This window comes from Aeromonas finlandensis (assembly GCF_000764645.1).
Taxonomy (GTDB): Bacteria; Pseudomonadota; Gammaproteobacteria; order Enterobacterales; family Aeromonadaceae; genus Aeromonas; species Aeromonas finlandensis.
Window position 1 is genome coordinate 1 of record NZ_JRGK01000259.1, and the last position, 44950, is coordinate 44950.

The following is a 44950-nucleotide window of genomic DNA, read 5'->3' on the forward strand; positions in this document are numbered from 1 at the left end:
GTCGCACCAGCGCCGCCGGAAAGGCGCTGCTGTGCAGGGCATCGACCACCTCGGTCATGCTGCGGGTCAAGCTATCTGTTGTGAATGGCTGGGTCATGGTGGCATGTTTCCGGCGGCGAGGAGCGATTCCCCGCTATGGTTGAATGCTAGCACGAGAGTGGCAAAACTGTCCCTCAGGGGACATATCCGCCACCAGCCAGAACGGCGAGGATGACGGCTTTTCCCCCTGCTGTTGGAGCACCCATGATCAACCCCCACCTGCTCGATGAGCTGACCGAGCGCGGCCTTGTGGCCCAGAATTCCGACCCGGCGGCCCTGGCCTCCCACCTCGCCACCCCGCGCACCGTCTATTGCGGGTTCGATCCCACCGCTGGCAGCCTGCATATCGGTCATCTGGTGCCGCTCTTGATGCTGCGCCGCTTCCAGCTGGCGGGCCACACCCCGGTGGCGCTGGTGGGCGGGGCGACCGGCCTTATCGGCGATCCCAGCTTCAAGGCGACCGAGCGCAGCCTCAACAGTGCCGACACCGTGCTGGGTTGGGTCGCCAGCCTGTCGGCCCAGATCAGGGCGCTGCTGCCCGCGGACGATGGCCTGTCAGCCCCGCAACTGGTCAACAATGGCGACTGGATGGGGCAGATGTCCGCCCTCGATTTTCTGCGGGATATCGGCAAGCACTTCTCGGTCAATGCCATGCTGGCGCGGGAGTCGGTGCGCCAGCGGCTGGCCCGCCCGGATCAGGGCATCTCGTTCACCGAGTTCTCCTACGCCCTGCTGCAATCCTACGATTTTGCGGTGCTGCACCAGCGGCTCGGTTGCACCCTGCAGATTGGCGGCAACGACCAGTGGGGCAATATCACCAGCGGCATGGATCTCACCCGTCGCCTCCATCAGGCGCAGGTACACGGCATGACCCTGCCCCTTATCACCAAGGCGGACGGCACCAAGTTCGGCAAGACCGAGGGTGGCGCGGTCTGGCTCGATCCGGCGCTCACCTCCCCTTACGCCTTCTACCAGTTCTGGCTCGGCACCGCGGATGAGGATGTCTACCGCTTCCTGCGCTACTACAGCTTTATGCCGCTAAGCGAGATTGATGCACTGGAGGCGGAAGATGCGAAGCGGCAGGGGCGCAAGCAGGCCCAGCAGGTGTTGGCGAACGAGCTGACCGAGCTGGTGCATGGCAAGGCGGCGCTGGCAGCGGTGCAGCGCATCAGCGAGCTGCTGTTTAGCGGCGATGTGGCTCGCCTCGGCGAGAGCGATCTGGCCCAGCTGGCGCAGGATGGCATGCCGAGCAGCACCATCAGCGGCGAGACGGATCTGGTCACCCTGCTGGTCAGTTGCGGTCTGGCCAACTCGAAGCGGATCGCCCGCGAGTTGCTGGCAGCGGGGGCCATCAGCCTCAATGGTGTGCTCAAGCAGGATGAGCAGCTGAGTGCCGATGATCGGCTGTTTGGCCGCTACCTGCTGCTGCGCCGGGGCAAGAAGCAGTATCAACTGGTGGCGTGGCAATAAGCCGCAGGGCGGGGAGCACAGCCTCCCCGCCCGCACCCTGAATCCCTTTTGAATCCTGAGTTGCGATCCCCCTCACAGCCTCTCCCGTCATCAGCCACCATACTGGCACCGGCGAACATGGAGTACGCCACACAATCTGTTCCTCACGAATCAACAAGGATGCTGATGATGAAGAGATGGCTTCTGGTGCTGCTCTGCACCCTGCCCATGCTGGCACATGCCAGCGGATATACCCAGACCCGCTACCCCATAGTGCTGGTGCACGGCCTGTTCGGCTTCGACAAGCTGCTCGGGGTCGATTACTTCTACGGCATTCCCCAGGCCCTGAGCCGGGATGGTGCCAAAGTCTACGTGGCCCAGGTGTCGGCCACCGCCAGTTCGGAGCAACGGGGGGAGCAGCTGCTCGCCCAGGTTGAGCTGCTGCTGGCGGCCACCGGCGCCGAGAAGGTCAACCTGATCGGCCACTCTCACGGCGGCCCCACCATCCGCTATGTCGCCTCGGTCGCCCCCGAGCTGGTCGCCTCCGCCACCAGCGTCGGCGGGGTCAACTACGGCTCCGACATCGCCGATCTGGTGCGGGCCAATGCCGCCCCCGGCTCTGCCGCCGAGAAGCTTGCTGCCGCCGCTGCCCACGCTCTCTCTGGCGTCATCTCCCTCCTTTCGGGGGGCAGCCAGCTGCCGCAGGATCCGGTCGCCGCACTCGATGCCCTGACCAGCAAGGGTGCCAGCCAATTCAACCAGCGCTATCCGGAAGGGCTGCCCAGCCAATATTGCGGCGAAGGGCCGATGCAGGCGGCCAACGGCGTCTACTACTTCTCCTGGAGCGGGCGCGGCAACATGACCAATCTGCTGGATCCGGTGGATCCGGCACTGGCGCTGACCGGGGCCTTTTTCAAAGAGCCCAATGACGGGCTGGTCGGGATCTGCAGCAGCCACCTCGGCAAGGTGATCGGCACCGGCTACCGGATGAACCATCTGGACGAAGTGAACCAGTCCTTCGGCATCCACCATCTGTTCGAGACCGATCCGGTCACCCTCTATCGCCAGCATGCCAGCCGTCTCAAGGAGCTGGGCCTATGAGACTCGTGACCCTGCTCGCCGTCCCCTGCGCCATCGCCCTGCTGATCGGCGGCGTGCTGCTCTGGCCGACGGCGCCGACAACCGACACGGCCCGCCAGCAAGCCACGCCAGCTAACAGCAACCATCACCATGACCCCGTGAAGGAGGCCGCCGATGAACTGCAGGCGCGCTATCGCACCTTTATCTCGGCCCAGAGCAGCCTGACCGTGCCTACCGATATCACTCTCGCCAGCCTGCAGATCCTGTTTGACGAGCGGGAGCAGCTGCGCCAGCAGAGCTTCACCCCGGCCGAACAGGAGCAGCTGTTTGCCGAAGACCGGCTGATGGAGCAGTGGACCCTGCGCCGCAAGGCGCTGGCGGAGGCAAAAGATAGCGACAAGAAGATGCTGGCCAACGAGCTGGAACTCTGGCTGGCGGAGCAACCCGGCTGGTTTCAGGAAGCGGAGGCCAACAGCCGTCTGCTTGGCGAGCTGCAGGCGCTGGAACCTGCCAAACAGGAGGCCATGCTGCTGGAGCTGGCGGGACCGGAGGCGGTGGATCGCTTGCACCAGCTGGAGCAGAACCGACAGGGGTTCAACGACCAGCTCCATGGCTATCTGGCCGAGCTGGGGCAGTTACCCGCCACCGCCAAAGCAGAACAGCAGCGGGAGATCCTCGCCCGTTGGTTCGAGCCACAACAGTGGCGCCGGGTCGAGGCGCTCACCCGGATGCAGCAGGGGGAACGGTAAACCAATGAGAAGGGGCCCGCGATGGGCCCCTTGCTGTTGCGCACTTATTGCGGCTTGTTGGCCGCCGGCAGCGACTGCCAGGTGAGACGGGTTACCTGAGTGCCCTGAACCTCGCACTTGAGGCTCAGCTCCTGCCACCCCTTATCCTGGCGCAGGGAGACCTCCCCCTCGATCCCCTGCTCACCAATCTTCAGCCTCTCCTGCTCGAAGATCACCTTGTCGCCTTGGGCGAGCTCCATCAGTTTGCCGTTGCAGAGCCAGTGAGCGAGATCGGCCCCCTTCAGCTTGACGCCCCCCTTGGCCGCTTTCTGCTCGGCCGCGCTCACCACAAACAACTTGCTCAGCTCGGCGGCCCGCTTGGTGAGCCACCCCTGACGCTGCTGCATGCTCATCTTGCTGACGAACTCGGCGGGCTGCCCCTTCTCGTCCAGCCATTGGGTCAGCTTGCCGCTGTCGTCAAAGGCGAACTGGGCGGCGGGCTCTTTGACCCCGAACAGCTTGCCACCCTTGAAGTAGTAGCGGCTCTCCCCTTCCAGCTTGCCCAGCTCGTTCATGATGGGCACGGCGATAATGACGGGGGCGCCATCGATCCAGGCCTTGATATCGACGCCGTCATGACTGAATTGACGGGTATCGAGAGCGCTCGCGGCCCCCTTCTCCATCAGGGTAAACTGCTCGGCGAGAGAAGCGGCCAGAGAAGGGAGGGAGCAGAATCCCAGGGTCAGCGCGATCGCTGTATTGCGCATTGAGTTGTACATAGCACTCCTGTGATGGGCCATCCGGCCCGTGGTTAACTCTCTGTCAACCAGGCCCGCAACCCTTCCCGATGAGCATCGCTCAGAGGCAGAGATTGGCGGGCCCGGTAGTCAAAATGGATAAGGGTCGTTTCGGCGGTGACGGCCAGTTCGCCGCCCTGCCAGGCCTCCTGCCAGACCGTGAAAGAGCTGGTGCCGATGCGGCGCACGCCACTCTTGATGGTGACCTGCTGGCCGTAGAACAGCTCCCGTTTGAACTGCACCGTGTAGCCCGCAATGATCAGATGCCAGTCATGCACATCCAGCTCGGGGGAGAAGATCCGGAACAGGGGATCCCGCGCCGACTCAAACCAGACCGCTGGCACCGTATTGTTGATATGGCCGAGGGCGTCTGTCTCTTGAAAGCGGGGTTGGATCTGCATTTCCAGCATGGGTTGACTCCTTGTCGTTGAACCGCGCTCAGGCTAACGCGCCCCGCATCAGGACTCAAGCTCCCTGCTGTCGCCCTGTGCCGGGTCAACCAGCTCGGGCCGCAGCCAGGCGCTGCGAAAATCGAACCAGCCGAGCGCCGTCATCCGCACCCCGTGCACGCCGGTGCGGCTCTCCAGCTCAAGCCAGTGGTGAAACAGCGGCACAAACCGGCCCTGCTGCTGCACCCTGGCCAGCAGGGCGCGGGGGCCAGGCTCGGCACCACTGGCCCGCCACTGCAGCAACCCCTGCCACAGCTCGTGCTGGCTGGCCCACACCTTGCGCAGCAGCGGGGTACCCTGCAACCAGACGTAGGGGGCAAAGGGGCCGGCATGTTCGAGGTTGAGGGTGCCGAGCCAGAGGTCCACGTCTTCATCTTCGCCGCTCACCCAACGGCCGTAATCGAGGGTGCGCACCTCCAGCCGGATCCCCTGCTCTGCCAGCAGGCTGCTCATGGCGTTGGCGCACTCGTTGAACTCCAGATGCTGGTTGAAGCAGGCGAGCACCAGGGTCGTCGGCAACTGCGCCGGTGTGGGCAAGGGCGCGGGCAGTGCTTCGCGCCAGTGAGGCAGCAGGCCGAGGGCGCTGGTCCAGCCCCGCTGCAGCTCGGGGGCGACCCGCCCCATCAGGGCCACCGGATTGAGCAGCTGGCCCAGCCACTGCCGCAGGGCGGGATCCTGCAAGGATCCGGAACGATCATCCTGCAGCAGGAAGTAGCAGCCCGACTCCAGCTCCGACTCACCGCGCATGGTGCCCAGCTCCGGGCTGTCGCGCCCCAGCTGCAGGTGGGTCTCCAGCCGCTCCGCCAATTCCGGCAGCATCCAGATATCGATCTCGTCGAGCAGGGCCCGCAGGCCAAAGTAGTCGTCGAACGCCGCAAGGCAAAGATGCAGCGGATCGTTGGCGGCGACCCGGTAGGGGCCGGTGCCCACCGGGTGCAGGGCAAAGCCCGCCTCGCCCTTGAGCTCCCGCGGCAAGATGGTCGCCACCGGCTCTGCCAGCAGCTGGGGCAGCCAGGGATCCGGGCTGTCGAGATAGAGATCCAGCGTGCGCGGCCAGGGGCTCTCCAGCCGGTCCAGATGAGCGAACAGCGGGCGATCCCGCAGGGCCAGCAGACTCTCCATCACATCCTCCACCACCAGCTCGCGACCGTGGTGAAAACGGACCGCCGGACGCAGATAGAAGCGCCAGTGGCAGGGGCCCAGACACTCCCAGTGGTGGGCGAGATCCCCTTCGATTTCCCCATTTTCCTCATTTCGCCGGGTGAGGCCGTTGAAGATCTGGCGGCTCAGATGAATTTCGGAGCGGCGCATCGGGCCGGTGGGCAGCAACTGCGGCAGCGGCCGGTAGTAGGGCACCCGCAGGATCTGGCGCCCCTCACGGGTAGCCTGACCGAGCTGCTCGATCAGCAGCGGGGTGAGCAGATCGAGGCGATCCTCGGCCAGCCGTACCGCCTGTGCCAGCTGGCCCTGACTGAGCAGATCCCGCAAGCGGCGCCGGGTCAGGCTCTCCTGACTGTCGAGCAGGGTGAGCCGGGAGCGCCGCCCCCGCCCCGCTTCGGCCGACCAGCTGAGCCAGCCCTGATCCTGCATTCGCCGCAACAGCAGACGGGCGTTGCGCGGGGTGCAGCAGAGCAGATCCGCCACCTCGGCGAGGCTGATCTCCCGCTCATCGCTGCCAAGCAGCTGAGCGAGTCGTTGAAATTGCTGGTAGAGGCGACCGGTCGGCATAAAAGAGGAAATCCTGTTGCTGTAATTCATCAGTTTTTACTTCCGCATTTTAGCTCAATACTGCTGATGAACGTGAGAACCCCAGCAGAGGAGCACCATCATGAGCCACGCCAACCCCCTCAAACCGAACCGGATCCAGCAGACCTTGCGCCGTTACTTCAAGCGGATCCTGCCGCGCCCGCTGTCGCTCATCGAGGATCCCATGAGCCAGCTCAACCGCCTGATGCAGTGGGATATGAACCAGATCGATGACAAGGAGTATCGCCGTCGCCTCTGAGTGCGGGCCATGCCAACCACTCGGGACGCACATCCCCTGCGGGCGACATTGCTTTGCCGGATCTTGCTGTTTACATCGGCCACGGGCCTGATAGATTGGACGTCTATCCATCTATAACTGCTCAGCTATAACTGCGACAAGCAACATCCAACAAGGAGTGTGTGATGAAAGATGCGACCCTGGCCCTGCACCACGGCTTTTCCAGCGACCCCACCACCAAGGCGGTCGCCGTGCCCATCTACCAGACGGTGGCCTACGAGTTCGAGAGCGCCCAGCACGGGGCGGATCTGTTCAATCTGGCGGTGCCGGGCAACATCTACACCCGCATCATGAACCCCACCAACGATGTGCTGGAGCAGCGGATGGCCGCGCTGGAAGGGGGCATAGCCGCGCTGGTAGTCTCGGCAGGTTCCGCCGCCATCACCTACGCCATTCAGGCGCTGACCGCCGCCGGTGACAACATCGTCTCCACCCCCCAGCTCTATGGTGGCACCTACACTTTGTTCGCCCACATGCTGCCGAGTTTCGGGGTCGAGGTGCGCTTCGCCAAGGATGACAGTGCCGAAGCCATCGCTGCCCTTATCGATGACAAGACCAAGGCGGTCTACTGCGAGAGCATCGGCAACCCGGCAGGCAATATCGTCGATCTGGCCGCACTGGCCAAGGCAGCCCACGCCCGTGGCGTGCCGCTCATCGTCGACAACACGGTCGCCACCCCGGTACTGTGCAAGCCCATCGAACACGGTGCCGATATCGTTGTGCACAGCCTGACCAAATATGTCGGCGGCCACGGCAACTCGCTGGGCGGCGTGGTGGTCGACTCGGGCAAGTTCCCCTGGGCGGATCATGCCGAGCGCTTCCCGCAACTGACCAAACCCGAGCCCTCCTACCACGGAGTGGTCTATACCGAGGCCTTTGGCCCGGCCGCCTTTATCGGGCGGGTGCGCACAGTGCCGCTGCGCAATACCGGCGCGGCGCTGGCGCCGATGAACGCCTTCCTGCTGTTGCAGGGATTGGAGACCCTGAGCCTGCGCATGGAGCGCCACGTCGACAACGCATTGCAGGTCGCCCACCACCTCCAGCACCACCCCAAGGTGGCTTGGGTCAGCTATGCCGGTCTACCGGGTCACCCGCACTATCTGCTGGCGGAGAAATACATGGCCGGTCGCCCCTCGGCCATCCTCTCGTTTGGTCTGAAGGAGGGTTACGAGGCGGGCGTGCGCTTCTACGATGCGCTGAAGATCTTCAAGCGGCTGGTCAATATCGGTGACGCCAAGTCGCTGGCCTGCCACCCCGCTTCTACCACCCATCGCCAGTTGAGCGAGGCCGAGCAGGCCAAGGCAGGCGTGAAACCCGAGATGATCCGGCTGTCGGTGGGGATCGAGGCGATCGAGGACATTCTGGCGGATCTGGATCAGGCGCTGGAGGCCTGAGTCAATCAGCGGAGGAGCGGGCATCAGCCCGCTCTTTTTTTTACTGCCGGTGAACCACGCCCCTCGCCCGCTCGTACACCCCATCCTGCCACCGAATCGAGGTCGTTATGATAGTCCTGCACCACCTGAACAAATCCCGCTCCCAACGCATCATCTGGCTGCTCGAAGAGCTGGGCCAACCCTATGAGATCAAGGCGTATCAGCGCGATGCCACCACCTTTCTGGCACCGCCCGAGCTCAAGGCCATTCACCCCCTCGGCAAGTCACCGGTCATCGAGTTCGACGGCCGGGTGCTGGCGGAATCGGGCGCCATCACCGAGTACCTGATTGCCCGCCATGCCCCGGAACGGCTGGCACCGGCCACCGACAGCCCGGACTATCCCGAATATCTGCAGTGGCTCCACTTCGCCGAAAGCTCGGGCATTCTGCCGCTGCTGCTCGACATGTTCGTGCGCAAGGATGGCAGCCCGATGCGCTTCCTGCCGGACTACGCCAAGGCGGAGTGCGCCAAGGTGCTGGGCTACCTCAACGATGTGATGGCGAATCGCCACTATCTGGTGGGGGATCGCCTCTCCGGCGCCGACATCATGAACTCCTTCCTGGTGGATCTGCTGGCGCAAAGCGGCCAGCTGGCCCACTTCCCGCACCTGCAAGCCTACTGGCAGCGCCTCAATACCCATCCGGCCCGTCAGAAGGCCGTAGAGCTGGAGCACGAGCTGGATCAGCGCCCCTGATCCGAGCCGCCGCCATGCAAAACGCCCCGACAGTCGGGGCGTTTTTGTTATGCGGGCAACGCGCGGTTTACTTGGTCACTGGCACCTTGTCCCGGCGCGACTTCCACCACCATCTCAAGCAGATCTGGGAGATGAGCATCCCCGCCAGCATCAGGGCACAACCGGCGATAGCGCGCTCCCCCAGCGTCTCTCCCAGCAGCAACACGCCACCCACGGCGGCGAAGACGGTCTCCAGACTGAGGATGATGGCGGCGTGGGCCGGATGGGCGCCCCGCTGCCCCACCACCTGCAAGGTATAACCGACCCCGACCGACACCAGCCCGGCATAGAGCAGCGCCTGCCAACCGGCCACGGCGCCAGCCACAGTCGGGGTTTCGATGACAAAGGCGGTGGCGAGGCTGAGCAGGCCGCAGACCACGAACTGCACCCCGGCCAGCTTGATGGGGGCCACCCGGTGGGAGTAGTGATCCACCAGCAGCAGGTGCACGGCCCAGAAGAGGGCGCCGACCACCTGCAACAGATCGCCAAAGCCGATGGTGAACTCGTCGGTGACGCTCAACACATAGAGACCGGCCAGCGCGATGACAGCACCGATCCAGGTATTGAGCCCGCTCTTGTGGCGCAGCAGTAGCCCCAGTACCGGCACCAGAATGATGTAGAGTCCGGTGATGAAACCAGCCTTGGCGGCAGTGGTATAGAGCAGCCCCACCTGCTGCAGGGAGGCGGCACAGAACAGCACCAGCCCGGCCAGCACGCCACCGGTCAGCAGTTGGCGATGGTCGCCCGCGACGGCAACAGGTTGCCTAGATTTGAGCCACCAGAGCAGTGGCAGCAGGGAGAGGGCACCGAGCAGAAAGCGCAGGCCATTGAAGGTATAGGGCCCCATATGATCCATCCCGAGGCGCTGGGCGACAAAGCCCATACCCCAGATGGTGGCAGCCATCAGCAACATCAGATTTGAGCGCATGGCGATTCTTCCTTAAATCGGCGCGTGACGGGTTATCCGATCCAAGATACCCGTCTCCCTACCCTCTTGTCTTTACAGCGATGGATGTTTTACCAACAGCGCGAAGAGGATAACCAGCACCATATTGCCCCGCAGGATCCAGACCACCCAGAACTGCTGCTGGATGGAGACCATGGGAGCCCGCCCCTGACGCAGGGAACGGCGCCAACGATAGAAGAGCCGACTGGGGTAGTCGAGGGAGCCGACCATCAGCAAAAACAGCGCCATCTTGAGGCCGTGATCTGGATAGGAGAAGAGTCGGGACAAGGAACCGGCATGCTCGAGAGCCAGCAGACAACCGGTGGCAAAAATGCAGAAGAGCGCCAGCGCAGATACCCCGTCCACCAGCAGCAGGCGACGCACCCGCACCAGAGTCAGACCGTGACGAAAAATCAGATATTCGACACAGAGGGCCAGGATCAGCGCCACTATGCCGCCATAATGAGCCATTGAGAGCAAAGAGTGGTTCAGCATCGGCAAATTCTCATTTTCTGCCTTTAGACGAGCAGAGCGGCATCATATATGCTGGTGTCACCCGAGACGAAAAGGATCTATTCATGTCCCCCGGCAAGCCCAAGAACACTTGGTCTTTAATCTCCCGCATGCGGCTGGGCCTCCTCCTGCTCTTTATCCCCGTATTGCTGCTCGGCAGCATCTACTACCTGCATATGGAACGCACCCAGCGCCATGAGCAGGAACTGCACCTGATTGCCCGCAATACCCAGTATCTGCATACTCTGATCGAACCCTATCTGGAGACGCTCAAGCGCCAGTTTACGCTCATTTATCAGCAGGTAAATTATCAGGACTTCATTGAACCGACCATCCGCAATAGTGAGCACTATCTGCAGTCATGGCGGGCCTATCACAAGGTGATGGAACTCGACTATGTCTATGTCGGCACCGAGCATCGCAAGATGTTGATCCACCCGGCATGGCAGGCAGACGAGAAGTTCGATCCCCGGGTGCGCCCCTGGTACAAGCTGGCCGCCAGCCACCCCGGCCAGATCGTCTTTACCGATCCCTACTACGACTACACCCTCGGCACCCTGACCATGGCCATTGCCAAGGTGATCCTGAGTCCGGAGGGCAAACGGGTCGGCGTCCTCTCGCTGGATACCCAGCTCACCCCCCTCGCCAGCTGGCTCAACAGCAAGCTCGACAGGGACGGTCAGGGTTATCAGATGCTGATCAACCATGACGGTCTGGTACTGGCCCATCCGGACCGCGAACACGTCTTCAAGCCGCTGCCAGACGCCGGTTGGCTGGCCCGCATGCAGGGCAAACAAGGTTTCTTTCTCGATGAGGCCAGCGGCCAGATGGTGGCCTATTACCGCATCCCGGAACAACGCTGGATCCTGCTCAGCGTCGAGCCCACCGCCAACATGCAGCAGGTGATCGACAGCGTCTCCATCAACGTGCAGCTGATGATCGCGCTCGCCTGCATTCTCTATCTACTGTTGGCCCTGCTCTGGTCACGCTACTTTCGCCGCATGCTGGGGGAGATCACCCTGCTGATCCGCGCCAGCCGCTCCGGCGGCATCGCCTATAACGGCCGCCGGATGCTGGAGCTGGCCAAGGTCTATGAAGAGATGGATGCCGCCACTCAGGACTTTGCCCTGATCCGGCTGCAAGCCAACCAGGACAAGTTGACCGGCCTCTACAACCGCCGTTTCTTCGATGAGTGCCTGCAAAAGCAGCTCAACAGCAGCGCCCCCTTCGGCGTGGTGATGTTCGATCTGGATGATTTCAAACGGGTAAACGATACCTACGGCCATCAGACGGGGGATGTGGTGCTCAAGCGGGTGAGCAAGCTTGGGATGAAACTGTTTCACGACTGGGGCTGGTTCTGCCGCTACGGCGGCGAGGAGCTGGTGCTGATCTTTCGTCTGGAAATGAAAATGAACGAGGTCGCCTCCCTGCTGGAGACCTTCAGGCACGCTGTCGAACAGCTGGAATGGCGTGAAACCGACCTCACCATCACCATCAGCGGCGGGGTCGCCTTTAGCCACTCCGGGCTATCGGCCAAGACGCTGGTAGAACTGGCCGACAGCGGGGTTTACCAGGCTAAACGGGAAGGGAAAAACCGTATCTGCTTCCCCCAGCGCCTGGTCAGCGATCTGATGGAAGAGGAGCTCCCTCCACACTTTGATCAGGCTCGCCAGCAGGCCCATCAGTAGAGAGTGATCGACCACAGGGACACGGAAATGATGAGAGAGGCAATCGCCTCTCTCTTTTTCTTCATCTCTTTTTTTGCCGCTGTTCAGCGTGCTTGAACACGCGACTCAGCGCTGCCACTCCCACACCGGCCAGCCCAGCTCCCCGGCCTGCTGGCGCAGCGCAGGGGCCGGATTGACCGCATGGGGATGGCTCACCGCCCGCAGCATGGGCAGATCGTTGTGAGAGTCACTGTAGCCGAAACTCCCCTGCCAGAGGTTATCCCTTCCGGCAAACAGCTGGTTGATGCGGGCCACCTTGCCTTCGCGAAAGCTGAGGGTGCCGCGGGTCTGACCGGTCAGCATCCCCTCCTCCTCATCGAGCAGGATGGCGACGCAGTGATCCATCCCCAGCATCTGCGCCATGGGGGCCACCAGATGCTCGCCGGAGGCGGAGATAAGCACCAGCTCGTCGCCCCGCTCCCTATGCCATTCGATACGCGCCAGCCCCTCCGGGTAGAGGCGCTCGCGCAGCACCTGCTCGGCAAAGTGGTGACACTGCTGGCTGAGCCACTGGCGCGACTTGCCCGCCAGCGGCTGCAGGGTGAAGGCCATGTACTGATGCATGTCCATCTTGCCCTGATGGTAGAGAGACATCATCCCCTGCTCCTCGGCGATCATGCCCGCCGGAGCCAGCTCTTCGGCCACCATGTACTCCAGCCAGAGGCTGGCGGAATCCCCGGCAATCAGGGTTTCGTCCAGATCAAACAGTGCCAGTGCCATGAGAGCTCCTTGCGGTAACAACGAAAATGAAACGAGGCGTCATGCTACCTCACAGAGTTGATCCCGGGCCACCGCCAGGGTCACGGCACTGCCAGTGGCCAGCAGATCGCCAGCCGAGCGGTTGAGGCAATCCACCGTCAACAGCCCCGCCTCGCACTCCACCTGATAGCGGATGACGTTGCCGAGCAGCTGTTGCTGGCGAACGATGCCGGGCAGGCTGGGCTCGCTGCTGGTCACCCCTGCGGGCAGCAAGGTGATGGACTCCGGCCGCAGCGCCAGCTTGCCCTGAAAACGGGGGCCGAACAGCGACTTGCCCTGCTCGGCGCCGAGCAGGTTGTAGTTGCCGATAAAACCCGCCACAAACTCGCTGGCGGGACGGGTGTAGATCTGCTCCGGCGTACCGCTCTGGACGATGGCTCCCTTGTTCATCAGGAAGATCCGATCCGACATGGTGAGCGCCTCCTCCTGATCGTGGGTCACGAAGATGGTGGTGAGTTCAAGGCGCTGCTGGATCTCGCGGATCTGCTGGCGCAGGCTGCGGCGGATGCGGGCATCCAGCGCCGAGAGCGGCTCGTCCAGCAGCAGGATCCGTGGCTGCACCACCAGCGCCCGAGCCAGTGCCACCCGCTGGCGCTGACCGCCGGAGAGCTCGCCCGGATAGCGGCGCTCGAAGCCGGTCAGCTCCACCAGCTCCAGCGCCTCTTTCACGCTGGCCGCCAGCTCCCGCCCCGGCTGGGGTTTCATCTTGAGGCCAAAGGCAACGTTGTCCCACACCGTCATGTTGGGGAACAGCGCATAACTCTGGAACACCATGCCGATGCCCCGCTTCTGGGGCGCCTGCCAGGTAATGTCCTCACCGGCCACCCGCACCTGACCGCCATCCACCGGGGTGAGCCCCGCCAGCGCCCGCAGCAGGGTGGACTTGCCACAGCCGGAGGGGCCGAGCAGGGTCACCAGCTCCCCCTTGCGGATGCCGAATTCGATCCCCTCGAACACCGGGGTCTCGCCGTAGGATTTGTGCAACTGATTGACTTCTAAATGAAACATCTTGGATCACCGATGAAATCTGTTGGCCGCCCAGGTAAGCAGCAGGGTCAGCAGGAAGTAGCTCATCACCAGCGCACTGGTGAAGTGGCCCGAAGTGGCGCGCATGTTGTAGAGGTAGACCTGCAGGGTCTCGTAACGGGTGCCCACCAGCATGTTGGCAAACACGAACTCGCCGAGCAGGAAGGAGAGCGAGAGAAACAGCGCCGCCAGCAGCCCCTTGCGCAGACAGGGGATCACCACCAGCAGAAAGGCGCGGCGACTGCTCGCCCCCAGCAGATGGGCGGCATCCATCAGATCCCTGAGCGGCACCCCTTGCAGGCTGTTGGCCAGCGCTCGGTACATAAAGGGAAGCACCACGGTGAACCAGGTGCCGATCAGGATCCACGGCGTGCCGATAATGGGCAGAACGCCGTCGGCGTAGATCTGCAGCAGCCCCACCGAGGAGACCACTGGCGGCACCGCAAAGGGGAGCAGGATCAACAGGTTCATCCAGGGATCCAGCTTGGGGAAGTAGTAGGCCACCACCAGCACGGTGGGCACCAGTACCAAGGTCCCCAGCAGCAGGGTGGCGAAACAGACCAAGAGGCTGCGGCCAAACGCCGCCAGAAAGCGCGGATCGCCCCACAGCTTGAGATACCAATCGAGGGTGAAGCCGTCCGGCAGCAGGGTCGCCCCCCAGCGGGTGGAGATGGAGTAGAGAAAGGTAGCCAGCAGCGGCAGCAGCAGGGTGGCGACCAGCCCACCCAGCACCCAGCGCGGCCAGCTTGGTTGCAAATCACGCATGGGATTGCCCCTTGTTCACATAGCTCTTTTTCAGCAGCCACTGGTTGGCGGCCGTCACTACCCCCAACAACACCATCAGGATCACCGCCAGCGCAGCCGCCATATTGGGCTCGAGGAAGATGTCGCCGGAGACCAGACTGGCCACCCGGATGGTCACCAGATTGAAGTTACCGGTGGTGAGGGCGTAGGCGGAGGCATAGGCCCCTACCGCGTTGGCAAACAGGATGATCAGGGTGCCGAGCAGCGCAGGCGTCAGCACCGGCAGCGCCACGTGCCACACATACTGCCCCTTGCTCGCCCCCAGCAGCGCGGCCGCTTGCGGCCACTCATCCTGCAGCGCATCGAACGCCGGGTAGAGCAGCAGCAGGGCGAGCGGGATCTGGAAGTAGGTGTAGATAAGGATAAGGCCGCTGCCCGAGTAGAGGTTAAAGCCGTCGATGAGGCCCCAGGATTTCAGCAGCAGGGTCACCGCACCGTTGATGCCGAGAATGATGATGAAGGCGAACGCCAGCGGCACCCCGCTGAAGTTGCCGGTCATGGTGACGAAAGCCAGCAGCAGCCGCTTGACCCGCTCGCCGCTGTGGCGCAGCGCCGCCGCCCCCAGAGTGCCGATGGCAAGCCCTGCCAGACTGGCGATTCCGGCGATGCGCAACGAGTTGCCGAACGATTGCAGGTAGAAGGGGGAGCTCAAAATCTCCCGGTAGTAGTCGAGGCCCCAACCATCGGGGGTCTGAAAGCTGCCCACCAGCACCCACACCATGGGGGCGAGCTGGAACAGGGTCATCAGCAGGATAAACGGCAGCAGCACCAGCGCGGGCAGCCAGTGGCGGCGCACCTTGTGCTTGGTTGCCACGGGGTGATCCGCGAGGATCTCGGTGGTTGCAGGCATCATCAGTGCACCTCGCGCATAAAGGCTGCCTTGAGCAGCGGTGGCGCTGCCGGCTTGTCGTGGGGAACCCCCAGCAGATCCGCCATCAGGGCGCAGAGCTGGGTCTGGGCGATCACCACCCCATCCGGCCAGCGCTCGATAAAGGCATCGCCAAACAGCCAGAGCGGCACGGTGCGCTCTTCCGGCAGTGTACCGCCGTGGCTCAGATCGTTGTTCATGCCGTGATCCGAGGTGATCACCACCTGATACCCCTCCGCCAGCCACTGGGGCAGCAGATCGGCCAGCAGGCTGTCCATGCGGCGTGCCTGATTGCGGTACTGGCGGGAATCGAGGCCAAACTTGTGGCCCGCATCGTCCACCCCCATCGGGTGGATCAGCAGAAAATCGGGGTCATATTGGGTTCTGAGCCATTCCCCATCCATCAGCAGATGACTGTCGGGGTAGTGGTCATCCCAGTAGAAGCAGCCGTGCTGGATGGGCAACTGCTCGTCGTGAGTAAAGCGATCACGGGCCGCCAGCCAGGGGCTGCGGTTATAGAGTTCGCTCACCCAGAAGTAGGCCGCCGCTGCGGTGCGTTTGCCCGCGGCGCGGGCCAGATGGAAGATGGCGTCGTGCTGGCTCAAGCGACTCACCCCGTTGTGGGTGATGCCGCTTGCCACCGGTGGCACGCCGGTCAGAATGCACTCGTAGAGGGGTCGGGAGAGAGACGGCAGGGCAGAGATCAGGGTCGTATGCAGGCCCCGCCCCGCCTCCACCATGCCACCGAGGTAGCCCATGGTGTGGGCTACCTCGGCTGCCAGACCATCCACAAGTACCACTATCACCTTGTGTTGCACTGGATTCCCTTACTGCATGTTGATCATGACGGTTTCTTGCCACTGGCGCGGCAGGGCCTTGGAGCTCTGCTCCCAGGCGGCATGGTCGCTGACCGGCTTGGCATTGGCATACTGCTCCGCTGGCAGCAGCTTGGCCTTCACGTCATCCGGCAGCGCAACGTTGCTGCGGATCGGGCGAGCGTAGCCACGGGCCAGGTTGATTTGACCGGCATCAGAGAGGATGTATTCACGGGCCAGCTTGGCAGCGTTGGGGTTCTTGGCCCACTTGTTGATGATGGTGGTGTAACCGGCGATGACGGAGCCGTCGCTCGGGATCACCACCTCAAACTTCTTGGGATCGATCTGGTCGCGGTAGTTGAGGGCGTTGAAGTCCCACAGCACCCCCACTTCCACCTCACCCTTCTCGATGTTGGCGATGGTCGGGTCGTTCAGCGACAGGCGACCCTGCTGGGCCAGCTTGCCGAACAACTCCAGGGCGGGCTTGAGATTCTTCTCGCTGCCACCGGTGGCATAGGCCGCCGCCAGCACGCCGTTGTTGGCTTGCGAGGCGACACCCACATCACCCAGGGTCACCTTGTAGTTGCCGCCCAGCAGGGATTGCCAGCTGGTGGGGGCGGCCTTGACCAGATCCTTGTTGATCAGGAAGGCGATGGTGCCGGTATAGGCCAGCATCCAGTGACCATCCGCATCCTTGGCCCAGTTGGGAATATCGGCCCAGGTGGAGGGTTTATAGGGCTGGGTGACCCCCTGCTTGACTGCAACCGGACCGAAGGCACCGCCCACGTCGCCGATATCGGCGGTGGCGTTGGCCTTCTCGGCGGCGAACTTGGCGATCTCCTGCGCCGAGCTCATGTCGGTATCCTGATGCTTGATGCCGTAGATGCTGCCCATCTGCTGCCAGGTATCCTTCCAGTTGGCCCAGCTGTCGGGCATGCCGATACTGCTGAGTTGCCCTTCGCCGCGAGCGGCCTTCTCCAAGTCCGCAATATTTTCCGCGGCATAGCTATTTGCGGCAAAAAACGGTTGGCTGATGGCCACCAGAGCCAGTGCACTTGCGATCACGCTTTTCATCATCCCATCCCTCTGGACTAGGTCAGTTAAGGTTCGAGAGGGATGCTAGAGGGGAAATATGACGGTCGCGGGGCGCTTTGATGGCAGTTTGATGACAATTGCCCTGTCATGTCGCTGTCATCCACAGCGGTTACAACTCTGAACCCAAGTGAAGCTGGACTACTCCAGCAAGGACTGAACCAACAAGGGCTAAGCCAGCCCGCGCAGCCAGAATGAGCGACAGGGATATCAGCGTGATTGAACCGAGATTGAGCGAACGGCTAGCGGCAGATGGCCGCGCCTCCAAGTGTGAACAGATTTGCCAGACCCTGCGCCGCTATATCGGCAGCGGCCAGCTGGCGGCGGGTCAGCAGCTGCCCGCCGAGCGGGCCCTGAGCGAGCGCTTCGCCACCACCCGCATCACCATCAAGGAGGCGCTCTCCAGCCTCGAAGCGGATGGCCTGATCTACCGGGCCGAGCGGCGCGGCTGGTTCGTGGCCCCGCCTCGCCTCACCTACGATCCCGCCATCCACACCCACTTTCACCAGTGGATCGGCGAGCAGCAGCGCACCGCCGAAACCCGGGTGCTGGCTCACGGTAGCGAGCTCGCCAGCAGCGAACTCTGCCGCTGGATGGGGCTGGATCCCTTCACTCCACTTTATGAAATCCGCCGCCTGCGTCTCATCGACGGCCGCCCGGTGCTCCACGTCAGCCACCATCTGCTGGCCAGCCGCTTTCCCGATATCGCCAGCGCACCGCTGGCCAGCTCCCTCACCGAGCTCTATCAGCAGCGCTATGGCATAGGCCAGGGCGGGGCGAGTCTCGAGATCACCCCCTCGGCGGCGCGCGGCGCCATCGCCCGCGCCCTCAATCTGGCGGAGGGGAGCGCGGTGCTGCGGCTGGTGCGGGTCAACTATGACGAGCGGGGAGCTCTGGTGGATTGCGATATCGAGCACTGGCGGCCGGATGCCATCCGTATCTGCCTCGATACCCGGGCGTTGCAACCCATCATCGCCAAAGCACAGCCCGTGCAACTGGCAGAGTAGCCACGTTCAGGCTCACGAGCAGACGCGGATCCCGCAGGATCCGCCGGGATCAGTTGTCGATATTGGGGATCATGTCGTCAAAGCTCTGGTAGCCGCAGTCGGCCAGTTGCAACGACATGGTGTAGGTCTTGGCATGCTCCTGCTGGCCGATGGCCGGGCGGTTGAGCTTGATCTCCTGATGCCAGTACTCCTTCATCCGGTCGATCAGCGCCATCGCCTCCCCCTCGTTGAGGTGCAGCTGACAGAGCGCCATATAGTTGTTCGACTTGTGCATGTTCTCCACCAGATACTCCCCCAGCACCGACATTGCCTGCCGCGCCTGCTGGCGGGCGAAACGGCTGTGCTGCTCGAAGCTGATCCGCTCGCTGATCAGGAAGTGGTAACTGTTGTCGATACCGAGCTGCAAAATGCCGAGCCTCTCCAGCTTGCGCAGATAGAGGTAGCAGGAGGCATCGGTCAGGCTGTACTCCCGCTTGAGATCGATCAACGTCTTGTCGCGCCAGAAGATATTGGCAAGAAAGGCGTAGAGCCCCGGCTCCTTGTGAAACGCCTCGTCCTGCTCCTGAGTAAAGACGGCGCGGCGGCTCTGGGCATCCTGAGTGCGATCCAGCAGCTCCTCGAACGAGAGCCCCACCAGATGGCAGATCTCCAGCAGGGTATCGAACGGCAGGGAGGGCTTGTTCATCATCCGTTTCACGGTCGCGATGGAGACGCCCATCGCCTCCGCCAGGGTCTGATAGCGGATCCCCTTGTCGGTCAGGGTCTTCTTCAGTGTGTCGAGAATATTGTTGGCCAGGGTCTGGCTGTAGGTCATGCCACTATTCCTTGTTATCGCACTTTCATTGCATGGTTATGCCGAGTCAGCTTCTGACCTGTTTTTACCTTCAAGGCTCAGATATTGACACCGAAAAAACAGCCTAGAGAAAAAATCACCGCATATTACCGTGAGGACAGACCAGTTGAACGGTGAGGTCGCAAAATATGACACCGGACAGCGCATATCTTTCAACCCGCAAACATTTTGCTAGTGCCGCATAGAACATCACGCATAATCGAAACGTATCGAATTCAAAACCCTTCCTGGTTGAGAAATCGATTGTTTGCTTCCAAATTTTTTATTTTAAACCGTAAGGTTTTTTCTCTTTCCTGGCATTGAGCGGCGCTTGCAAAAGCACCGCTCTTTTCTTTTGCCCGTATCCGTCGCTAAAAGCAACTCCCCCAGCCGTTGCCTCTATCTCGAATCGCGACAAACACCAAACGTCGGACGCAAAAAAGCGCCTGCCGATGGCAGACGCTTGCGTTCCTGTTTCAGCAATCAGATATAGCGGATCGCAGTCAGCAGCATCACTACCGCCATGCTCGCCATCATGGGGACGAAGGTGCGCTTCACCACGTCCACCGGGCTGAGATTGGCGATACCGGCCACCGTGATGATCACCCCCGCCACCGGCGAGATAGTGCGGCCAATCCCGGCGGCAAACAGGATCGGCACCAGCAGCAACAGCGGGTTGATATCGAACTGGCTGGAGACCAGCGGCACGATGGGAATAAACGCCATCACGGGGGCATTGCCCGATCCGGTGATAAAGGCGGTCAGCAGGATAAAGAGCGAGAAGACCAGCGACAGCCCGAGCGGGTTTAGCTCGAACGACTTGGCCAGATCGATCAGCTGGGTGATGGCGCCGATATTGGTGAGACCGGCGGAGAAGAATTCGGCCGCCAGCATCAGGGTCAGCACGCTGCCGAAGATCATCCCGGTACCGGTCAGCCAGGCCTCGAAGTTGGCGAATGCCTTGTTGAGGGAACGGTAGCGCAGCGCCTCGATGATGATGCAGAGGGTCATGGTGGACATCATGGCCACCGGAATGGTCATCTTGATGGCGCTGACAAACAGCTCGGAGAAGCCGAACAGAAAGACGAAGGGGATCACCGGCAGCAGGGCGTAGTAACCCGGGGTGTTCTCGTGCTTCGCCTCCAGCTCGTGCAGATACTTGCCCCGCTCGGCGGCTGCGTCATGGCCCTCTTTGCGGTCACAATGACGCTGCCACATGATGTTGACGAACGGAATGGTCACCAGCAGCGCGATCTGGAAAAGCAGCTGATGGTTCACCACGAACGGCATCACCTCGATATTGATCGCCTTGGCGCCGATCACCGCGTTGATCTGGCCGGGGCCAAACTCCCACGCAGTGGGGATAACGATGGTGGCCACCGCCGTCTTGGCGCTGATCCCGGCGTTGCGCAGCAGCGGATAGAGGGTGCCCATCAGCAGCAAGGAGAGCGAGGTCGCCCCGGTGATAAAGACATAGAGGATGGAGACCAGCAGCAGGATGATCGCCAGCAGCACATAGGGGTTCTTCAGCGCCATGATGGGGCGCGATGTGGCCTTCACCAGTGCCGCCGAGGCGCCAATCTGGTTGAGGTAGGTCGCCACCCCGGCAATTGCCACCAGGGTCAGACCGGTGGAGGCGAGACGGGAGTTGGTCACCATGGCGAACTTCTCCCACAGGTCGAAGAACCAGAAGCCCTGACTGTTCTCGGCGGGCAGGATCGACGAGATCCCCGCCCACTGGGCATACGCCAGCAACACCAGACCTGCAGTCAGCAAGGTCGCCTGCGGATTGAACCGCTTGAGCATGGCGTAGGCAACCAGCCCCACCACCACCAGAATCAATATTGTCGACATATAAATATCCCTGTTACTGCACGATGCGACCCAATTAAAGCGAATTATTATTGCTGATAATTGGGAACCGGAGGGTATCAAGAGCAGCCTTAAAATAGAATTGGCTGGTGTGATCACTGCCGCAATAATTAATATTTGACCAGTTTTAAAATATCGCTATAGCACATTCTATATTATCAAAATGTGGTGCTACTCAAACTTGCCACCTAGCTCATTTCTATCTTTTCATAAAATAACGAACAACCCCCTTTTCGCTATTTACCCTCTCGTGGGAATCAAATGGAGCGATAACCAGCCAGCGATCGAAGATCGGCCACTTAGCCCCTCTGCTTGCCTGTTATCGCCAGTAACCAGATGAACAGAGTGCCGTGAATGCAACCAGACAAGAGCAAAACAACAGCGAAAAGCGACCAAATATTGACCGTTTTCAGATAAAAAATGCAACCAACCAGAATAAATTGGCCCGTTTGGAGGGAAAAACACGTGTTCAAAATTGCAACAACAGGTCAGCAATCGACACCATCTACAACTGCTTGAAATTCACCCAACCAGTAATCAAATAGGCTGTCGGTTGTGAAAAATAATCCCCTGTAATATCAAACACCTCTGGCCAAGCTATCGGGAAAGTCATCCAGCCCTGTTATTTCGCTTATTTTGGTTATCTATAAATAACGACAGGATAACATTAATCATTAATTAAACAGTTATTGTCAAAGTTAATACTTACCAGCTTTGCGTAACCAACCGGAGGCGGCTTGTTATTGAAAAATGGCCTGATTATACTGCACCACCTAGATTTAGGAGTTTCAGGGAATATTAATAACTTTCATGGATGGGAAAGACCAATCACATGCAGTTCACATATCAGGACAAACAATTCATGAAAAAGTTTAACAGCGCAATTGCCCTCTCCCTGTTCGGCCTGCTCCTCAGCGGCGGTGCCTGTGCAGAAGGCTGGTATGCAGGTCTGGATCTGACCACCTCTAAAATGGACCTGAAAGGCGAAGCCGAGTGGGCCTATAACAACAAGATCATCGACAATCGCCTCAATGGCGGCAGCCTGATTGCCGGTTACGACCTCAACTCCTGGCTGGCCATTGAAGGGGGCCTGCACGCCCAGCGGATGAGCCAGCAGACCACGTTAACTGGCGCGATCAACGGCTCCATTGACTCAACCATCGACACCCGCAGTATCAGCATTGCAGCCAAACTGAGCCAGCCGCTGGCCTGGGGCTTCAGCGCCTATGCCAAACCGGGCCTGGCCTACACCAGCACCAAGGTGGATGCGACCAGCAGCGCCTACATCCCCAGCATGAGCATGACCACTCAAAGCAGCCAGACCAAGGGCACTGTTCACCCGAATCTGGAAGTGGGTATGGACTACGCCTTCAACGACCACTTCTCTGCCGGTATCGGTTACGAGCGCCAGTTCAATGCCATGACCCTGGGTGACGAGCACTACTCTCTGGATACCTTCAAGCTGGGCCTGCGCTACCACTTCTAAGTCGCGCCGCGCCAGCAGTGCGCAGATACCAATATGCGCACCAGAAAAAGGGCCGCAGGTTTCAATCCTGCGGCCCTTTTTGCTGCCTTTATGTCGCACTTTTTGCCACACTCTGCGCCGTTAGCAGATCTGGTCTTTGCCCAGCTGCTTGGCCTGATAGAGCGCCCGATCGGCGCGCACCATCAGGTTCTCGCAATGCTCATTCTGCTGATACTCCGCCACCCCGAAGCTCATGGTCGCGGGGGCGTGGGGGCAGATGGGCTCGCTCGCCATCAATGCCTGCACCTTGCTCGCCACCACCCGCGCATCCTCGCGGCCGGTGTTGGGCAGCAACACCATAAACTCGTCGCCACCCCAGCGGGCCAGCAGATCGATCTCGCGGATATGGCGGCGCACCAGCGCCACTATGTTGATCAGGGTCTGATCCCCCGCATTGTGGCCATAGCAGTCATTGATCTGCTTGAAGTTGTCCACATCCATGGCGATCACCGTAAACGGCTGATGGAAGCGGCGAGCCCGCTCGCACTCCAGCTGCAACGCCCGCTCCAGCCGATAACGGCTGGCGGCGCCGGTCAGGGCATCGGTCTCCGCCAGCTGACGATTCTCCTCCGCTTTCTGTTGCAGCGCCGCGTTAAGCCGCACCAGCTCGGCGGTGCGCTCGGCAATCTGCTGCTCCAGTGTCTGATTGCGCAGCTCCAGCTGCTCCAGCAACAGCTTCTGGGCGTGGATGTTGCGATGGGCGCCGATCATCCGCGCCACAGAACCGTCCGGGTTGCGGGCAATGATGCGACCGCAATCCTCAATCCAGAGGTAACTGCCATCCTTGGTACGGCAACGATACTCGGCGCAATACTCGGCAACGGCGCCGCTCAGGCAGAGATCGAAGTTCGCCATTACCCGCGCCATATCGTCCGGGTGGATCACGCTCTCCCAGGTAAAGACCGTATTACCGAGGGAGTGCGGCTCATAGCCCAGCATCCGGTACCAGCCGGGGTTGCGATAGACGAAACCGGTATTGGCATTCCAATCCCAGATACCGTCGCTGATCACCTCCAGAATGCCGTGAACCGCAGCCTCGCTAAGATTCGCAATCCTCATCGTGTCACTGTCCTGCACCATAGCGGTTTTCCTTATTCTTCTGCCCCGCGCCACCACGGAGAATCGCTCTGTTATCGTGGGGCGCTACCTTGGCATATTGCAACAGATCTGTCAGCCAGAACCCCACCGCACCACCGTTTCCCCGGTTATCAGCCACTCACGGCGCAGGCTGAATCAGGGTGGCCATAAGTGTGGCTCAAGCGCGCCCCATTTACCGGATTTAACTCACGATTCAGTCATTTGGGGGATGGGATAGATGAGGGGATACCCAGAGGCACCCACAGAGGTCAATCGGCCAGAGTCAGCCGATAAAAATCCGTCTCCTGATGTTTCGGATTGGGGCGCAGAAATACCCAGCCAGATCGCCGGTAATGGTTCAACGCCCGCATATTGGTGCGACTCACGGAGAGAATCGCCCATTTACAGCCCGCTCCCAGCAACTGCTGGCGAATATAAGCCTGCAAGCCAGCGGCCAGACCACGGCCGCGATATTCGGGGAACAGATAAATCAGCTGCACATAGCCAGTCTCGGGTTCATCGGAAAAAGTGCGAAATTCCAGCTGGCCCACCAGTTGTTCACCCACCCAGATATGGAGGTAGTGCCATTGCGCTTGCCCCAGCCTTTCGCGGATCCGCTCCCGATAGCCGTCGATAAAGTCGGCAAAACCATCATGGGTATGAAAGCTGCAAAAATAGGCATCCCTGCGCGCCTGCACACAGAGCTCGTAATCCCGATCCAGATCGATAGTGTTAAATTCAAGTCTCAATCAATGACATCCTGTCGTGTGTTGGTTGGATGTAGGGTGTAATAAGCGCAGCGCATTACACCTTTTGGCAGATAAATAGCAGCGGTGCAATTCACTTCGTTCTTTGCACCCTACCCGATTTTACCAAGTGGGCGAAGTGGACATTGTGGCAACCTGCTCCCCTCACCCTAGCCCTCTCCCAGAGGGAGAGGGGATAAAGCAGCATCGGAAATATGATCGCCAGCCACGTAGGTTCGATTAGCGAAGCGTAATCGGACAGCGGTAACGGCATTGCTCCCTTCTCCCGTTTATTTAAAAAGAAGGAGAAGGGCTGGGGATGAGGGGCGGAAAAAAGAGATTACGCGGTAAACGTTGGGCTTCGCAGGCTCAGCCACAACCTACACAATCGGTAGGTTGGTGCTGAGCCTGCGAAGCCCAACATGCGAGTTCAGCTTATAAGCATGTAAATAGTTCCATTGCGGTCATATTTGAAGGTAAACTGACGACAATTGCAAAATACAATTTACATTACTTCATGGTTTTATTAAATGAACAGCATTATTAATGACTTACTCTCAAAAGGTAAAGAAGGTCTCTGGTGGGACTTCAAACAAAAATTCCACAACAATATGGCTGCAATGGTCCATGATATTCTATGTATGGCTAATGTAATTCACAATGGGAATAGATACATAGCTTTCGGAATATCTGATTCATTAGAAGTAGTTGGATTAAATGACAGTGATAAAAAATATACTCAAGCAGATATTATCACTGCGCTTAGAGGACTACGTTTTAGTGAAGATAACATTCCAAACATTCAGCTTGATTTTTTACAATTTAATGAAGCCAAGTTAGCAATTCTAACAATATTTAATAAGCCTTTAAAACCATATTACCTGACAAAAGAATACAGTCATCAGGGTAGATCAATACGAGCTGGTGTTGTTTATTCACGGACAAATGATGCTAATACACCATTAGATTCATGTGCCAATCCAATTGATGTCAGAGCGATGTGGTTTGAAAGATTCGGCCTCAACCTGACAGCCCCTGATAGATTCTCCATTCTTTTAGAAGATGCCAAATGCTGGGACTATGATGGTATTAGCCAAGCCTTTTATTCTAATGATCCTGATTTCACTATTGAGATTGGGAGTGTAGAGCATGAGGGAGGTAATTATTGGTGGCAAAATTTATATTTTGAGAATGCAAGACAGTTTGACTACCACTTAAAATATAAGAACAAAATTATTAAAACCTTGCCTGTGGTTAATTACTACAACGAGGGTTTGACTATACCATTCCCAAACATTGAATTTATTACCTATCCAGAAGCTCAAGATGGGTCAAATGCCGAATTTTACTGTGAGATTTACTATTATAAAAAAGGAACTATTGAATATAGTTTATTTCAACACATAAGAAAAAGTGAAGTGCCTTGTGATACATCTCAAACACTATCTACACCAATCACAACCCAACTAAAACCACCCATAATAAAATTGCCGTTTTTTATAATTGACAGTGACAGTGAATTAAATGAACTTTCCAAAAAATTCATGGAAAAATATCATGAATTTAATTCCTGCAAGTCAGATTTAATGAGAAAACGTTACCCTAACGAAAATTATAATAGATGGGATGTTGAAAAAATTTTTTCGGAGTGGGTTTTTGAGCAAATAAATCCTCCCTCTGGATTTTAAATTAGTGAATGACATTAAAACGGCGGTAGATTCCTTTACCGCCGTCCAATCCAATCACTCCCCCAACCTCTCCGCCAACCCTGAATAACGCTCGGTCTTTTTCCGCACCGCTTGTGCCAGCAGGGCGCGATCGCCATAGAGATCGAGGCGGGCCTTGGCACGGGTGATGCCGGTATAGACCAGCTCGCGGGTCAACAGCGGGCTGGGGCTGTCGGGCAGCACCAGCACGGTATGGGTAAATTCCGAGCCCTGGGATTTGTGGATGGTCATGGCATAGACCGTCTCGTGGGGTGGCAGGCGGCTGGGCAACAGGGCGCGCAGGGTGCCGTCCGGCTGCTCAAACCATACCTTTAACCGCCCGGTTTCATCGGGCAGGCAGAGCCCCATATCGCCGTTGTAGAGGCCGACCCCGTGGTCGTTGCGCACCACCATCACCGGGCGACCGGCATACCAGTCGCCATCGCGGGCAATGAGGCCAGCCCGTGACAGGGCCAGTTCGAGCCGCTCGTTAAGCCCCAGCACCCCGAACGGGCCGTCACGCAGAGCGCAGAGGATCTGGAAGCTGTTGAATGCCTTGAATACGGCGGCGGGCGCTTCCCCCGCGCGGGCTGCCTTCAGATAGCTGCCGTAACCGGCTACCCCCTGGGCAATCAGGGCGTCGTAGGCCTCCCCGGCCCAGGGGTGCAGGCTGATATCGGCAAAGCCCATGCCCCAGACTGATTCCACCGCCGTGGCATCGCCGCTGTTGCAGGCGCGCGCCAGCTGGCCGATGCCAGAGTGCTGATCAAAGCGCCAGCTTTTGGCCAGCAAGCAGAGGCTGTCGCGCACCGGTGCCCCCGCGGGCGTGCCTTGCAGGCGGTAGCCGGTCTGGCGGGAGAGCCAATCCGCCTGCGCCGGGCTGATGCCCTGTTCGATAAAGCTGCAGATATCGCCGAGCACGGCCCCCGCCTCCACCGAGGCGAGCTGATCCTTGTCGCCGAGCAGGATCAGGCGGGCGTGGCTCGGCAACGCATCGAGCAGGCGCGCCATCATCGGCAAATCGACCATGGAGGCCTCATCCACCACCAGCAGGTCGAGGTGCAGCGGGTTGCCCGCGTGGTGGCGGAACTGGCTGCGCCCCGGGATCACCCCGAGCAGCCGGTGCAGGGTGCCCGCCTCGGTGGGGATCGCTTCGACCCATTCGGGGGGCAGATCGAGGGCCTGCAGGGCAGAGCCGATACTCTCGGTCAGGCGCGCCGCCGCCTTGCCGGTGGGAGCCACCAGCCGGATCGCCGGGGCCTTGCCCGCCTGCAGGCCGGTCTCCACCAGAATGGCGAGCAGTTTGGCGACCGTTGTGGTCTTGCCGGTACCGGGGCCGCCGGAGATCACCGCAAAGGGGCGCGCCGCCGCCGTGGCCGCCGCCAGCTTTTGGCCGTTGCAACAGAGCGCCTCGGGCACCAGCGTATCCAGCTTGCTCAAGTCGCTGGCCGCCTGGGCGCTGGCCAGCAGCCCTTCGATGGCGGGCCAGTCCACTTCGCTAGGGAACACCAGATCGAGATACTTCTCGATAAAGTGGCGGGCTGAGAAGTCAGGGGCGAGGCGGGCGTTGAGCAGCGCCGCGAACACCAGCCCATAGTCGCGGGCAAACAGCCGCGACAGGGCGGGGGCTATCTCCGGCCATTCGGCTCTTTCACTCAAAGCGCGCAGATGGCGGGCCACCCCCTGCTCGTGATCGTGGTAACGGGTGAGATAGAGCCGCCCGTGCCACAGCCGCAGCGGCCAGCGCGGGGCAAGCCCGTCATCCTGTTCCGTACCCACGAGCGGGCTTGCCGCAAACAGGGCGGGCCAGCGGGCAGGGTCCGCCAGATCAGCCAACAGATCCCGGCTCTGCTGGGGATCCAGCCCGAACGGCCGCAGGGATGGCTTTTCGTTACCAGAATGCGCGAGCATCTCCAGCGGCAGGCAGACATGGCCACGCCCCAGCTCGAAGCAGGTGAGCGCAGCCCCCAGCACCAGCTCGGGGCTGCCGCCAAGGTCGGCCACCAGCCTGGCAAACTGCAGATCCAGCTGGCGGATACGGCCAGCCAACGCCAGTGTTTTGAGCCGTTCAACCATCATTGCGCTGGCTGCGGTGCTGATCATGGTGCCGCTCATGCCTCTACCTCGTTTAATTCTGCTGATGAAACACCGCCTGAGCGATCACCATTTCTAAACAACTCATCCAGCCCCAGCACCAGTTCACGGCTCGGGCGGGTATGGAAAATGCCCCCCTGCGGCATGCCGCGCAGGAACAGATAGAAAACGCCGCCAAAATGCTGCTCGAAGTCGTAGCCCGGCAGGCGCAGGGTGAGCAGCCGGTGCAGCGCCAGCGAGTAGAGCTGGTATTGCAGGTCGTAGCGGTGCTCGGCCATCGCCCGCTCCAGCGCCGGACGACTGTAATCGGCGGGACTCATGCCGAGGTGGTTCGATTTGTAGTCGAGCAGATACCAGCGCCCCTGCCACTCGAACACCAGATCGATAAAGCCCTTGAGCATCCCCTGCACGGTGGCAAAGCTGAGCGGCTTGTTGCCCCGCGACAGCGGGTCGTGCTGCTGGCAGAGGGCGGTCAGCGCCGGTGCCGTCACCCGCCCCATGGGCAGGAAGAACTCCAGCTCCACCTGTTTGCGCTCGGGGGCCAGATCCCGCAGCCGCACCGGCTCGCCAAAGCCCGTTTCCAGCGGGGTATCCAGCACCGCTTCGACCTGCTGTTGCAGCACAGGGGCCCAGCTCTCCTCGAAGCCGTCTTGCAGCAACAAGCTGGCGATATGCTCTGCCAGCGACTCGCCACCAGCGCTCTGAAAGTCGATGGTCTCGAACAGGCTGTGCAGCAAGGTGCCGGGGCGCGCCCCTTTCGGGAAGGTGAAGATGGAGGGCTGGGGCGCCTCCTCCGGTTGCTCGGAAGCCAAAGCGGCAGCTTCGGTGACGACCTCATCATCGAAGCCGGGATTGGCCAAGACCCCCTTGCTGTGACCGTGACCCTGCGCCGCCAGCCCGGAGTAGGAGCTGATCCACCAGTCCCGCTCAAGAGAGCCGGTAAAGTGGCGCACCTGCGGCTCGCCCAGCTGCTCCTCTTCTGGCGGCAGCGGGGCCGGACGGGTGAGCGAGGGCTCACCGACGGCCACCCCGGGCAGCGCCTGCGACAGCTCGGTGAGGGCGGTCGCCAGCGTCTGTGCATCCCCCTCTTCGCCCTTTTGCAGCAGGTAGCCGATGGCGGTGTGGTGCAGGTCGGTCTTCTCCGACTTGCCCGCCCCCGCGCGCACCGGCGCCAGCCCCAGCCAGGTGGCGTAAACGCCCCGGGTCAGCGCCACATAGAGCAGCCGCAAATCTTCGGCAAGGCGCTCCCTGTCCGCTTCAGCGAGCGACGAGTCGGCGCCGGTCAGATCGAGAATGGTGCGATTGCCCGCCTCATCCGCCTCGTGATAGAGCGGGGTCTCGGCGGTCCTGTGGCTGCAGATAAAGGGCAGGAACACCAGCGGGTACTCCAGCCCCTTGGATTTGTGGATGGTGACGATCTGCACCAGCTTGCGCTCGGATTCGAGACGCAGTACCTGCTCCGCATCCTGCCCGTTGGGGCGGCTCACCGCCTCCCCCAGCCAGCGCAGCAGGGCGTACTCCCCGTCCAGCTCGCTGCTCACCTGTTGCAGCAGTTCGCCAAGATGGAGGAAGTTGGTCAACCGCCGCTCGCCATAGGGGCTCGCCAAAAGCGAAGAGGCGAGATTGCGCCGGTGCAGCAGGGCCCGCAACATGGCCAGCACGCCGCGGCGATGCCAGATCTTGCGGTACTCCATAAACTCCTGCACTGCGCTCTCCCACGCCCGTTCGTCGCTGGCCAGCCCATCGAGCGCCTTGGCATCGAGGTCAAACAGGCCGGTGGCGAGCGCCGCCCGCAGGCTGCGCTCTTCGCTCGGATTCTGGCAGGCGTGCAAAATCAGCAGGATCTCCCGCGCCTCAGTCTGCTCCAGCACGCTCTCGCGGTTCGACAGATAGACGGAGGCGATGGCGAGGCGCGCCAATTCCTGCTGCACCAGCTTGCCCTCGGCGCCGGTGCGCACCAGCACGGCGATATCCCCGGCCTTCACCGCCTTGTCACCGATCAGCGCCTTGCCCTCGCGGGCCAGCGTCAGCAGGCGGTGGATCTCGGCGGCGGTGGCGCGGGCCATCTTGCTCTGGTAATCCCCCCGATTGAAGGTGGGCTGGCCGCTCAGCTGCCAGCAGTGGAGCACAGGGGCAGTAGCACCCTCGAGCAGCAGCGCCTTGCTCTTGCCCTGCGCCTCCACCGGCAGGAAGGGGATATCCGCCTCGTAGATAAAGGGATCCTTGGCTAGCTCGAACAGGCCGTTGACCGCCCCCACCAGCGCACTGCTGGAGCGCCAGTTGCGCCCGAGGGTATAGTGGGCGCTCACATTTCGCCGCGCCTGAATGTAGGTAAAGATGTCGGCGCCGCGAAAGCCGTAGATGGCCTGCTTGGGGTCGCCGATCATCAACAGCGCCGTGTCTGTGTGGCCGCCGTAAAGCCGATGGAAGATGCGGTACTGCTGGGGGTCGGTATCCTGAAATTCATCGATCATCGCCACCCGGTAGGTGGCGCGAATGCGATCGCAGAGCCGCTCGCCAAGGCTGGAGCCAAGCGCCCCGTCGAGGTCTTTGAGCAGGTCATCGAACGAGAGCTGATGGGCTTGGCGCTTGCTGGCCTGCATCCGGCTGCGCACTACTTTGGCCGCCCGTTGCAGGATGAGATCCCGAATACCGGGGCGGCTCGCCAGCAGTTCATCGATCTGGCTGAACAGCGGCAGAGTCGGCACGGCGCCCCCCTTCTTGAGGTTCTCCTCCAGCACCGTCTGGCCGAAGCGCTCCAGCTCCTTGGGGATGGCGTAGCCACTGCTCTCGTCCTGTGCCCAGTCGGCTATCTTGGCAAGCCACCCTTCGTAGTTCTTGCCGGTGTAACGGCTGATCTGGCCGTCGGTCTGGCGGCGGATCTCGTCCGTCTGCGCCAGCCATTCACTCTTCACCGCCGCGATGCGGCTCATGGCCGCCTGATGGCGGGCGGCGAGGGTCTCGTCCCCCAACACGGGGTGGATCTCCAGCTCGCTGTTGTCGAGCCAGCTGCTCATCTCCCGCAGCAGGGCGGCGGGGCTCGGCCAGAGCGCGCGCACCGAACTGGCGAGGGTTTTATCCACCGGATAGAACTCGGCGCGCCAGTAGTCGCTTACCGCCTGCAGCCTGAGCTGGCTGTCGTCGGTGAGAAATTCGGTTTCAAAGAGGGCACCCGACTCGAAGGCGTTCTGCTTGAGCATCCGCTGGCAGAAGCCGTGGATGGTAAAGACCGCCGCCTCGTCCATCTGCCGCTCGGCGGCCAGCAGGCGGCGGGCCGCCAGCTCGTGATCCGCCACCTCTGCCAACAGCTGGGCCAGCAGGGTGTCACTGCTGTGACCGCGCATAAAGGCGAGGCGCGCCTCGTGGATGCGGCCGCGGATCCGCCCGCGCAGCTCGGCGGTGGCCGCTTCGGTAAAGGTCACCACCAGAATCTCGGTCACCGAGAGCGGCCGTTCATGAGCGCAGGATTGACCCACATCGGCGCCCTCTTCGCCACTCTCTTGTTCAATAACCGGGCCGTGGCCCAGCAGCAGGCGCAGGTAGAGACCGGCGATGGTGTAGGTCTTGCCGGTACCGGCGGAGGCTTCGATCAGTCGTTCACCATGGAGGGGAAAACGCAGGGTATTGAGCGGGTTAGCCATTATTTCAGCTCCTCCAGGGTCTTGAGCAGCGGGGTCAGGTGTTCGCGGGCCAGCGCCTGCAACTGCCCCAGCACCTCGTCATCGAGTTCGGGGAAGCAGCGGGCAACGTAAACGTCTGCCCCTTCCCCATTGATCATCCAGCCGCCGTTGAAACGGGTGAGGGCCGCCTTGTCGGCCGCCTCCGGCTTGTCGGGATCCTTCTCGATCGCCTTGAGCCAATCCCAGGCTGTGTTGGGGAAGAATGGCAGCGGCCGCTTCATCCCCTGCGCCCAGCACGCCACCAGCGCCGCCAGCTTGGGCCGCGCCTCGTCGGCAGCGAGCTTGGCTAACCGCAGACTCTGCTTGGCATCGAACAGCAGGGTGTCGCCGGGGGCGCCGCTCAATGAGAGGCAGAGGTGCTGGATCCAGCCCAGCAGCAGATCCTTGCCGTTGAAGCTGCCGGGTTTGACCACCAGCAAACGCCCCTTCTGAGTGTCAATCCACCCTTGCAGCTGGCCCTGAGTGAGGGAGATATCGATCTCCACCGCCTGCTTTTCTGACTCATTGGCAGCAACCCATGGCCGCAGCCGATCCGCCAGCTTGCCCATCTCGGCATCCAGATCGTCCAACAGCAGGCTGCCGAACCACCCTTGCGGCAACAGGCCGGTGAGCTGCAACCGTTCGCGACGCTCGGTACTATCTCCTTCCGCCAGATGGGCATCGAGCAGCAGATCTTTCAGCTGATAATGTTGCAGGCCATCCAGCTCGAACGGCTCGCTGTCCTCGATGTTGGCCTCGTGCAGTTCAAACCACACCTTGAGGCGGCGGTTGAGGAAATATTTGGTGGGCTGGCGATAGAAGCGCAGCAGCTCCGCCAGCTCCAGCCCCTGTTCCTTGCCCCATTCGGGGGGTAAAGGCAGCTCGCCGCTCTGGAAGTTGGCCGCGCCGCGCACCGGATTGAGGGCGGGCAGCCAGTCGGCAGCATAGGTAAAGAGGCGCGAACCCGCCTCCGGGTAGAAGTAGTTGCGGCTGTAGGGGGTGAGCGGGTGCGCAACCATCAGGTGGTTGAGCAGCCGCTTGCCGGAGGTTTCATCGTCCAGATCCTCATCCCCCGCCAGCACAAAGCCCTGCCGCACATAGTCGATCAGCTCCGCCAGCAGCACCGACGGCACCTTGTCGCTGTTGTCCTGCGCGCTGAAGCCCTGATAGCTGATATAGAGCCCCTGCTGGGCGCTGAGCAGTGCCTCGAGGAAAAGGTAGCGGTCATCATCACGACGGGAGCGATCCCCGCGCCGCGACGCCACCGCCATCAGATCGAACCCCATGGGGGCCAGGGTGCGCGGGTAGACGCCGTCGTTCATGCCGAGCAGACAGACCTGCTTGAAGGGGATGGAGCGCATCGGCATCAGGGTGCAGAAGTTCACCTGACCGGCGAGGAAGCGCTGGCTGGAGCGGGATTCTCCCAGCACGCTGCCGAGATAATCCTGCAACAAGTCGGCGGTGATGGGCTGCTCGAAACGGGCCTCGCCGAGCCGGGTCTGCCACTCGACCAGCTGGCTGCGAATAAGCTGAAGCTGACGCTCTTCATCCTCGTCGGCCAGATAGAAGCGCTCCAGCAGCGCCAGCAGGCAGGCGTTCCACTCGGCCAGCGGCTGGGCCTGTTGCAGGCGGGGCAGGAATTCTGCAAGCGAATCGACAAACCAGGCGAGCTTGCCGAGCGCCAGCCCCTGCTGCCCCTCGATATCGGCGTAGGGCAGGATGCCCGCCACCGGCTCGCCATCCCCCATGGCAAAGCCGAGCAGCATGCGGCGCAGGCCGAACAGCCAGCTGTTGCCGGACATGGGCGGCAGATCGAAGCGGACGGGATAGCCGTCGTTCAGCCCCCAGCGGATGCCGGTCTCCTGCACCCAGACCCGCAGCTGGTTGAACTCGTCGTCATCCAGCTCGAAACGGCGCAGCACGGCGGGCACCTCGAGAATGGCGAGCAGCTCCCCTGCCCCGAAACGGGCGTTGGGCAGCCTGAGCAGGGCGAGGAAGCTTTGCAGCAGCGGGCTCTCCTGACTCGCCGCCCGATCCGATACCGCAAACGGGATCTGGCCCCGCGCGCCAAACACCGCCTGAATGTAGGGGCCGTAGCTGTTTACATCCGGCATCATCACCACCACATCTTTCGGGGTGAGGGTCGGGTCCTGCTCGAACAGCGCCAGCAGCCGATCGTGCAGCACCTCGAGTTCGCGCATCGGGCCATGGCAGGCGTGGATCTGCAAGGATCCATCCGCCGGATCGATGGGGCTCTTGTGATGGCTGCTGTCGAGATCGAACTGACCGGCGCCCCGTTCTGCCAGCTCCAGCACATCCTTCTGGATGGCGCGCAGCAGGCTGACATTGCCTTTGCCATCAACCTCGTCGATATCGACGAAGGCCTCGATTTGCGGCACCTCCAGCTCCATCAGCTGGTGCAGGTAGTCGCGCCCCAGCTTGCCCATGGAGGCGAGCAGCGGGTTGGCGGGGCCCTGCAATGTCTCGATATCGGTGCCGGGTTTGAGCTTGTTTTCGAGGCGCGCCAACGTCTTGCGATCCAGCAGATCTCCCCAGTAGTAGCGGCAGGGGTTGGTGACGAACAGGTGCACCTCCACCTCCGGCCGACTGCCGAGGGCCAGCAGCGCCTCCACATAGCGCGGCGGCAGCGCCGAGATGCCAAACACAAAGACCCGCTGCGGCAGCTTGCCCGGCAGATCGGCGGTACGCTCCAGCTCGTGGATAAACTCCTCGTAGAGGTTGGCGCGGTGGTAGCCGCTCGGAGAGAGCGCCAGCGTGCGGGCCACCAGCTCGCGCCACAGCTCGGGCTGCCAGTCCTGACCGCTCACCCCGGCCAGCTCCTGACTCAATCCTTCCCCCTCTTCCCAGCGGGCGATCCAGTCCGGCCGGTAAACCAGATACTGGTCAAAGAGATCCGCTACCTTCTGGCAGAGCTGCCACAACCGCACCTGCTCGGGATCCCTGGCGGGATCCTCGTCCTCTCCACCGCCCAGATAGGCGGCGAGCGGGGCAAAGGCGGGGCGATCCAGCAAGGCAGGCAGAATGGTCATCAGCTGCCAGCTCATGGATCCCTTGTTGTAGGGACTCTGACGCGGCACATCTGCCAGCACCCGGGTGAACATCTCCCAGATAAAGCTGGCGGGCAGCGGAAAATCGATATTGGCGGCGATGCCGAAGGCTTTGGCCAGCTCCAGCTTGAGCCACTGGGCCATGCCCGGACTCTGCACCAGGATCTGCTCCCGATCGAAGGGGTGAGAGAGAGGGGCCTGCCGGATGCGGCTCACCAGCAGCTCTTTGAGCAGATCCAGCTGATTGGAGTGGTAGAGGGTAAACATGAGCAATTCCCGCCTGTGGATGAGAGGGGGCGAGGGAAAAGGCGAGCCATTTCCGTCACTTCACAAGAGAGGGAATTGTCGGGGATCGGGGGATAAGATGCAAAAGGCACTTGTGGCCAGCTGGCGGGCAAACCGCTGAACCATGAGGGGGGCCGCAGATTTGTGCAGCTGCCTTACCGACCCGGAAAACGCAGACAGAAAAAAGCCGGTGCAGGGCACCGGCCAAAAGGCATTGGAAAACTCAAACTGACTGGCTGTTACCAGCTTTTGCCGAGACGGGCATCCACACTGAAAGCCCCTGCTCCGGCCGCCGCCAGCGCCAGGAAACCACCGGCGACGGAGACGTTCTTCATAAACATCAGCATCTGCATCTGTTCGGCAGGCTGGTAGTGGAAAATAAAGGCGGCCATCAGGGTGAAACCGGCCATCAGCACCGACAGGCTGCGGGTAAAGAGACCCAGCATGATGGCGAGGCCACCACCCAGCTCAAGCAGGATCACCAGCGGCAGGATAAAACCCGGCACTCCCATCGCTTCCATATAGCCCTGGGTGCCGGCGTAACCACCGATCTTGCCCCAGCCCGCAATCACGAACATCAGCGCCAGCAGTACACGACCCGCCAGCAGCGCTACATCTTTCATCTTGTCCATTTCACTCTCCTCGTTTAACTCGTATCGCCACTGACCAATCAGGGCAGGTCAAATAACAGGGCCTGAGTGGCACTTGTCGCAACCAACTCCCACCGGAATTCATCACGACTGAGTACCCCGTCGCCGGGTCGGGCAGCCAGACCGTTGGCGGTCAGCTCCCCTGAAATCATCTGCAGGTAACCGTGTCGGCCAGCCAGTGCCCAGTCGAGCATTTCGCCCGGGGCCAGCTCCAGCCGCCATACGCGGGCCTGCTGGCGGATCACGAAGGATCCCGCCTCGCCATCCGGTGACGCCACCAGCGTCATACCCGGTCTGGACTCAATTTTCTTCTGCTGATATCCGGGTGGAGTGCCGACTTCATTCGGCTCGATCCAGATCTGCAACAGGGAGAGGGGTTCCGTCTGCGAGGGGTTGTACTCGCTGTGGCGGATCCCGCTGCCTGCACTCATCAGCTGGAAATCCCCTGCCGGGATCTGCTCGGCGTGGCCGAGGCTGTCCTTGTGCTCAATGGTGCCTTGCAGCACGCAGGTGAGGATCTCCATATTGGCGTGAGGGTGGGTGGCGAATCCGCCACCCGGCGCAACCAGATCCTGATTGATCACCCGCAGTACCGAGTGTCCCATCCACTCCGGGTCGTAGTAGTGACCGAAGGAGAAACTGTGGCGCGCGTCCAGCCAGCCGAAGTTGGCCTTGCCCCGCGCTTCTGCGGCTCTCAATTGCATCATGGTCTGCTCCTCATCTATCCGGGGTTCGACTTAGCGGGGGTTGCCACCACCGATACCGAACGGAATACGATATTCGCTGCTCTGGCCAGCCAGGCTCACGGTCACTGTGCCTTGAGTGCGCAGCGGCAGACGAACTTGTTGTGTGCCAGTCAGGTCGGCATGCGCTGAGGTGATCAGGTCACCGGCTTCATCGCGCACTTCCAGCATCGGATTGGCTTTGCCATCCATTGCAGCGGTGGCATTCCACTTCACAAACAGCACGCCGGGTATGGCATTTAAGTCAGCCGGTACGGCGGCGTTGGCGAAACCTGTGGTCATCAGGCCTGCAACGGCCAGCATCTTGATTACGTTTTTCATGTTCATTCACTCTCTTGTTTTATATGTCATTGCCAAGGCCGTTTCGGCCAGAATCAATGCATCCATGCAAGAGGTTATTCAAATAGTGTGTTGTTCTTTCACCGACGTCAGACAGACCAATTTGGTGTGTCACAGTGCGGAACTACCCGCATATTTGGCCGCTCGACGTTCCTGCCTAAGCGTTGATTGAATATTAAAGACACTTGGCCTAACTTGTTAGCGAGATAAACTGGCAAACATATTCAAAAAAATTGAAGGTGATAGATGGCCAAGGAATCGAACAAGGAGCGGGCGCTGACCCTGGAGGCAATCCGGGTGCTGGACGCCATCGACCGCCGCGGCAGCTTCGCGGCGGCGGCCGACGAACTGGGCAAAGTGCCCTCGGCGTTGAGCTATACGGTGCAAAAGCTGGAAGACGAACTGGATGCCATGCTGTTTGATCGCAGCGGCCACCGCACCAAATTTACCCCGGCGGGACGCATGCTGCTGGAACGTGGTCGGGTGCTGCTGGAGGCGGCCGAACATCTGGTGGGCGAGACCCGGGCGCTGGCCCGTGGCTGGGAGACCGACATCACCATCGCCGTCGATGCGCTGGTCCCGCTGCAGGCTCTCTACCCCTTGGTGGAGCGGCTGGCCGAACAGACCGATACCCGACTGCGGCTGCGCGCCGAGGTACTGGCGGGGAGCTGGGAGTGTCTGGAAGATGGTCGCGCCGACCTGCTTATCTCCTCGATCAACCCCGATATCATGATGACCGGCATCAAGCATCAGGTGCTGAAAGAGGAGGTGATGCTCTACGTCGCCCATCCCGATCATCCGCTGCATCAGGAGCCCGAGCCCCTGGCGGACGAAACCCTGCGCCGCTACCGCGCCATCGCGGTGGCCGATTCGGCGCTACGCAAGCCGGTGCTCACCTATCGCCTGCTGGACAAGCAGCCACGCCTCACCGTCAGCACCATGGCGGAGAAACGGGATGCCCTGCTGGCAGGGATTGGGGTCGGCACCATGCCACAGAGCTGGATCGATGAGGACATCAGGGCCGGACGGCTCAAGGTGATCAGCCCCGAATATCGCCATCAGTTGCAAGTCGTGCTTGCCTGGCGGCGGGACACCATGGGCAAGGCCAAAAGCTGGCTGGTACGAGAAATTCCCAAGCTGTTTCAAAACAGTCGCGGTGAATGAGCCTCGCGTTGCCATAGCCATTCGCCATAACAAAAAGAGAGGGGGAGCAACATGCTCCCCCTCTCTCATCTTCGGCACACCTTGTCAGGTATGGCTTACTGGTTCGCTTCTGCGAACTGCTTCATCGCTTCGGCGTGCTTGGTCATGCCGGCGGCACGATCGTTGAGGTTCTTGATGAACTCCGCCTTCTTGGCCGGATCTTCGATGCGGTCATAACGTTGCTGCAGGTTGGCCTGGATCTGCTCCGGGGTCATGTTCTGCATGCGGGCCATCTTGTCGTGACGACCACCGTGGTGCTTGCCACCTTTCATACCACCGCCATCCATCGGGCAATCCACCATGGCACCGGACTGGCCGGTGGGGGCCGCTTCACTGGCGGCATAGGCGCCCAGCGGCAGGCCAAGGATCAGGGTGGCGGTCAGCAGGGTTTTGGTCAGCTTTTTCATGGTCTATCTCCTGTAGGGATGATTCTGGTTCGGCGCTCTTGCCTTGCCCTCAAGTAAACACCCGTCAAGTGTCTGAACTTTGCCAGCATCGCCCTTTTTTGTAGCAGAGTGTGGCATCGTGCGGATCTGGCACACTTTGACACAAACCGCAGGGCGGATTTTCGTATACTCGTGCCAACGCCAAGCAGGGGAGGTATTCATGAACCAGGGCAACACCCACATTCTGGTGGTCGACGACCACAGCGAGATCCGCGATCTCTTGAAGCGCTTTCTGGAACAGCACGGCCTGCGGGTCAGCTGCGCCCGGGATGGTAAAGAGATGAAGCGACTGCTGGAGGAGCGGGAGTTCGATCTGCTGGTGCTGGATCTGATGATGCCGGGTGAAGATGGCCTGACCCTCTGCCGCGAACTGCGCGCCAAGTCGAGCCTGCCCATCATTATGCTGACCGCCATGGGGGAAGAGACCGACCGCATCATAGGGCTGGAGATGGGGGCCGACGACTACCTGGCCAAGCCCTTCAACCCGCGCGAGCTGCTGGCGCGCATCAAGGCGGTGATGCGCCGAACCCAGGCGGATAATCAACCCGCCGCCGAGACCCTGACCCGGGATCTGCGCTTCGATCGCTGGCTGCTCGACGTCAATCGCCGGGAGCTGGTCGATGAGGATGGGGTGGGCCTCAGCCTCTCCACCGCCGAATTCGATCTGCTCAAGGTGTTTCTCGAACGACCGCAGCGGGTGCTGAGCCGGGATCAACTGCTGGATCTGGCCCGTGGCCGCGAGGCGGTGGCCTTCGATCGCGCCATCGATACCCTGGTGAGCCGCCTGCGCCGCAAGCTGGAGCGGGATCCCAAGAATCCTGAGCTGATCAAGACCATCTGGGGTGGCGGCTATATGTTCTCCGCCGACGTGACACAGGTTTAAGCAGTGGGCGCCTTGCGACGACTGTGGGCACGGATGTGGCCCAAGGGGCTGACCGGCCAGATCATTCTGGTGGCGCTGGCGGGGTTGATCCTGATCCAGCTGCTCAGCATCCAGATCTACCGCTCGGATCGGGAGGAGGCACTCGGCTTCGTCAACAGCCGCAACGCCATGCAGCGGATCATCTCGGTGGTCAGGCTGCTCTCCCTCTCTCCCCCATCCCTCTATGACGAGATCCTCAAGGCGAGCCGCAGCGAGACCCTGCTGCTGCGCCTCTCTGACGAGCCGTTGCAACCGGATAACCGCAGCCCGCGCTTCGAGCAACTGGTGCGCTCGCGCCTCAACTATCCCCCCGGCCTCACCGTCGAGATCAGCGCCGAGCTGAAAGAGGATACCCAGCGCAGCAAGGCGTGGGAGCATCACGCCCGCATGATGCGGGATCGCAAGGGGCCGCCCCCGCCACGGGATATGCGGCTCTATGGCTCCATCGAACTGCCGCAGGGGGGCTGGCTACAGTTCAGTTCGCTGGTCGACAAGGAGGCGGGCAGCTGGTCGTGGCAGACCACCCTCAACCTGATGCTGGTCGCCAGTCTGGTGATCGGGCTGATGGTGCTGCTGTTTCGCCGTGCCACTCGCCCGCTGCAACAGTTGGCTGGCAATGCCGAACGGCTCGGACGGGGCGAAGATATCGAGCCGCTGCAGGAGGTGGGGCCGACCGAGATCCGCGAATCGATTCAGGCCTTCAACCGGATGCACACCCGGCTCGATCGCTTCGTGCAGGACAGAACCCGGATGCTGGCGGCCATCTCACACGATCTGCGCACCCCCATCACCAGCCTGCGGCTGCGCACCGAATTTCTGGCCGAGGGCGAGGACAAGGAGCGCATCCAGCAAACCCTGCAACAGATGGAGCAGATGCTGGCAGCAACCCTCAGCTTTGCCCGCGAGGAGGGGCAGCAGGAGGCCACTCGCGAGCTGGATCTGGTCAGCTTGCTGGTCAGCCTGTGCGATGACTATGCCGATACCGGCCAGCCGGTCACTTGTCTGGCGGAGGGCAAAGAGGTTTACGCCTGCCGGGCCAACACCCTGCGCCGGGTGCTGCAGAACCTGATCGGCAACGCCATCAAATATGCTGACAGCGCCGAAGTGTCGCTGGAACGCCGCAAGGAAGAGCTGTTGATCCGGGTCTGCGACAACGGGCCGGGGATCGATCCGGCGCGGCTGGAGGATGTGTTCAAACCCTTCGTGCGACTCGACGAGGCGCGCAACACCGAGTCGGGCAGCGTGGGGCTGGGGCTCTCCATCGCCCGCACTCTGGTCCATCAGCACGGCGGTGAGCTGACCCTGCTCAATCGGCCACAAGGGGGACTGGAGGCGCGGATCAGTCTGCCGCTGTAAGTAGTCACTCTATCCGCCAGCCTTGTCATGGCGCCGTTTGCATCATGCAAACTTCATCATGTGAGCGCTTGTTCTTCGATGAGAAAGGTGGTGATAATCGATGACCACGGGACGGTATACGGCAACGGATTGGAGCAAGGATGGCCTCTTCCAGGACAGGAGTCATAGTCACTATCGGATGGGGGCTCCTGCTGCTCGCCCTTGCCCTGCCTGCCTGGGCCAAAGCCCCGGCAGAGCCGATCATCATTACCAACTCCAAAGCCTGGCAGCCCTTCTCCTATATCAATGAGTCGGGCCAGCCGGATGGCCTGCTGATCGACCTGTGGCGTGAATATGCCCGGGTAACCGGCCAGAAGATCGAGTTCCGGCTGGTCGACTGGCAGCAATCTCTCGATCAGCTCAATGAGGGTCAGGCGGATGTTCATGCCGGACTGCTCTGGTCCCCGGAGCGGGACAAGCTGTTCGACTATGGTCAGTCCCTCGCCCAACTCGACTCCCAGCTCTTCTTCTCGAGCGAGCTGCGCGGCACCGATGTGCACTACTCCCTGCTCCATGAAACGGTCGGGGTGGTGGCCGGTGGCTACGAGGAGTATTACGCCAGACGCTACTTCCCCAGCACCAGACTACAGACCTTCGATGACAATGACGCCATGCTGGCCGCGGTTTTCAAGGGGGAGCTGAAGGCCTTTATCGCCGATCTGCAGGTCGCCAATTTCTATCTCTATACCTCGGAAGATCCCACCCGCTTTATTCCGGTTCGCCACCTCTATACCGACCAGATCCGCTTCGCCGTTAAAAAGGGTGACCTTGCCCTGTTAAGCAAGCTGGAAGAGGGGTTTGCCAAGATCAAAGAGAGTGATCGGGAGCGGATCATCCGCAAGTGGATGCATGTCGAGACCATCTACCCCATCCATCTCGGCCCCTGGCTGCTGCTGGCAGGAGTGCTGATCACGGTGGCCTACATAGTGCAACTGCGCCGTGCAGTCGCCAGCCGCACCGCAGAGCTGAGCCGGGCCAACGCCAGACTGGAGAAACTGGCCAGTACCGACCCCCTGACCGGCCTGCTCAATCGACGGGCATTCATGCCTGCCATGGAGCAACGGCTGGCAAGCGGCACGCCCTGTGCCCTGCTGCTGTTCGATGTAGATCACTTCAAGGAGACCAACGACCGCTTTGGTCATGGCATCGGGGATCTGTTGCTGGAAAAGCTGGCCACCACGGTGACCAACCTGTTGCCCGAAGAGGCTCTGCTGGCCCGCATCGGCGGGGAGGAGTTTTGCCTGCTGCTGCCGCTGGCCACGCTGGCGGAGACAGAGCAGTGGGCCGAGCGCATTTGCCTGGAGAGCAACCGGCAAACTCTGCACACCAGCAGCGGCGAAGTGACACTCTCCATCAGCACCGGGGCGGTCTGGGTAGAAGCAACGATAAAGGCTGATGCCGACCAGCTACTGCGGCAGGCCGACACCCTCATGTATCAGGCCAAGGGGCTGGGGCGAAACACCTGGCAAGCCGCCCCCTATCAGGCATAGCCCCTGACGGAGGCACAATAAAAACGGCCGCCATCCGAAGATGGCGGCCGCATGACAGGTTCCCAATCAGAAGTTGTAGGTAACGCCCAGGTTGTAACGGCGACCATCCAGCACAGTGCCATAGCTGCTGTAATCCACCGCCTTGTCGAACAGGTTGTAGACCCCGGCGGTCAGATCCAGATGCTTGTTGGCCTTGTAGACCAACCCCATGTCAAAGAAGGTATAGGAAGGGGTCCCCTCCGCCATCTTCACCCGGCTCAGGTACTCGGAGGTCTCGCCACGGAAGTTGACCCGTGACCAGAGGTTGAGATCCTCGGTGGTCTGCCACTCTACGCTGCCGTTGAACATATGGCGGGGCATCTGGTTGAGGGCATGACCCGCCAACGGGCCGCTCTTCTGCTCGGACTGGGTAAAGGTGTAGCTGGAGCTGACCGACCAATCCTCGTTGATGGCCCAATCCATCATCCCCTCAACCCCGCGCATGTTCGCCTTGTCGACGTTGACCCGGTCACTGATGAAGTCATAGCTGTGACCATTGAGGGTACAGGCAGGATCGCTCTTGCTGGTGCAACGACGCACTTCGGAGATCTTGTTCTTGAAGTCGGTGTTGAACAGGGTAACCCCGGCGTTGAAGCCCTGATGGCCGTTCCACAACAAGCCAATCTCTTCACTCACGCTGGTCTCCGGTTTGAGATCCGGGTTGCCGACCAGCATGCCATCGAGGCTGCCACCACCGGTGACCTGACCCCAGTTGGCCGCCGACATGCGCAAGTCAGGGGAGCGGTAACCGGTCGAGACGCCCCCTTTCAGGGTCCAGCTCTCATCCAGATGCCAGACGCCGTAGAGACGTGGACTCCAGTGAGATCCGTAGTTCTGATCCCGATCCATGCGGGCGCCGCCGGTCAGGGCAAAGCTGTCAGTGAGTGACCACTCGTCCTCGACAAACATCGCCCAGCTCCAGCGGGTCAGCTGCTCGGCAGGGTTGGCCACTTTCAGGGTATTGCCCTGATCGTGCAGATCCTCATAGCGATACTGACCACCGACACTCAGGTAGTGATCCCCCAGAATGAACTGGGTATGGGTATCGGCGATGGTGTTGGTGAGCTCCATCTTGCGGCCGGGGTTGGTGTTGGTCTCCTGCTGCAGATAGCTGCTGGACGAGCCGAAATCATACTGACCATCATGGGTCAGCGCATAGTTGGTGCGCTCGTAGCGGTTAAGGCTCTCTTTCGCCTTTGCATCCAGTGAGTTGCCAGCCGTACGATCCCGATCCTGCAGGCTGCGACTGGCTTCCAGATCGAAGCGGTTATGGTCGTCAGGTTTGAAGCTGATCACGGCCGTGCCACTGCGAGTCTCCTGCTCGGCAAAGCCCTGGGTAAATTGGTCTTCACCACGATGCGCCAGCTGACCATTGAAACGCAGCCCCAACACACCATCAATCAATGAACCTGCGGTATAGGCATCAGTCTGGAAGCTGTTGCCGGCATCCTTGTTCTCCTGGAAGGTAGAATCAGCGTGCACCGAGCCCTGCCAGGCCAGTCCGGTGGTCTTGCGGGTAATCACGTTAATCACGCCGCCCATGGCATCCGAGCCATAACGGGATGACATGGGGCCACGGACGACCTCAATCCGCTCGATCGCCTGCAATGGTGGCAGCCACCCCTGCTCGATGCCCGGGCCATCACTATTGGGGCGAGTACCGCGGCTATCCACCTTCTTGCCATCAACCAGCATCAGGGTGTATTTCGAGCCCATACCGCGAATGCTGATATCACTGCTGCTGCCACCGCCAGTCACCACGACACCGGGTACATCCTTCAGGGCATCAGTCACATCCCGATATGCCCGTTTCTCCAGCTGCTCACGGGTAATAACGGAGATGGAGGCGGCAGAGTCTTCAATCTTCTGCTGGAAGCCGGCAGCGGTGACGACCATCACCTCTTGTTCGGCAGCATAGGCTTGGGTTGCAAGAAGGGAGCAGATCAGCAAGGCAAGCTTGTTCGGTTTCACTGTTGTCATGTTTTGGCCTGAACGTTTTTAGTAGGAAAGTGGCGTATTCCCTTACTTCACTTGTTACAACGCCCTGGCATCCGGCCAGGAGCAGCATTAACAAAGGCTCATTTGAAAAGCACTTTATTAATCAGCCGGCATTGTAACGACCCCATCCAGATCATTCAAACAATAATCATTATCATTTAATTCGTATGGCATTCCTGCCGTAGAACAGACCAATAGAACAGCCATTTCTTGATAAGTGGCTGTTTAAAAAGAATAAATCCATAACGAAATAAGGGGATTACACAAACAAGAGCAAGCGATGACGTACCGTTGCCAGACGGCCTGATTTAATCATCAAGCTCTGTCAGCTTGCGGTGGAAAAACATGTTCAACATGGGATGTGCAAGAATACAGAGGTGAAAGCAGTGTAAAGAACACCAACAGGGAGCAAGATATTGCCATCGTGGTGGGATGGGGCAGCAGCCCAAAAGCAGGCTAAAAACACCAAAGCCCGGTCGAGAGGCCGGGCTTATATGTTCGTTCTGGTGTGCAAATCTATCGGCCAAGGGGTAAATAGCCCATAGCAAAAA

General features: G+C 60.8%; 37 protein-coding genes and 1 pseudogene. 14 read left to right on the forward strand and 24 right to left on the reverse strand.

Annotated elements, in window-relative coordinates; all coding sequences use genetic code 11:
• A pseudogene (locus LD28_RS23835) lies at positions 1–97 on the reverse strand (LuxR family transcriptional regulator); the annotation flags it as partial.
• Between the two features lie 146 nt (positions 98–243).
• On the opposite strand from LD28_RS23835, the gene tyrS reads away from it, so the two are divergent.
• The 3 genes from tyrS to LD28_RS0113095 all read left to right on the forward strand — a co-directional run bounded on the left by tyrS (position 244) and on the right by LD28_RS0113095 (position 3317).
• On the forward strand, positions 244–1509 hold the full coding sequence (gene tyrS / locus LD28_RS0113085) for a tyrosine--tRNA ligase (protein ID WP_033137402.1): 1266 nt from the start codon (positions 244–246) through the stop codon (positions 1507–1509).
• 168 nt (positions 1510–1677) lie between these two features.
• Positions 1678–2589, forward strand: coding sequence for a lipase family alpha/beta hydrolase (locus tag LD28_RS0113090; RefSeq protein ID WP_033137403.1), 912 nt, complete (start codon positions 1678–1680; stop codon positions 2587–2589).
• Entirely contained in the window at positions 2586–3317 is a 732-nt protein-coding gene (locus LD28_RS0113095) for a lipase secretion chaperone (RefSeq protein WP_033137404.1), read from the forward strand. The genes LD28_RS0113090 and LD28_RS0113095 overlap by 4 nt, the downstream gene beginning before the upstream one ends.
• 44 nt (positions 3318–3361) lie before the next feature.
• Here LD28_RS0113095 and LD28_RS0113100 read toward each other — a convergent pair whose 3' ends face one another.
• From LD28_RS0113100 to sgrR, 3 genes are read right to left on the reverse strand one after another with little or no spacing between them, the layout of a single operon-like run.
• Positions 3362–4063, reverse strand: coding sequence for a hypothetical protein (locus tag LD28_RS0113100; protein WP_033137435.1), 702 nt, complete (start codon positions 4061–4063; stop codon positions 3362–3364).
• Positions 4064–4107: 44 nt separating this feature from the next.
• On the reverse strand, positions 4108–4503 hold the full coding sequence (locus LD28_RS0113105; RefSeq protein WP_033137405.1) for an acyl-CoA thioesterase: 396 nt from the start codon (positions 4501–4503) through the stop codon (positions 4108–4110).
• Positions 4504–4551: 48 nt separating this feature from the next.
• Entirely contained in the window at positions 4552–6270 is a 1719-nt protein-coding gene (sgrR, locus tag LD28_RS0113110; RefSeq protein WP_033137406.1) for an HTH-type transcriptional regulator SgrR, read from the reverse strand.
• Between the two features lie 100 nt (positions 6271–6370).
• Here sgrR and LD28_RS23565 point away from each other — a divergent pair, with 100 nt between their 5' ends.
• The 3 genes from LD28_RS23565 to LD28_RS0113120 all read left to right on the forward strand — a co-directional run bounded on the left by LD28_RS23565 (position 6371) and on the right by LD28_RS0113120 (position 8714).
• Positions 6371–6547 (forward strand): hypothetical protein, encoded by a 177-nt coding sequence (locus tag LD28_RS23565; protein WP_103422569.1) that lies wholly within the window; start codon positions 6371–6373, stop codon positions 6545–6547.
• A 164-nt stretch (positions 6548–6711) separates the two neighbouring features.
• On the forward strand, positions 6712–7980 hold the full coding sequence (locus tag LD28_RS0113115; protein ID WP_033137407.1) for an O-acetylhomoserine aminocarboxypropyltransferase/cysteine synthase family protein: 1269 nt from the start codon (positions 6712–6714) through the stop codon (positions 7978–7980).
• Positions 7981–8087: 107 nt separating this feature from the next.
• Positions 8088–8714, forward strand: a complete 627-nt coding sequence (locus LD28_RS0113120; RefSeq protein ID WP_033137408.1) for a glutathione S-transferase family protein — start codon at positions 8088–8090, stop codon at positions 8712–8714.
• A gap of 67 nt (positions 8715–8781) precedes the next feature.
• Here LD28_RS0113120 and LD28_RS0113125 read toward each other — a convergent pair whose 3' ends face one another.
• Together LD28_RS0113125 and LD28_RS0113130 are read right to left on the reverse strand one after the other, a co-directional pair.
• Positions 8782–9681 (reverse strand): DMT family transporter, encoded by a 900-nt coding sequence (locus tag LD28_RS0113125; protein WP_033137409.1) that lies wholly within the window; start codon positions 9679–9681, stop codon positions 8782–8784.
• Positions 9682–9753: 72 nt separating this feature from the next.
• Complete coding sequence (locus LD28_RS0113130; protein ID WP_033137410.1) at positions 9754–10194, reverse strand: DUF2214 family protein; 441 nt, start codon at positions 10192–10194, stop codon at positions 9754–9756.
• 83 nt (positions 10195–10277) lie between these two features.
• Between LD28_RS0113130 and LD28_RS0113135 the strand changes: the two genes are divergently transcribed.
• A complete protein-coding gene (locus LD28_RS0113135; RefSeq protein WP_033137411.1) occupies positions 10278–11900 on the forward strand; it encodes a sensor domain-containing diguanylate cyclase in 1623 nt (540 codons plus the stop codon).
• 105 nt (positions 11901–12005) lie between these two features.
• Here LD28_RS0113135 and LD28_RS0113140 read toward each other — a convergent pair whose 3' ends face one another.
• The 6 genes from LD28_RS0113140 to LD28_RS0113165 are packed head-to-tail and all read right to left on the reverse strand — an operon-like array spanning position 12006 to position 17285.
• Positions 12006–12659, reverse strand: a complete 654-nt coding sequence (locus LD28_RS0113140; protein ID WP_033137412.1) for an HAD family hydrolase — start codon at positions 12657–12659, stop codon at positions 12006–12008.
• Between the two features lie 39 nt (positions 12660–12698).
• Positions 12699–13706, reverse strand: coding sequence for an ABC transporter ATP-binding protein (locus LD28_RS0113145; protein WP_033137413.1), 1008 nt, complete (start codon positions 13704–13706; stop codon positions 12699–12701).
• 6 nt (positions 13707–13712) lie between these two features.
• Positions 13713–14489 (reverse strand): ABC transporter permease, encoded by a 777-nt coding sequence (locus tag LD28_RS0113150; RefSeq protein WP_033137414.1) that lies wholly within the window; start codon positions 14487–14489, stop codon positions 13713–13715.
• Complete coding sequence (locus tag LD28_RS0113155) at positions 14482–15381, reverse strand: ABC transporter permease (protein WP_033137415.1); 900 nt, start codon at positions 15379–15381, stop codon at positions 14482–14484. Before LD28_RS0113155 ends, LD28_RS0113150 begins: the two co-directional genes overlap by 8 nt.
• Positions 15381–16214, reverse strand: coding sequence for an alkaline phosphatase family protein (locus LD28_RS0113160; protein ID WP_033137416.1), 834 nt, complete (start codon positions 16212–16214; stop codon positions 15381–15383). The genes LD28_RS0113155 and LD28_RS0113160 overlap by 1 nt, the downstream gene beginning before the upstream one ends.
• Before the next feature lie 9 nt (positions 16215–16223).
• Positions 16224–17285 carry an ABC transporter substrate-binding protein gene (locus tag LD28_RS0113165; protein ID WP_033137417.1) on the reverse strand — a complete coding sequence of 354 codons (1062 nt, stop codon included), beginning with the start codon at positions 17283–17285 and terminating at the stop codon, positions 16224–16226.
• Between the two features lie 212 nt (positions 17286–17497).
• Between LD28_RS0113165 and LD28_RS0113170 the strand changes: the two genes are divergently transcribed.
• Positions 17498–18310, forward strand: a complete 813-nt coding sequence (locus LD28_RS0113170) for a UTRA domain-containing protein (protein ID WP_050514329.1) — start codon at positions 17498–17500, stop codon at positions 18308–18310.
• A gap of 49 nt (positions 18311–18359) precedes the next feature.
• Here the strand turns inward: LD28_RS0113170 and LD28_RS0113175 are convergent, their stop codons facing one another.
• Complete coding sequence (locus LD28_RS0113175; protein ID WP_033137419.1) at positions 18360–19124, reverse strand: helix-turn-helix domain-containing protein; 765 nt, start codon at positions 19122–19124, stop codon at positions 18360–18362.
• 501 nt (positions 19125–19625) lie between these two features.
• Positions 19626–20996 (reverse strand): C4-dicarboxylate transporter DcuC, encoded by a 1371-nt coding sequence (dcuC, locus tag LD28_RS0113180; protein ID WP_033137420.1) that lies wholly within the window; start codon positions 20994–20996, stop codon positions 19626–19628.
• Positions 20997–21876: 880 nt separating this feature from the next.
• Here dcuC and LD28_RS0113185 point away from each other — a divergent pair.
• The gene (locus tag LD28_RS0113185) at positions 21877–22500 is read left to right on the forward strand and encodes a porin family protein (RefSeq protein WP_033137436.1); all 624 of its coding nucleotides are present in this window, start codon (positions 21877–21879) and stop codon (positions 22498–22500) included.
• A gap of 120 nt (positions 22501–22620) precedes the next feature.
• On the opposite strand, the gene LD28_RS0113190 is transcribed toward LD28_RS0113185, so the two are convergent.
• Positions 22621–23619 (reverse strand): GGDEF domain-containing protein, encoded by a 999-nt coding sequence (locus tag LD28_RS0113190; protein ID WP_033137421.1) that lies wholly within the window; start codon positions 23617–23619, stop codon positions 22621–22623.
• 266 nt (positions 23620–23885) lie between these two features.
• Positions 23886–24365 (reverse strand): GNAT family N-acetyltransferase, encoded by a 480-nt coding sequence (locus LD28_RS0113195; protein ID WP_033137422.1) that lies wholly within the window; start codon positions 24363–24365, stop codon positions 23886–23888.
• A 527-nt stretch (positions 24366–24892) separates the two neighbouring features.
• Between LD28_RS0113195 and LD28_RS22520 the strand changes: the two genes are divergently transcribed.
• Positions 24893–26050, forward strand: coding sequence for an AlbA family DNA-binding domain-containing protein (locus tag LD28_RS22520; RefSeq protein WP_081959566.1), 1158 nt, complete (start codon positions 24893–24895; stop codon positions 26048–26050).
• A gap of 54 nt (positions 26051–26104) precedes the next feature.
• Here LD28_RS22520 and recD read toward each other — a convergent pair whose 3' ends face one another.
• The 6 genes from recD to LD28_RS0113225 form a co-directional block, all read right to left on the reverse strand.
• A complete protein-coding gene (recD, locus tag LD28_RS0113200) occupies positions 26105–28183 on the reverse strand; it encodes an exodeoxyribonuclease V subunit alpha (protein ID WP_033137423.1) in 2079 nt (692 codons plus the stop codon).
• A complete protein-coding gene (recB, locus tag LD28_RS0113205; RefSeq protein WP_033137424.1) occupies positions 28180–31803 on the reverse strand; it encodes an exodeoxyribonuclease V subunit beta in 3624 nt (1207 codons plus the stop codon). The genes recD and recB overlap by 4 nt, the downstream gene beginning before the upstream one ends.
• Complete coding sequence (gene recC, locus LD28_RS0113210) at positions 31803–35156, reverse strand: exodeoxyribonuclease V subunit gamma (RefSeq protein ID WP_033137425.1); 3354 nt, start codon at positions 35154–35156, stop codon at positions 31803–31805. The genes recB and recC overlap by 1 nt, the downstream gene beginning before the upstream one ends.
• A 257-nt stretch (positions 35157–35413) precedes the next feature.
• On the reverse strand, positions 35414–35806 hold the full coding sequence (locus LD28_RS0113215) for a DoxX family protein (RefSeq protein WP_033137426.1): 393 nt from the start codon (positions 35804–35806) through the stop codon (positions 35414–35416).
• Positions 35807–35844: 38 nt separating this feature from the next.
• On the reverse strand, positions 35845–36531 hold the full coding sequence (locus LD28_RS0113220) for a pirin family protein (RefSeq protein WP_033137427.1): 687 nt from the start codon (positions 36529–36531) through the stop codon (positions 35845–35847).
• Positions 36532–36561: 30 nt separating this feature from the next.
• A complete protein-coding gene (locus tag LD28_RS0113225; RefSeq protein WP_033137428.1) occupies positions 36562–36894 on the reverse strand; it encodes a hypothetical protein in 333 nt (110 codons plus the stop codon).
• A gap of 258 nt (positions 36895–37152) precedes the next feature.
• Between LD28_RS0113225 and LD28_RS0113230 the strand changes: the two genes are divergently transcribed.
• Positions 37153–38070, forward strand: a complete 918-nt coding sequence (locus LD28_RS0113230; RefSeq protein WP_033137429.1) for a LysR family transcriptional regulator — start codon at positions 37153–37155, stop codon at positions 38068–38070.
• 95 nt (positions 38071–38165) lie between these two features.
• On the opposite strand, the gene LD28_RS0113235 is transcribed toward LD28_RS0113230, so the two are convergent.
• Entirely contained in the window at positions 38166–38516 is a 351-nt protein-coding gene (locus tag LD28_RS0113235) for a hypothetical protein (RefSeq protein WP_033137430.1), read from the reverse strand.
• A gap of 199 nt (positions 38517–38715) precedes the next feature.
• Here LD28_RS0113235 and LD28_RS0113240 point away from each other — a divergent pair, with 199 nt between their 5' ends.
• The 3 genes from LD28_RS0113240 (at position 38716) to LD28_RS0113250 (ending at position 42362) form a co-directional block, all read left to right on the forward strand.
• A complete protein-coding gene (locus LD28_RS0113240) occupies positions 38716–39438 on the forward strand; it encodes a response regulator (protein WP_033137431.1) in 723 nt (240 codons plus the stop codon).
• A 33-nt stretch (positions 39439–39471) separates the two neighbouring features.
• Positions 39472–40833 carry an ATP-binding protein gene (locus LD28_RS0113245; protein ID WP_033137432.1) on the forward strand — a complete coding sequence of 454 codons (1362 nt, stop codon included), beginning with the start codon at positions 39472–39474 and terminating at the stop codon, positions 40831–40833.
• Between the two features lie 140 nt (positions 40834–40973).
• The gene (locus LD28_RS0113250; RefSeq protein WP_033137433.1) at positions 40974–42362 is read left to right on the forward strand and encodes a transporter substrate-binding domain-containing diguanylate cyclase; all 1389 of its coding nucleotides are present in this window, start codon (positions 40974–40976) and stop codon (positions 42360–42362) included.
• A gap of 66 nt (positions 42363–42428) precedes the next feature.
• Here LD28_RS0113250 and LD28_RS0113255 read toward each other — a convergent pair whose 3' ends face one another.
• A complete protein-coding gene (locus LD28_RS0113255) occupies positions 42429–44381 on the reverse strand; it encodes a ligand-gated channel protein (RefSeq protein ID WP_033137434.1) in 1953 nt (650 codons plus the stop codon).
• Positions 44382–44950 lie beyond the last annotated feature (569 nt).

Coding starts and splice junctions, on each gene's coding strand:
- LD28_RS0113230 (WP_033137429.1), top strand. CDS start 37,153: ATGGCCAAGGAATCGAACAAGGAGCGGGCGCTGACCCTGGAGGCAATC.
- dcuC (WP_033137420.1), bottom strand. CDS start 20,996: ATGTCGACAATATTGATTCTGGTGGTGGTGGGGCTGGTTGCCTACGCC.
- LD28_RS0113175 (WP_033137419.1), bottom strand. CDS start 19,124: ATGACCTACAGCCAGACCCTGGCCAACAATATTCTCGACACACTGAAG.
- LD28_RS0113255 (WP_033137434.1), bottom strand. CDS start 44,381: ATGACAACAGTGAAACCGAACAAGCTTGCCTTGCTGATCTGCTCCCTT.
- LD28_RS0113170 (WP_050514329.1), top strand. CDS start 17,498: ATGAGCGACAGGGATATCAGCGTGATTGAACCGAGATTGAGCGAACGG.
- LD28_RS0113235 (WP_033137430.1), bottom strand. CDS start 38,516: ATGAAAAAGCTGACCAAAACCCTGCTGACCGCCACCCTGATCCTTGGC.
- LD28_RS0113130 (WP_033137410.1), bottom strand. CDS start 10,194: ATGCTGAACCACTCTTTGCTCTCAATGGCTCATTATGGCGGCATAGTG.
- LD28_RS0113125 (WP_033137409.1), bottom strand. CDS start 9,681: ATGCGCTCAAATCTGATGTTGCTGATGGCTGCCACCATCTGGGGTATG.
- LD28_RS0113250 (WP_033137433.1), top strand. CDS start 40,974: ATGGCCTCTTCCAGGACAGGAGTCATAGTCACTATCGGATGGGGGCTC.
- LD28_RS0113100 (WP_033137435.1), bottom strand. CDS start 4,063: ATGCGCAATACAGCGATCGCGCTGACCCTGGGATTCTGCTCCCTCCCT.
- LD28_RS0113220 (WP_033137427.1), bottom strand. CDS start 36,531: ATGATGCAATTGAGAGCCGCAGAAGCGCGGGGCAAGGCCAACTTCGGC.
- LD28_RS0113245 (WP_033137432.1), top strand. CDS start 39,472: ATGTGGCCCAAGGGGCTGACCGGCCAGATCATTCTGGTGGCGCTGGCG.
- recD (WP_033137423.1), bottom strand. CDS start 28,183: ATGAGCGGCACCATGATCAGCACCGCAGCCAGCGCAATGATGGTTGAA.
- LD28_RS0113105 (WP_033137405.1), bottom strand. CDS start 4,503: ATGCTGGAAATGCAGATCCAACCCCGCTTTCAAGAGACAGACGCCCTC.
- LD28_RS0113225 (WP_033137428.1), bottom strand. CDS start 36,894: ATGAACATGAAAAACGTAATCAAGATGCTGGCCGTTGCAGGCCTGATG.
- LD28_RS0113185 (WP_033137436.1), top strand. CDS start 21,877: ATGAAAAAGTTTAACAGCGCAATTGCCCTCTCCCTGTTCGGCCTGCTC.
- LD28_RS0113190 (WP_033137421.1), bottom strand. CDS start 23,619: ATGGTGCAGGACAGTGACACGATGAGGATTGCGAATCTTAGCGAGGCT.
- LD28_RS0113215 (WP_033137426.1), bottom strand. CDS start 35,806: ATGGACAAGATGAAAGATGTAGCGCTGCTGGCGGGTCGTGTACTGCTG.
- LD28_RS0113115 (WP_033137407.1), top strand. CDS start 6,712: ATGAAAGATGCGACCCTGGCCCTGCACCACGGCTTTTCCAGCGACCCC.
- LD28_RS22520 (WP_081959566.1), top strand. CDS start 24,893: ATGAACAGCATTATTAATGACTTACTCTCAAAAGGTAAAGAAGGTCTC.
- LD28_RS0113140 (WP_033137412.1), bottom strand. CDS start 12,659: ATGGCACTGGCACTGTTTGATCTGGACGAAACCCTGATTGCCGGGGAT.
- LD28_RS0113135 (WP_033137411.1), top strand. CDS start 10,278: ATGTCCCCCGGCAAGCCCAAGAACACTTGGTCTTTAATCTCCCGCATG.
- LD28_RS0113240 (WP_033137431.1), top strand. CDS start 38,716: ATGAACCAGGGCAACACCCACATTCTGGTGGTCGACGACCACAGCGAG.
- LD28_RS23565 (WP_103422569.1), top strand. CDS start 6,371: ATGAGCCACGCCAACCCCCTCAAACCGAACCGGATCCAGCAGACCTTG.
- LD28_RS0113150 (WP_033137414.1), bottom strand. CDS start 14,489: ATGCGTGATTTGCAACCAAGCTGGCCGCGCTGGGTGCTGGGTGGGCTG.
- sgrR (WP_033137406.1), bottom strand. CDS start 6,270: ATGCCGACCGGTCGCCTCTACCAGCAATTTCAACGACTCGCTCAGCTG.
- LD28_RS0113155 (WP_033137415.1), bottom strand. CDS start 15,381: ATGATGCCTGCAACCACCGAGATCCTCGCGGATCACCCCGTGGCAACC.
- LD28_RS0113165 (WP_033137417.1), bottom strand. CDS start 17,285: ATGAAAAGCGTGATCGCAAGTGCACTGGCTCTGGTGGCCATCAGCCAA.
- LD28_RS0113120 (WP_033137408.1), top strand. CDS start 8,088: ATGATAGTCCTGCACCACCTGAACAAATCCCGCTCCCAACGCATCATC.
- LD28_RS0113145 (WP_033137413.1), bottom strand. CDS start 13,706: ATGTTTCATTTAGAAGTCAATCAGTTGCACAAATCCTACGGCGAGACC.
- LD28_RS0113095 (WP_033137404.1), top strand. CDS start 2,586: ATGAGACTCGTGACCCTGCTCGCCGTCCCCTGCGCCATCGCCCTGCTG.
- recC (WP_033137425.1), bottom strand. CDS start 35,156: ATGTTTACCCTCTACCACTCCAATCAGCTGGATCTGCTCAAAGAGCTG.
- tyrS (WP_033137402.1), top strand. CDS start 244: ATGATCAACCCCCACCTGCTCGATGAGCTGACCGAGCGCGGCCTTGTG.
- LD28_RS0113090 (WP_033137403.1), top strand. CDS start 1,678: ATGAAGAGATGGCTTCTGGTGCTGCTCTGCACCCTGCCCATGCTGGCA.
- recB (WP_033137424.1), bottom strand. CDS start 31,803: ATGGCTAACCCGCTCAATACCCTGCGTTTTCCCCTCCATGGTGAACGA.